Origin of the sequence: Nostocoides jenkinsii Ben 74 (assembly GCF_001046875.1) — a bacterium.
In the GTDB taxonomy this organism is placed as follows: Bacteria; Actinomycetota; Actinomycetes; order Actinomycetales; family Dermatophilaceae; genus Nostocoides_A; species Nostocoides_A jenkinsii.
In genome coordinates this window covers 193,665-249,755 of sequence record NZ_HF571038.1, presented here as the reverse complement: position 1 = coordinate 249,755, position 56,091 = coordinate 193,665, and the positions used below count along the sequence as shown (strand labels likewise).

Genomic DNA, 56,091 nt, shown 5'->3' with positions numbered 1-56,091 from the left:
GTCAGCGACCTCACGGCCAAACTCGCCGCCCAGAAGTCCTGGCTGGAACAAGCCCAAGGCGGCCTGGCCGAGTTCGGCTGATCGGACGCCGTCGTCCCGATGGCATCGGCTCCCCACGATGGCGTGGTCGCCCCCGCGGCGTCGGCCGCTGAGGTCTAGTGTGGGGAGCCGTGAGAATCGGCATACCCAGCGAGGTCAAGAACAACGAATATCGCGTCGCGATCACCCCGGTCGGCGTGAGTGAACTCGTGGCCCACGGCCATGAGGTGCTCATCCAGAAAGGCGCGGGCCTCGGCAGCTCGATCACCGACGAGGAGTTCGTCGCCCAAGGCGCGCGCATCGTCGATGCCGCCGATGACCTCTGGGGCGAGGCCGAGATGGTGCTCAAGGTCAAGGAGCCCGTCGAGGAGGAATACCACCGCCTCCGCGAGGACCTGACGCTGTTCACCTACCTGCATCTGGCGGCGGATCAGCCGTTGACGGAGGAGTTGCTGGCGAAGCGCGTCACGGCGATCGCCTATGAAACCGTGCAACTGCCCTCCGGCATGTTGCCGCTGCTCTATCCGATGTCGGAGGTCGCCGGCTGCCTGGCCCCGCAGGTCGGGGCTCATGCCATGATGCGGGCCCACGGTGGCCGAGGCGTCCTCATGGGTGGGGTCGGCGGGGTGGCCAACGCCAAGGTCGTTGTGCTCGGCGCCGGCGTTGCCGGCCAGAACGCTGCCAATATCGCCCTCGGCATGGGCGCCGAAGTCACCATGCTCGACACCGATCTCGACAAGCTGCGCATGAGCTTCTGGCGCTACGACAACCGGGTTCGCCAGATCGCTTCCTCGGCCCTGTCCGTACGCGAGCAGGTGCTCGCGGCGGACCTGGTCATCGGGACCGTGCTCATCCCGGGCAAGCGCGCGCCAAAGCTCGTCACGCAGGAGATGGTCGCGCAGATGAAACCCGGCTCGGTGCTGGTCGATGTCGCCATCGACCAAGGCGGCTGCTTCGAGGGGAGCCGTCCTACCACCCACGCCGACCCGACGTTCACGGTGCACAACTCCACCTACTACTGCGTCGCCAATATGCCCGGGGCGGTCCCCAACACCTCCACCTGGGCCCTGACCAATGCCACCTTGCCGTATGCCGTGAAGCTCGCCGATCAGGGCTGGCGCGCGGCCTGCCAGGCCGACAAGGCCCTCGCCCTGGGGCTCAACACCATTGCCGGGCAGCTCACCTGCCCGGGCGTGGCCGAGGCATTCGACCTCCCCCTCGTCGATGTCGCGGCCACGGTGGCGTGAGCGGGGACCGCGTCGATCCCGGTCGGGCGGTGCGCGAGTGGTTGACCCACCTCGACGTCGAGAAGGGACGCTCGCGGCATACGCTCGCCGCCTATCGACGCGACGGCGATCGCTATCTCGCCTTCCTCGCGGGCCGCGGGATCGATGACCTGCGTGCGGTGACCGAGGCGGACGTCACCGACTTCCTCGTCCACCTGCGCACCGGCGACGACGACAGGCCGCCGCTGAGCACGACGTCGGCCGCGCGGAGCCTGGTCGCCGTCCGCACCTTCCACCGCTTCCTCGCCCTCGACGCCACCCTGACCGCCGATCCGGCCGCGGCGGTCTCGCCACCGGCCGGCCCGGACCGGCTGCCCAAGGCCATCTCGATCGAGGATGTCGACCGCCTACTCTCGGTCGCGTCCGTCGGCGACGACGCGTCGGCCCTGCGGGATCAGGCCCTACTGGAGATCCTGTATGGCGCGGGCGCCCGGATCTCCGAGGCCACCGGCCTCGACATCGACGACCTCGCCCTCGATGAAGGCGTGATCCGGTTGCGGGGCAAGGGAAACAAGGAGCGGCTCGTTCCCCTCGGGACATATGCCGCGGCCGCCGTCAGCGCCTATCTCGTGCGCGCCCGGCCGGCCCTGGCCACGCGCGGCACGGGCACACCGGCGCTCTTCCTCAACACCCGGGGCGGGCGGCTGAGCCGCCAGGGGGCGTGGGGAATCATCCACGCCGTCGCGGACCGGGCGGGTCTCGGGGGGCGGGTGACTCCCCATACGCTCCGGCACTCCTTCGCCACCCACCTGCTCGACGGCGGCGCCGACGTCCGGATCGTCCAGGAACTCCTCGGGCATTCCTCGGTGACGACGACGCAGATCTACACGAAGGTCAGCATCGCCCGCCTGCGCGAGGTGTATGCCGGGAGCCACCCCCGGGCGCGCTGATAGGGTCGTGAGTCGATCGGCGGGACGCCGACCACGGCTGGTTCGACCGGGAAGGCGCAAAGTTGGAGCGCAGCGACGTTCACCTACCGGGCACCGAGGATGCCGCGGTCGGTCAGCTCGGGCCGACGGGACGGGTGCTCCCCGCCTTCCCCGAGCCGCAGCCACTGACGGGCACCGGCCCGGCGCGCGTCATCGCGATGTGCAATCAGAAGGGCGGGGTCGGCAAGACGACGACCACGATCAACCTGGGCGCCGCGCTGGCAGAATATGGCCGCAAGGTCTTGCTGGTCGACTTCGACCCTCAGGGCGCCCTGTCAGTCGGACTCGGCATCAACGCCAACGCCCTGGACGTGACGGTCTACAACCTGTTGGTCGAGCGCGGTCACGACGTCCGCGACGTCATTCGCTCCACGCGCGTGCCTCGCCTCGATCTCATCCCGGCCAATATCGACCTGTCGGCGGCCGAGGTGCAGCTGGTCGGCGAGGTTGCCCGCGAGCAGGTCCTGTCGCGGATTTTGCGTCCGGTGATGGACGACTATGACGTCGTCCTGATCGACTGCCAGCCGTCGCTGGGACTGCTGACGGTCAACGCCCTGACCGCGGCGCACGGCGTGATCATCCCGCTGGAGACCGAATATTTCGCCATGCGCGGCGTCGCCCTGCTGGTCGAGACGATCGAGAAGGTCACTGACCGACTCAACCCCCGCCTGACCATCGACGGGATCCTGCCGACGATGTATGACGGGCGTACCCTCCACAGCCGCGAGGTCGTGGAGTCCGTGGTCCGCCACTTCGGTGACCGGGTCTTCCATACGGTCATTTCCCGCACGGTGAAGTTCCCGGATGCGACCCTGGCGGCCGAGCCGATCACGACCTATGCCTCGGCCCACCAAGGCGCGGGCGCCTATCGGCAGTTGGCGCGCGAGTTGATCGCGCGCGGCGGGTCCCCCTGAGCACGATGGAAGCCGACGTCCTCACCGGGGACGGCCACGTGGGCAGCGACGTCGTTCCCGGCGGCGTGATCACCAAGCGGACCCCGACCCGCGCTTTCGAGGTGCATCTCGACGTCTTCGAGGGTCCGTTCGATCTGCTGCTCGGCCTGATCGCCAAGCACAAGCTCGACATCACCGAGATCGCGCTTGCCCAGGTCACCGACGAATTCATCGCGCACTTCACGGCCCGGCGCGACGACGGCGATGTGGAGTTGTCGCAGGCCAGCGAGTTCCTGCTGATCGCGGCGACCCTGTTGGACCTCAAGGCCGCCCGTCTGCTGCCCCAGTTGGGGGAGGAGGACGAGGAGGACCTCGCCCTGATCGAGGCCCGCGACCTGCTGTTCGCGCGGTTGCTGCAATATCGGGCCTATAAGCAGGTGGCGACTTTCCTGTCCGACCGGCTCGCCGCCGGCGCCGCGAGTATGCCGCGCCAGGCCGGCCTCGAACCCCGCTTCGCCAAACTCCTGCCGGAATTGGTGCTGACCGTCACGCCCGAGCAGCTGGCGCGGATCGCCGCCCGGGCGCTGACCCCCAAGGTGGCGCCGACCGTCGGGCTGGCCCACCTGCACGCCCCAGCCGTAAGCGTGCAGGAGCAGGCGAGCCTGGTCGCGCAGCGGCTACGCCGCGACCGGGCGTTGTCTTTCCGGACACTGATCGCCGATGCCGAGTCCAAACTGGTCGTCGTCGCGCGCTTCTTGGCGCTCCTGGAACTGTTCCGGGAATCCGCGGTGGCCTTCGAGCAGGCCGAAGCACTGGGGGAGTTGACGGTGCGATGGACCGGGCCCAACGACGGCGACGTCACGATCACCGATGAGTTCGACGACGCCTCGCCGAACCCCGAGGCCGAGCCGGCGAAGGAGCAGCCATGACCGACCCGTTGTTCCCCGACGGCGAGTCACCCGCCGCCGACCCCGCCTGGGTGCGCGGGGCGATCGAGGCGATCCTGATGGTCGTCGACACACCCGTGGACGCCCTGACGTTGGCCACCGCCTTGGACGTCCCGGCCGCCGCCGTCGACGAGCATCTCGCGGCGCTCCAGGAGGACTACGCCGACCGGGGATTCGCGCTGCGCTATGTCGCGGGCGGGTGGCGGGTCTATTCGCGCCCGGAGTATGCCGAGGCCGTCGAGCGGTTCCTGATCGACGGGGCACAGGCCAAGCTCAGCCAAGCGGCGCTGGAAACGCTCGCCGTGATCGCCTATCGGCAACCCATCTCCCGTGGCCGGATCAGCGCCGTGCGGGGGGTCAACGTCGACGGCGTCGTGCGCACCCTGACCACCCGCGGGCTGATCGAAGAACTCGGTAGCGAGCCCGAGTCCGGCGCTGTGCTGTACGGGACCACGACCTACTTCCTGGAGCGCCTGGGACTCGGTGACCTGTCCGAACTTCCGGCGCTCGCGCCCTACCTGCCCGATATCGCCGACCTCGACGCCCTCGCCGAAGGAGCCCCGTCATGACCCCACCCCCCGCCCGACGCGGAACGGGAGGCCGGCCCGGGCCGAACCGGCGTCCGGGCAGTCCCCGGCGCACCGGACCCGCCAACGCCGGGACGACCCGCAAGAGCCAGCCCACCCGCCCACCGGTGGAGCGCCCCGGCGAGGCCGTGGATGTGCACGACCCGAACGGCATACGCCTCCAAAAGCTCCTGGCTGCCTCGGGGGTGGGGTCGCGACGCAAGTGTGAGGAACTCATTGCCGAGGGCCGGGTGGAAGTCAACGGGCAGATCGTGCTGGAGTTGGGCATCCGCGTCCCGCCGGGCGCGATCATCCATGTCGACGGCGAGCGCGTGCAGACCGACCCGGAGCGGGTCTACCTGGCGTTCAACAAGCCGCTCGGCGTCGTGACGACGATGAACGACGAGTTGGGGCGGGTCAATGTCGGTGACTACGTCGCCCAGCGGCGCGAGCGCCTCTTCCACGTGGGCCGGTTGGACGCCGACACCGAAGGGCTGCTGCTGCTGACCAACGATGGTGAGTTGGCGAACCGACTGCAGCACCCGGCATACGGGATCTTGAAGACGTATGTCGCGCAGGTCCCCGGCCCGATCCCGCGCGATCTGGGCAAGCAGCTGCGCGAGGGGGTGGAGTTGGACGACGGGGTCGTGCGCGTCGACTCATTCAAGCTGGTCGACTCGTTGCCGGGAAAGGCGATCGTCGAGGTCGTGCTACACGAAGGCCGCAAGCACATCGTGCGACGGATGTTGGAGGCGGTGGGGCATCCGGTGCAGGCGTTGGCCCGCACGCAGGTCGGCCCGGTTCGGCTGGGCGACACCAAGCCCGGGAAGTACCGGCCACTCAGCGCCAAGGAGATCGCCGCGCTCTACAAGGCGGCGGGGCTCTGAGTCGATGCGCTCTCGGTTGCCGGATGCCGTTCTGCCACAACGGGTTCACATCATCGGATCGGGCCTGATCGGCACCAGCTTGGCGATGGCACTGGTGCGCGCGGGCATCTCGGTGAGCGTGGCGGACGCCTCGCCGACGCATGAGGCGTTGGCGGCCGATCTAAGTGGGGCGATGCGTGGGGCTGTGGGGGCGCCCGAGGTCGTGGTCGTCGCCACACCGCCCGATGTCACGGCCGATGTTGTCGCAGGGGCCTTGGGCACGTGGCCTCGGGCGACCGTCACCGATGTCGCGTCCGTGAAGCGCGTCGTGTTGGGCCAGTTGCGCGCTCGGGGGGTCGCGGGGATCGAGCGCTATGTGGGTGGGCACCCGATGGCCGGGCGGGAGAAGTCCGGCGCGATCTCGGCGCGGATCGACCTGTTCGAGGGTCGGCCGTGGGTGATCACGACAACGGCTGAGACCGCCGTGGGCGGGGCGGCGTTAGTGATGGGGATCGCGGGGGCGGCCGGCGCGGTCGTGCGGGCGCTCAGCCCGGATGACCATGACAACGCCGTCGCGGCCGTCTCGCATGTGCCCCAGGTCGCCGCCAGCCTCGTTGCTGCGCGGTTGAGCGAACTCAGCGAAGACGCCGTCGGGCTCGCCGGCCAGGGCTTGCGGGATGTGACCCGCATTGCCGCGAGCGATCCGCTGCTGTGGACGCAGATCTTGGCCGGCAACGCGCCGGCCGTGGTGGGGGTGCTTCGTGCCCTGACCGACGACCTGACGCGTGTTGTGGAGGCGCTGGAGGCGTTGAGCGAGAACGAGTTTGATGAAAGGGCTGGTGAGGCAGGGGCTGGTGAGCCGGGCGAGGGGGAGTCGCGCGCGGGAGAGCCGGGCGCCGGCGACGCGGGTGCGGGGGAGCCGGGCTCGGCGCTCGCCCCGGGGGCGAGGCGCGTACTGGCCGAGGCGATCGCCGCGGGCAATACCGGCCACGCGCGAATTCCGGGTAAGCACGGGGCGGCGCCCGCGGCATACACCGTGGTGACAGTGCTGATCCCCGACGAGCCGGGACAGCTCGGCCGGCTGTTCCAGGATGTCGGCGATGCCGGCATCAACCTGGAAGAACTAAATCTTGAGCACAACCTCGGCCAGCCGTTCGGTCAGCTTGAACTCTCCGTCCTGCCCGGCGTGGCGGGGGAGTTGGTCGAGACGCTGGCGGCGCGGGGGTGGCGCGTCCACGACTGAGACCGCGCGCGCCCCCGACTACCCTGCGTGCATGGTCGCTCCTGTTGTCGTCGCTATCGACGGCCCCTCCGGTTCCGGCAAGTCCAGCGTCTCGCGGGCGGTGGCCGGGCACTTCGGTTTTGGTTATCTCGACACCGGGGCGATGTATCGCGCCCTGACGTTGTGGTGCGTCCGGTCGGGGATCGATCTGGCCGACCAGGATGCGGTAGCGGGCGCCGCCGAGGACTTGCCGCTGGGCCTCGGCGCCGATCCGCAGGATGCGAGCGTCGAGCTCGACGGGGAGGATGTGTCGGCGGCCATTCGCACGTCGGAAGTCTCGGCGGTCGTGTCGACAGTGGCGACCAACCTGCAGGTCCGCGCGATCCTGCAGCAGCAACAACGCGACCTGATCGAGGTCCTCGCCGATGACTTTGGTGGAGTGGTGGCCGAGGGTCGCGATATCACCACGGTGGTGGCCCCCGACGCGGACGTGCGGATCCTGTTGACCGCCTCGGAGGAGGCCCGGCTGGCGCGGCGCAGCACCCAGCTGCACGGCACGTCCGATGCGGCGACCGTGGCGGCCGTGCATGACGAGGTGGTGCGGCGCGACCGCGACGACTCAACGGTCTCGCAGTTCACCGTCGCTGCTGACGGGGTCGTGCTGGTCGACACTTCCGATCTCGACTTCGACGGCTCCGTCGCGGCTGTCGTGAGTGCGGTTGTTGCCGCCGTCGGCGACCGGCTGGCCGCCGCGGTCGAGGGGCGCGCCGCCGGTGAGGGACAATAGGAAGCCCGCCGCGCGGCATACGAGATGACGCTGCGCGCCTTCCCCTCCGCTAAGGACATCCGGTGACCACCGACGAATCCGACCTGACGACCGCCCTGCGTGCCGGCTTGGCCGACTTCGAACTCACCGACGAGGACCAAGCGCTCGTCGACGGCGACGCCCCGCTGCTTGGTGATGCTGCCGCCGAGGGACCGCTTCCGGTGGTGGCGATCGTGGGCCGACCCAATGTCGGGAAGTCTTCGCTCGTCAACCGCATCTTGCGTCGCCGCGAGGCTGTGGTGGAGGACGTCCCAGGGGTCACCCGGGATCGCGTCGCGTATGAGGCCGAGTGGTCCGGTCGCCGGTTCACCATCGTCGACACCGGTGGCTGGTCGGTGGACGCGACCGGGATCCACCTGCGGGTGGCCGAGCAGGCCGAGGTCGCCGTCGACCTGGCCGATGTCGTGGTGTTCGTGGTGGACGCCAAGGTTGGCTCGACCGACGACGACGAGGCCGTCGTCAAGCTGCTGCGGCGCGCCGGCAAGCCGGTGGTGCTGGCCGCCAACAAGGTGGATGACGAGCGCACAGAGGCCGACGCCCTGGCCCTGTGGAATCTCGGGCTCGGCGAGCCGCATGCCGTCTCGGCGTTGCACGGTCGCGGCTCCGGGGATCTGCTCGACGCCATCCTCGACGTGCTGCCCGAGGTGTCGGCCGTCGCGGCGCCTGTCGAGTCCGGCGGCCCGCGCCGCGTGGCCCTGATCGGGCGGCCCAATGTCGGCAAGTCTTCGCTGCTCAACAAGCTCATCGGCACCGATCGCGTCGTCGTCGATGACGTCGCCGGGACGACCCGCGATCCGGTGGACGAACTCATCGAGCTCGGAGGGCGCGTATGGCGCTTCGTCGACACCGCGGGAATCCGCCGTCGCGTCCACCAGACGCGAGGCGCCGACTTCTATGCCTCCCTGCGCACCCAGACCGCGCTGGAGAAGGCCGAGGTCGCCGTCGTTCTCATCGACGCCCAGGAGTCGATCAGCGAGCAAGACATCCGGGTCGTCCAGCAGGTCATCGACGCGGGTCGGGCGCTGGTGATCGCCTACAACAAGTGGGACACCCTCGATGAGGAGCGCCGCTACTACCTGGAGCGGGAGATCGAGCGCGAGTTGGTTCAGGTGCCCTGGGCGCCGCGAGTCAACATCTCGGCCAAGACGGGGCGGCATACGGACAAGCTGGTCCCGGCCTTGGAGCGGTCGTTGGAGTCCTGGGACTATCGGATTCCGACGGGGCGACTCAACGCTTTCTTCGGCGAGGTCGTCGCCGCCCACCCGCACCCGGTGCGTGGGGGAAAGCAGCCGCGCATCCTTTTTGCGACCCAGGCCGGCACGCGCCCGCCGCGCTTCGTGATCTTCGCCTCCGGGTTCCTGGAGGCCGGCTACCGCCGCTTCCTGGAGCGGCGGCTGCGCGAGGAGTTCGGCTTCGAGGGGACCCCGATCGAGGTCTCGGTGCGGGTGCGGGAAAAGCGCCGCGCCCGCTGAGCCGGGCCGCCCGCGTGCCCGCCTGGCCGCCGTGTCGGCGAGGGCCGGGCGGATTCGGGGGCACGGCATACGGTGAGGTAAGGTTGCACCGCCTCCGGAACCCGGGGGCATTGCCACGGGCTGTGGCGCAGCTTGGTAGCGCACTTGACTGGGGGTCAAGGGGTCGCAGGTTCAAATCCTGTCAGCCCGACATCTCGCGAAGGCCCCGGATCGACACCGATCCGGGGCCCTTCGCCGTCGCAACCCGCCCACCCCGCCCCGGGCCACGCAACTGAGCACCGCGCCACGCAACTGAGCACCGCGCCACGCAACTCAGCACAAGCTAGTCAACTGTGGACAGCTTGCAAGGTGTCCACAGTTGACTAACCGCTGCTAGCAGAAGTTTGGAGGTCCGGTCGGTGTATCACGGCGCGGCATACGGACTCTTCTGAGTCGTGCCACCGCAACCCCGCGGTGGCCGACGGAGGGGAATCCATCATGCACAACATCACCAAGCGGACCCTGCTCGGGTCCGTGAGCCTGGCCGCCCTCGGATCGCTCGCCATGGGCGCTCCCGCTCAAGGGTCGGACAGCAAGCCGGTGCCCAAGCCGGTGACCAAGGTCGACACCAGCGTGCTGGCCAAGGAGGCCGCGGCACGTGTCACGACTCCTGCCAACGCTCGCGCCGCCCAACAGCACGTTCAGGCAGCCATTGCCTCCTATGTCGCCAAGCACGGCACGAAATACTCGTTTGGCAGCTACCTCGACGCCAAGACCGGTTCCGTCGTCGTTCTGAGCGACGCCCCCGCCGCAGTGCTCAGCAAACTCACCGACACCTCGGGCGATCGGGCCGCCGCCGGCGCGACCGTGCGCACGTCGACCTCGACCATCACCGACCAGTGGAACCGCAAGGACGACGTCGCCCCGTTCTATGGCGGCGGTGGCATCGCTGCCAGCGGGGGGATCTGTTCCTCGGGGTATGCCGTGAACTACGGCACCGCGCGCTACATGGTCACCGCAGGTCACTGCTTTGCCAACGGGACTCTGGTCAAGACCGAATCCGGTGCCAATGACTACGGCTACGTGGCCTGGCGGCGGCTCGCGTCCCTCGGCCACGGCCCGAAGGACATGGAGATCATCTACAACAAGTCCTATTCGCCGCGCATCTTCACCGGCGGTCTGTGGAGCACGTCCAGCGCTGCCGTCGTCGGCGCCGGCGATGCCGTCCAGGGCTACACGAACTACTGCCACAGCGGCCGGACGACGGGCGAGAACTGCGGCCACACCGCGGTCGACGTCAACGCCCAGGTCTGCACCCAGACCGGATGCAAGTCGCCGGTGGTCGCCTTCAACGGCGGCACGCTGTCCCAGGGCGGCGACTCCGGCTCACCGTTCTATGTCAAGAGCGGCACGCAGGCCTGGATCCGTGGGCACGTCATCGCCGGCAACGGCGGCACCATGTCGTGGGCGGAGAAGTGGGGCAAGGTCGCGTCCACGTATGGCGTGACCATCGCCACGAGCTGACCACGCACGCGAGCTAACCGCTCACCCCGAGCATTGGCCGGCGCCTTCCGGGATCAGCCCAGGGCGCCGGCCAGTCGCGTGATGATCTCGGTCAGAATGCCCGGTGAGGTCGCGATATTGAGCCGCACGTGACCACGGCCCCGCTCGCCGAAGGTCAACCCCGGATTCATCGCCACCTTGGCTTCCTCCAAGAAGACGTCATAAGGCTCGCGATCCAAGCCCAACCCACGACAGTCGAGCCACATCAGATAGGTGGACTCGGGCAACCGCACCGAGATGCCGGGAATCGTCGCCGCCAGTTTGTCGACGACCAGCCGGCGATTGACGTCGAGTTCCGCCAACAACTGCGTCAACCACGCATCCCCGTGCTCCCACGCGGCCGCGTGGGCATAGACCCCCGACAGACTCGCGTTCGGGCCACTCACCATCCCCGGCAGTCGGTATGCCTGATCGGGCGACGCCACGATCACCCCCGCCTTTAGCGCCGCGAGCGAGTAGGTCTTGGCGGCGGAGTGGATCGCGAACGCCTGCCGCGCCCCCGGCACGGTGAGATAGGGGGTGAAGGAGGCCTCGGCATACACCAAGGGGGCATGAATCTCATCCGAGACGACCGTGACCTCGTGGCGGGCCGCAATCTCGGCGAGCGTCGCGAGTTCCTCCCCGGTGTGGGCGACTCCGGTCGGGTTGTGTGGATTACAGAGCAGGTATGCCGCGCGCCCGCCCCCCGCGCGCGCCTCCTCAAAAGCGGCGGACAAGGCCTCCAGGTCCAGACGACCGTCCTCGCTTAGGTCCGCTCGGATGACGCGGCGCCCCAGCAATTTGGGGAAGGCGTCGAAGGGTGGATACACGGGATCGTTGATGACCACCGCGTCGCCGGGGTCGGTGGCTTGAAGGAGCACCACCAGCACACCCATCATCACGTCGGGGGAGAGCAGGCAGTGCGTCGGCTCGACCTCCCACCCCCAGTGCCGCCCGGCAAAAGCGCGGAACGCCTCGACATAGCGCCCGGGCAGGGGATAGCCGGTGTCACCGAGCGTGGCGAACTCCGCGAGCGCGGCTCGGACGGGTTCGGCTGGGACACAATCCATTTCGGCGACCCAGGCCGGGATGACGTCCGCCGGATAGCGCTGCCACTTCGCGCTCTGGCGCTGACGCAATTGCTCAAGGGTGAGGTCGAAGATCGCGGCCATACCTGGGGAATGTACGCCACTGTCGGTGGCCCGGTTTAGGCTTCCCACGTGGCGGCAGCAGGTGTTTCGGGCCAGCATCCGGCGCACGTCGATCGGGTGTGGACCATTCCCAACCTCCTGTCGATGCTGCGCCTGGTCGGCGTGCCCGTCTTCTTGTGGGCGATCCTCAGCAAGCACGACACCCTCGCGCTGGTCTTGTTGATGGTGTCGGGGTTCACCGACTACCTCGACGGCAAGATCGCGCGCACCTTCGGCATGGTCTCCAAGCTCGGGGAGGTGCTCGACCCGATCGCCGACAGGCTCTATATCTTTGCCACCCTCCTCGGCCTGGGCATCCGCGAGATCGTCCCGTGGTGGCTGATCGGCGTCATCGTGGCGCGCGAGATCTTCATGATCGTGCTGCTGCTCTTTGCCCGCCGCGACGGCCTGCGGGAGTTGCCGGTGCACTTCGTGGGCAAGGCGGCGACCTTCAACTTGCTCTACTCCTTCCCGTGCCTGCTTCTCGGCGAAGGCTCGGGCACGCTCGCCGACTGGGCGCGGCCCATCGGCTGGGGCTTCGCGTTGTGGGGCGTGGGCCTCTACTGGGTCGCCGGATTGATGTATGCCGTGCAGCTGCGCCGGTTCCACGCGGCGGTGCTCCGGTTCGCTCGATGAGCACCCCGCCGCGGCGTCCGGACGCCTCGATGACGCTGCTCACCTCGATGCTGGCGCGGCCACTCGACCCGGGATATGCCGCGGCCGCGCGCGAGCGGGCCGCCGGCACCCAGGCGCCCCGCACCACGACGGGGAGAGTCGCGCTGCTGCTCTCGTGTCTGGTGGTGGGCCTCCTCCTCGCGACAGCGGCGCTGACCCTGCGCCAGAACGCCGCCCAACAAGGCCAAGTCCGGGCCGATCTGCTCAGCAGGATCGACAACCGCCGCGCCGATGGCGATGCGACGACGAAGGCCATCGCCGCCGCCGAGGCGCGCATCGCGCAATTGGAGCAAGCCGCCCTGGCCGCGGCCCCCGGCACCGCCGGTGATCTCGCCCGGCTGCGGTCGGCGGTCGGCGCGGAGAGTGTCACCGGCCCGGGCATGACCGTCACTCTCGACGATGCCCCCGGGACGGATGGCGCCACGGGCTCGGCCACCGGGCGTGTGCTGGCCAAGGACGTGGCCTTCCTCGTCAACGCCCTGTGGGCCGCCGGGGCCGAGGCCATCGCGGTCAACGACCAGCGCTTGTCCGGCCGCTCGGCCATCCGCTTCGCCGGCGACGCGATCCTCGTCAACTTCCGGCCGCTGGCACGGCCATACCGAATCACCGCGATCGGTGACCCCGCGACACTCCCGGCGGCGTTCGCGGAGGGCCCCGGCGGCTCGTATCTGACGTCACTCAGCGACAATTACGGGGTCATGACCGAGGTCAGCACGGCCCCCAAGGTCACCCTGCCTCGCACAACCAGCCTGACTCTGACCTACGCCCACCCCCAGAAGGAGGGCTCATGATCCCGGCACTCGGCCTCGCCATCGGCATCCTGATCGGGGTGCTCGTGCAGCCCGACGTCCCCATCTGGCTCCTGCCCTACCTGCCGATCGCGGTCGTCGCCGCCCTCGATGCGGTCTTCGGGGGAGTGCGCGCCGTGCTCGACGGCATCTTCGACGACAAGGTCTTCGTCGTCTCGTTCCTCTCCAATGTCTTGGTCGCCGCCTTCATCGTCTTCCTGGGTGATCAACTCGGCGTGGGATCGCAGTTGTCCACCGGCATCGTCGTCGTTCTTGGCGTGCGGATCTTCTCCAATGTCGCCTCCATCCGCCGACACCTCTTCAAGGCCTGACAGACCGGCCGTATGACGATCCCTCCCCGCCCCGACCCGGACCAGGTTTCCGCCGCCCGCGCCTGGCGACGGATGTATGCCATGGCCAAGCCACGCCTCTCGCGGGCCAATGCCGTCGTCACCGTGCTCGCCCTCGGTCTCGGCTTCGCCATTGCGGCCCAACTGCACACGACGCGCGCGCAGCCCTTGGAGACGCTGCGCGAGGATGAACTGGTGCGCGTCCTCGACGACGTCACCCAGAACAACGAACGGCTTGGCACCGAGTTGCGTGAGTTGGAGCGCACCCGCGATGCCCTGGAAGGCGGCGCGTCCAATAGTGCCGCCGCCATCGCCGCCGCCCGTGAGCGCGCCGAGACGCTGGGCATCCTTGCCGGGACGTTGCCCGCTTCCGGTCCGGGAGTCCGCATCACCATCAGTGATCCGGCCGGCGAGATCCCTGCGAGCCTGATCCTGGACGCGGTCCAGGAGTTGCGCGACGCCGGCGCGGAAGCGATCCAGATCGGTGCCGTCCGGGTTGTCGCCGGGACGTGGTTCACCGACGCGAGTGACGGCATCTCGGTGTCCGGGACCACGGTCCACGCGCCATACGACATCGAGGCGATCGGTGACCCCACCACCATCGCCACGGCCATGGACATCCCCGGCGGGGTGGTGGCGAGCGTTCGCGGGAAGGGTGGGGAGACCACTATCGCCTCCCTTGACACCGTCAGGATCACCGCGACCGTGACCCCGGCAGCTCCTCGATTCGCCACCGCGCAACCGTCGGGGAAGTGACCTCCACCGGGGCTGTCGCGGAGTTCGTTCGGACGGTTAGGGTGGGGTCCTCACCGATTGCGAAGGAGCCTCCGTGTCCGACTTCGACTACCCCGACGACCTGCGCTACACCGCTGAGCACGAGTGGGTCAGGTCTGTGGGCGACGGGCGCGTGCGCGTCGGCATCACGGCATACGCGCAGGATGCCCTCGGCGACGTGGTCTTCGTCACGGCTCCCGCGGTTGGTGACTCGATCAGCGCTGGCGACGCCTGCGGCGAGATCGAATCCACCAAGTCGGTGAGCGACCTGTACAGCCCGCTCACCGGTGAGATCACCGCCGTCAACGCGGCCCTCGACGCCACGCCGGAGTTGATCAACTCTGACCCTTACGGTGAGGGCTGGTGCTTCGAGATGTCGCTGGCCGACGCCGCCGACCTAGACAGCCTGATGGACGCTGCGGCATACCGGGACAGCGTCGGCTGACCGCCCCGATTGCACCGACGCCGGTGCCGATAGCAGGAGAGCAATGAGCGTATTTGAGGACGGTCAGGGGGACTCCGACCCGCAGACCGAGATGTCGCGGCCCGATCCGTCGACCCAACGCATCCCGCCGACGGGGGCGGAGCCCGCCGACTGGGGCGATTACGAGATCGGGCTGAGCCGGGAGGACGCCGGCCTGGTCGAGGCATTGCGCCCCGGCACGGCCCTGCTGATCGTGCAGCGCGGCGCCAACACCGGCGCGCGCTTCCTGCTCGACAACGCCGAAGTGACGGCCGGACGCGGCCCCGACAGCGACATCTTCCTCGACGATGTCACCGTCTCGCGCAAGCACGCGGTGTTTTCGCGCGAGGACGACCGCTTCACCGTTCGCGATGTCGGGTCGCTCAATGGCACCTATGTCAACCGCGAGCGGATCGATGTCGTCACCCTCGACAACCGTGATGAGGTCCAGATCGGCAAGTTCCGGCTGGTCTTCCATCAGGCCAAGGGCTGATCGGCCGTCGTGACCCCTGCTCGTTCCGACCGCCTCGGCATCGGTGCAGTCCTGGCGCGCCTGCAGGAGGAGTTCCCGGACGTCTCGTTGTCGAAGATTCGCTTCTTGGAGGCCGAGGGTCTGATCACCCCGGAGCGGACGCCGTCGGGCTATCGCAAGTTCACCACCGCCGACGTCGAGCGACTGCGCTTCGTCCTGGCCGCGCAGCGAGACCGGTTCTGGCCGTTGAAGGTCATCCGGGATGCCCTGGACGCAATGGATCGAGGCTTGCCCGTCGAGGCCGACACCACGACGAGTCGCCCGAGCGTGCCGGCGGCCAGCCTCGATCCCGAGTTGCCCGGCCCGGCGTCGCTCGCGGGCGGCGCCGGTCCGCGGTTGACATCCGCCGAGGTGGCTGCGGCCGCCAGCGCCTCCGAGCGGCTCATCAGCGAACTCACGGATTTCGGACTCCTGCGCCCTGACCACGACGGGCTGTATCCCGGGGAGTCGTCTCGGATCGCAGCGGCGGCGGCGCAGTTGGCCGCCTTCGGCATCGAGGCGCGCCATTTGCGACCGTTCCGGGTCGCGGCCGACCGAGAGGTCGGACTGATCGACTACGCCGCCGCCTCGGCGACCCGGCCGGAGCCTGCCGATGTGGCCCACGCGGCCCTGGCGCTCCATACGGCACTGGTGAAGGACGCCCTGCACCGCCGCGACTGACTCGTGGGCACCGGGTCGGGCGTTACGGTGGGGTGGTGAAGCCACTGGATGTGCTCGGGGTCCGGGTCGAGATGCCGACGAACCAGCCCATCGTCCTCCTGCGCGAGCGCGACGGATCGCGGCACCTGCCGATCTGGATCGGCGCGGCCGAGGCCACCGCGATCGCCTACGCCCAGGAGGGCGTTGTGCCGCCACGCCCGCTGACCCACGACTTGCTCGTCAATCTGCTGGCCGCCCTCGGCCAGGCCCTGGTGCGGGTGCGCATCGACCGCCTGACCGATGGCGTCTTCCATGCGACCCTTGAACTTAGCGGCGGCATCGAGGTGGACTCGCGCTCGTCCGACGCGATCGCGCTTGCCATCCGCACGAACGCCGAGGTGGTCGCCCCGGAAGCGCTCCTGGAGAGCGCCGGCATCACCATCGCCGAAACCGCCGACGACGAGGTGGAGCGCTTCAAGGAGTTTCTCGACCACGTTTCGCCCGAGGACTTCGAATGAACGGCCGGCATCGCCCGTAGCCGGCAGGCAATTAATTAAACATCAACTTGACGGTTATGTTACGTATGTGACTCATGTTGCGCGACACGCCGAAAGGGACACATGAGCCTTGGTCGTTGACGAGGGACCCGGCTCGGCTTACCGTCGGAATCACATAACGGTCATTCCTAGTTGGAGGCAGCGGTGAGCACACCGACAAGCACGTCGGAGAGCGCTGGTTCGGGCGCTGTTCAGGCGACCCAGGATGTGCTCTTCGACGACCTGGAGAATGCCTACGAGGACGTGGGTTACCGGGGTGTCACCGCCTGTAAGGCCGCCGGCATCACCTACCGGCAGTTGGACTACTGGGCCCGGACGGGGTTGGTGGAGCCATCCGTTCGCACCGCCAAGGGCTCGGGGTCGCAGCGGCTCTACGGTTTCCGCGACATCCTCGTTCTCAAAGTGGTCAAGCGACTCCTGGACACCGGGGTGTCCTTGCACCAGATCCGCCTGGCCATCGAGCACCTGCGGGAGCGTGGGGTGCACGACCTGGCCCAGGTGACCTTGCTCAGCGACGGCGCCTCCGTCTTCGAGTGCAGTTCACCCAACGAGATGTTCGACCTGCTTCAAGGTGGTCAGGGCGTGTTCGGTATCGCTCTGGGCAAGGTTTGGCAGGAGGTCGAAGGCTCCCTGGCGCAGCTGCCGAGCGAGACCTCCGACACCCTTCCACTGCACCCGGGCGATGAGTTGGGAGCGCGACGCGCCGCACGCGTCGGCTGAACCCGACGCCCGCGTGGCCCGTGCTTTCGGTATGTTGACGATGCTGTCGTCCACGACCGAAGGAGTATCCGTGGCCACCTCTTTCTCGCCCTTTGTCGCCCGGCATATCGGGCCACGCGAGGCGGATATCGCGGTCATGCTGCAGCGGGTTGCCAAGGCGAGCTTGGCGGAGTTGACCGACACGGCCATACCGGCCTCGATCCGGAGCACGGCGCCACTGGCCATCGAGGCTGCCGAGTCCGAGGCGGCCGTCCTGGAGCAACTGCGCGGCTATGCCGCGGCCAACAAGGTCGTCACCAGCATGCTCGGGCAGGGCTACTACGGCACGATCACCCCGGGCGTCATCGGGCGCAATGTGCTGGAGAACCCCGCCTGGTACACCGCCTACACGCCCTATCAGCCGGAGATCTCCCAGGGCCGGCTGGAGGCACTCGTCAACTTCCAGACGATGGTCACCGACCTGACCGGGCTCGACATCGCCGGGTCCTCCCTGCTCGACGAGGCCACTGCGGCAGCCGAGGCGATGACCTTGATGCACCGCTCGACGCGGGCGAAGGCAGGCTCGGTGCTCCTGGTGGACACCGACGTCTTCGCGCAGACCAAGGCCGTGATCCACACCCGTGCCGAGCCGATCGGCATACCCGTCATCGAGGCCGACCTGAACGACGCGGCCAGTGTCGAGGACCTGCGGACCGCCGCCGGCGGAGCCGAGGTCTTCGGAGTCATCGTCCAGTACCCCGACGGGCTGGGCTTGCTGCGGGACTGGTCGGGCCTGGCCGCGGCCGTCCACGAGATGGGCGCGCTCGTCACCGCCGCGACGGACCTGCTCGCGCTGACCCTGATCACGCCACCGGGGGAGTGGGGAGCCGATATCGCCGTCGGATCGGCGCAGCGCTTCGGTGTGCCCATGATGTTCGGCGGGCCGCACGCGGGCTTCATGAGCGTTCGCAAGGGCCTGGAGCGGACGATGCCCGGGCGCCTGGTCGGCGTGTCCGTCGATGCCGTGGGCTACCCGGCATACCGCCTTGCCCTCCAGACGCGCGAGCAGCACATCCGCCGCGAGAAGGCGACCTCCAACATCTGCACCGCCCAGGTTCTGCTGGCCGTCATGGCGTCGATGTATGCCGTGTATCACGGCCCCGACGGCCTGCGCGCCATCGCGGCGCGGGTGCACGGGCACGCCGAAACCATCGCGGCGGCGCTCCGAGCTGGCGGGTTCAACCTGCCGAGTGACCGGTTTTTCGACACCCTCACGGTCGAGGTGGGCGAGCGGTGCGGCCCCTATGTCGCCGCGGCGCTGGAGCGCGGCATCAATGTCCGCCGGATCGACAGCGAGTGGATCGGGATCAGCGTCGACGAGACCACCACTGCTACGGATGTCACCGACCTGCTCGCGGCGTTCGGCTGCACGAGTGGCGAGCCGTCGGACAGCGGCATTCCGGCTGATTTCGCGCGCACGTCCGAGTTCCTCTCCCACCCGGTGTTCAACGCGCACCACTCGGAGACCCAGATGCTTCGCTATCTGCGCAGTCTGGCCGACAAGGACTTCGCCCTCGACCGCGGAATGATTCCGCTCGGCTCCTGCACCATGAAGCTCAATGCCACCACCGAGATGGCGGCCGTCACCTGGCCCGAGTTCACCGACATCCACCCCTTCGCGCCGTCGGATCAAAGCCAGGGGTATGCCGCGCTCATCGCCGAACTGGAGGGCTGGCTCTGCGAGATCACCGGCTATGACGCCGTGTCGGTGCAACCGAACGCGGGATCGCAGGGGGAGCTCGCCGGCCTGCTGGCCATCCGTGGCTACCACCGCTCTCGCGGCGACGATCACCGCACGGTCTGCCTCATCCCGCAGAGCGCACATGGCACCAACGCCGCGAGCGCCGTCATGGCGGGGATGAAGGTCGTGGTCGTCGGCACCGCTCCCGGCGGCGATATCGACATGGTGGACCTGAAGGACAAGCTCGCCCAGCACGGCGACAACCTCGCGGCCATCATGGTCACCTATCCCTCGACCCACGGGGTCTATGAGGACACCATCGCCGAGCTCTGCGCGATGGTGCACGACGCGGGTGGGCAGGTCTATGTCGACGGGGCCAACCTCAACGCCCTGGTCGGCCTGGCGCAGCCGGGCAAGTTCGGCTCGGACGTCTCGCACCTGAACCTGCACAAGACCTTCTGCATCCCGCACGGCGGTGGCGGGCCCGGCGTCGGGCCGATCGGGGTGCGTGCTCATCTTGAGCCGTTCCTGCCGCGCAGCGGCCAGCGGGGACGCGCTGGTGCCGCCGTCTCGGCGGCGCCCTATGGATCGGCGGGCATCCTGCCGATCTCGTGGGCCTATATCCGTCTCATGGGTGGGGATGGCCTGACCCAGGCCACCAAGACGGCCATCCTCAACGCCAACTACATCGCGGCCCGGTTGGGTGAGCACTATCCGGTGCTCTACACCGGCGCCTCCGGACTCGTCGCCCACGAGTGCATCCTCGACCTGCGTGAACTCACCAAGCTCAGTGGCGTGACGGTCGACGATGTCGCCAAGCGGTTGATCGACTACGGCTTCCACGCGCCGACCATGTCCTTCCCGGTGGCCGGCACGCTGATGGTCGAGCCGACCGAGAGCGAGGATCTGGGCGAGATCGATCGCTTCTGCGACGCGATGGTGGCGATTCGCGCGGAGATCCAGGCCGTTCTCGACGGCAAGGTCGCGGTCGCCGACAGCGTGCTGCGGCATGCGCCACATACGGCTCAGTCGCTCGTGGGGGAGTGGGAGCACCCCTACGACCGCGCGACGGCGTGCTTCCCACAGGGGCTGCACGTGGCGAAATACTGGCCGCCGGTCGCCCGCATCGATGGTGCGTATGGCGATCGCAACCTCGTGTGCAGCTGCCCACCGCCCGAGGCCTTCGAGTAGCGCCAGGCGATCCGCACGCCCGATCCTCGCGTCTAGCGGCCGGGTCCGCAGACGACGCGGCGGTGTCAGGCCGAGACCGAGGCCGCGAGATGCTGCGTGACGGTGGAACCGGTGCTCGCCTTGCCCACGGCCAGGCGGGTGGGGATGCGGTCCCGTAGCTCCGCCAGGTGACTCACCACGCCGACGGCTCGGCCCCCATCGCGCAACTCATCCAGCACCCCGAGGACGTCGTCGAGGCTGACTTCGTCGAGGCTGCCGAAGCCCTCGTCGATGAACAGCGTCTCCAACTCGACGCCGCCGACACTCTCGCGAAGCACATCGGCGAGGCCGAGCGCGAGGGCTAGCGAGGCCATGAACGACTCCCCGCCGGAGAGGGTGGTGGGGGCGCGCGTTGTCCCCGACCATTCGTCGCGCACGAGGAGCCCGAGGCCGCTACGGGCCCCGCCGCGGGCCAGCGAATCGTCGTGAATGAGGGCGAACCGGCCGTCGCCCATCCGGGCAAGGCGCTCGTTGGCCAGCTCGACCACGCGTTCGAGCCGAGCCGCGAGGACGAACGTGGACAGCCGCATCCGCAGGGTGTTCTCCGGGGACGTCCCCGCAGCCAGGTCGGCCAGGGCCGCAACGGCGAGGTGCTCCTCCCGGCGCGTCAGGGTCTCGCGCGCGGCCTTGTCGATGCCCGCGAGCAGGCTCAACGCCATCGTCGTGGTGCGTTCGAGTCCGTGACGCATACGGGCCGCCTGCACTGCCCGCTGCTCCGCCGCTTCGGCGAGCTTTGCGAGGCCGGCGACATCCGGCGGATCGGCGGCGAGGGCCGCGATGACCTCGGGCTCCGCCAGGGTCACGTGGGCTGCGGCGCCGCGGCGCTCGTGGTCCTCGATGCGCGCGCTGAGGTCGCTCAGGAGGGACTCACTGCGCCAGGCGGCCATCGCGGCTTCCGCGGTGCTGAACGCGCTGCCCGTCAGGGCCTGTGCCACCGCCGCCTGCGCCCGGCCCATCTCCTCGGCGGCCGTGACGAGCCGCTCCGCCAAGCCGGCGATGGACTCGACCTCGGTGGCCAGTCGGGCGTGCTGCCGCTGCGTCGCCTGGATCACGCTCGTGAGGTGGGTGGCCGCGGCCACCAGTTCGTCGATCGAGGGGTCGTCCGACGATCGTGCACGATCGAGTTCCCCCGCTCCACCGGCTTCGCCTGTCGAGGCTTGACCGCACAAGCACGCCGTCGTATGCCGCGCCACCGCCCCCAGCCCACCCGTCACCGCCTGCTGGACGTCGCGCCGCACCGCCGCGAGAGCGGCAGTCGAGACTTCGAACGCCACGTGCGCGTCGGTCTCGTCCCGGCGGACCTGCTCGATCGTGACCGTGACGTCGTCGTGCTCAGCAGTGAGGCGGAGCAGCTGGACCTCGGCATCACGGGCGGCGGCGAGCGCCAACCGGCTCGACTCCAGCGACTTCTGTAGCTCATCCGCGGACAAATCCGCGCAGCGCAACTCCGCTAACCGTGCGTGCGCCACCTCTCGGCGGGCCGAGAGCGCGCTTGCCTCGGCCTTCGCGTCAGCGAGGGCGGCGGTGGCCATCGTGGCGGCCTTCTTGGCGTCGGCGAGGGCCGTCGGAGACCAACCCCCCGCTGTGGGTGCCGGGGAAGGGTGCACCTCCGAGCCGCACACGGGGCACGGCGCGTCCGGCACGAGACCACCAGCCAATTCGGCGGCCAAGTCGGCCAAGCGAGCCTCGTCCAACGTGAGCACGGCGGCCCGGGCGTCGAGTTCCTGACGCTCCAAGAGCCGAGTGTGCTGGTCAGCGCCACGCAGTTGCTCGTCGAGGACTGCGCACTGAGTGCGCAGTTGGACGGCCGACCGACACCGGTCATGCTCCACCTGACGCGCGGAGGCGGCGCCGGCGAGCGCCGCGCAGTCCGCCAGCGCAGCCTTGATCTTGCGCTGACGCTCGCGAAGCTTCTCCAATCGTTGATTGGCATCGTCGATCGCCGTCTGCGCCGCCGCTTGCGCCCGATTGTGACCCGCCAGCACCGACGCAGCCCCGGCCAACCGGCCCGCAACGCTCGGAAGGTCGGCGAGTTCGGCGGAACCGGCCGACAGCGTGCGCCGCAATTCCTGGCAGGTCGACATCACCGCGCCAGAGGCGCCCGCACCGGCAGTGCCACCACTCGCGAACCAGTCTCTGGCGCGATCGTCGGGCACGGCTCCCGCCAACGCCAAGGCGGCATCCGCGAACTGTGCTTGGAGGTCCCGGTGCGCGGTCTCGGCGCGCTGAGCGGCCAGAATCTCGCCCCGCACGTCGCCCGCCTTCAGCGCCGCGTCCCGCTCCCGACGGAGGGTCTCGACCGACGCCCCAGCGTCCTCGACCGCCGCGGCCTCCACCCGCGCCCGAAGGCCCCGCTCCCGTGACCGCTGGAGCTGCGCCGCCGCAGCAACGGCGTCCCGGGCGGACTCAGAGGCCGTCCGGGCGCGCTCTTGTTCGTTGACCGCTGCCGTCTGCGCCCGATCCAGCCACGACCGCAGGGCCGGGACGCCGCCCGCCCACACCGCCGGATCCTGGGCGGGGTCCGTAGGCCACGGTGGCGGCTCGTCCGCCATCGCGGCCGGGATGGGCGGCTGCCCGACGAGGAGATCGCCCAGCGCCCGCACGCCGAAGGCCAACTCCTGCTCGGCCGTTGCCAGGCGGCCGGCGCTGGCGCGTCGCTGGTCGGCAAGCCATGTCTCCACATCCTCGAAGGCCGTCACATCGAAGAGCGCCGTCAGCAACGCATGCCGGTCGCGCGCGTCGGCGCGCAGGAAGGTGGCGAACCCACCCTGAGGCAGCAGCGCGATGCGCTGGAACTGGGCGAGCCCCATCCCAATCACGTCGTTGATGACGTCCGCGGCCTCGTCCAGCCGCGTGGAGCGGGCCTCCCACCGGCCGGATCGCAATTCGTGGACCACCACACTCGCGGGCGTTCGCCTCGTGCCCGAGCCACGGAGCTTCGGCCGGACTTGCTCCGGAAGGCGCACGATGCGCAAACGGCGACCGGACGCAGTGAACTCCAACTCCACGCTCGTGGCGCGGTCGGGAGGCGACAAGTCGCAGCGGACTCCACGGTGCGATCGAGAACCAGGCACGTCGGCGAAGAGCGCGAAGCACAAGGCATCGAGCACGCTGGTCTTGCCCGCCCCCGTCGGTCCGTGGACCAGGAACAGCCCCTGCGCACCCAATTCGTCGAAGTCGACCGTATGGGTGTCGGCGAACGGCCCGAAGGCCGTCATCGTCAGGCGATGCACCCTCATGCGCTCACGCCCGTCGGCAGCTCCCGGACCGCGCCCTCGTCCTCCCGCACCGCGCGCGCCGACCGAGAGCGCTCCAGAGCCGTGCGCAACAGGCGCCGCTCGCCGTCATCCGCGCCCGCCCCACCTCGGACGTGCTCGACGAAGTCACAGCAGATGTCGAGCTCGGCGCGTCCACGCACCCGCGACGCATAGCTGCGCTTGATCGGGAGAACGCCCTCGGGCTCGAACGCCAACTCGATCGTGTGCGGGAAGCGCGAGCGCAACCGCTCCATGGCTCCCAGCGGCCGCACCGCATCGGTGAGCACGACGGAGCACCACGCCTCCTGCGCATCAGCGAAGCGTGCGTCACCGAGCAGGTCGTCAATCCGCCCCCGCAGCAGCCGCAGCGCGCGCTGGACCGGGACCGGAATGCGCTCCACCCGCGGCGCCGAGCCGGCCTCGATCTCGACCACCGACCAACTCTTGGTATGCCGTGCCTCCCCGAACGACATCGCCACGGGCGAGCCGCTGTAATGGACCACCTCCCCAAGGCGCTGAGCGCCGTGGAGGTGACCGAGCGCGGCATACGTCGCCGGGGCGAAGGTGGCGGCGGGCACGGCGGACAACCCCCCGGTGCTGATGTCACGCTCCGACGCGCACGAATCGCCGCCCGTCACGACCGCATGGGCCATCACGACCAACGGCGCCCCGGAGTCTGCGGCGCGAATCCGGTCCATCGCCGCGCCGAGCACGGCGGCGTGCGTGCGCTCCGAGGCACCGAGGGCATCCGCCGTCACGATCGGATCGAGATAGGGGATCGGGGCCACGTCCACGTCACCGATCCGGATCAGGCGCCCCACGTCGGCGATCCCACTGGCGATGTGCACCCCAGCCCGCCGGAGCAGCCCCGCCGCGAAGCCCAGCCGGGTGGCCGAGTCGTGGTTGCCGGAACTGAGCACGACCTGGGTTCCGGAGTCGACCAGGCGCTCCAAGGTCTCGGACAGCAACGCGACCGCGTCCGGGGCGGGCACGGCGCGGTCATAGATATCCCCGGAAACCAGCACCGCGTCGACCCGCTCCGACGCGACCACGGAGACCAAATGATCCAACGCACGCTCCTGCACCCCGAGCATCCCGACGTTCTTGAACGTCCGGCCCAGGTGCCAGTCGGAGGTGTGGATCAACCGCATACCGGCAATCTAGGAGAGCCCACCGACAGCCCCCCGGATCTCGCTCGGTGCGCCGTCAACCCACCTGGTGAGCCATATCTGGCACCAACGGCCAGAGCTGTGGTTGGGTGTGCGCGTGGGAGCAGAAGTCGAGGCCAAGAGTTATACGCGCGAAGAGCGTCAGCGCTATCGCGAGAAGGTCCGTCAGGACCTCGATGTGTTCGAGCGCATGCTGGCCAATAGCAACTTCGAGTTCGAGCGACCCATGACGGGGATGGAGATCGAGCTCAACCTGGTCGACGACGACTACCAGCCGAAGTTCGCCAACACCGAGGTGCTCGAGGCGATCGCCGATGCCGACTTCCAGACGGAGTTGGCGAAATACAACATCGAGATGAACGTCAAGCCACGGCCCCTGCCCGGCGTCGCGGCCATCGACCTCGAAGCAGATCTGCGCCAGGCCCTCAACAACGCGGAGGCCAAGGCCAACCAGGCCGGCGCCAAGATTGTCCAGATCGGCATTCTCCCCACGATCATGCCGGAGCATTTCGAGGGGGAGTGGATCACTCCCAACAATCGGTATGCCGCGCTGAACGACTCCATCTTCTTCGCCCGCGGCGAGGACATCTACCTCGACATCGACGGACCCGGCGGGGAGCGAATCTCGACCTATAGCGACACCATCGCGCCGGAGTCGGCGTGCACGTCGGTGCAATTGCACCTACAGGTGACGCCGCAGGACTTCGCCGCCCATTGGAACGCCGCCCAGGCCATCGTCGGCCCGCAACTTGCGCTCGCCGCCAACTCCCCCTTCTTCTTCGGCAAGCGACTGCATGCCGAGACGCGGATCGAATTGTTCAAGCAGGCCACCGACACTCGGGCGATCGAACTGAAGAACCAGGGCGTCCGGCCGCGCGTCTTCTTCGGCGAGCGCTGGATCACCTCGATCTTCGATCTGTTCGAGGAGAATGTCCGCTACTTCCCCTCGCTGCTCGCCGAATGCACCGACGAGGACCCGTCGGCGATGCTGGAGCGAGGCGAGGCACCGCACCTGCCCGAACTCCGCCTGCACAATGGCACCATCTATCGCTGGAACCGGCCGATCTATGACGTGGTCGGCGGCAAGCCCCATCTGCGCGTCGAGAACCGCGTCTTGCCGGCCGGACCGAGCATCCTCGACGTGATGGCCAATGCCGCCTTCTATTACGGGGTCGTCCGCGTTCTCGCCGCCGAGGACCGGCCGATCTGGACGAAGATGAGTTTCGCCGCGGCCGAGGACAATTTCAATCGCTGCGCCCGCGACGGCATCGAGGCCCGGGTCTATTGGCCCGGCTACGGCGAGGTCGGCGCGGACGAACTCGTGCTCCGGCACCTGCTGCCGCTGGCATACCAAGGCTTGACCGACTGGGGCGTCGCGGCGAGCGTCCGCGACCGCTATCTGGCGGTCATCGAGGGACGCTGCAAGAGCGGCGTCAACGGGGCGGTCTGGCAGAGCCGGCGCGTCCGCGACCTCGAAGAGGCCGGCGCCGACCGGCCGACCGCCTTGAAGCGCATGCTGGCCGAGTACACCGCGAATATGCACACCAACGAGCCGGTCCACACCTGGCCCTTGTGACCGCGACGGGCTAGCGACGGGGCCGGAGGCGGTGGCGGGCTACTGCGGCAACGCCGGAAGGCGGTTCCACGTGCGGATGGCGGGCGTCTCCCGATAGAACTGCAGAACGCTGACCGAGCCCGCGTCCAGCAGGAGTTGCTCGGCGAAGCGCACTTCGGTGCGCACGAAGACCGTCGTCAGGATGCGCAACGCGTGACCGTGGCCGACCAGCACCACATCCCCGTGCGCGAGCGCCGGCAGGACCCGCTGCAGCACTCGGGACGCGCGCGCCGCCACCTCCTCGACGGTCTCGCCCGGGGTGTCCCCAGGGACGACGCCGTCGTTGAACACCGACCAGGGATGACCGAGACGGGACCGGATCTCGGCAGTCGTCAATCCCTCATACGCCCCGTAATCCCACTCGAGCAGATTGTCGTCGACCTGCGGGCTCAGCCCGGCAAGTTCGGCCGTATGCCGCGCGCGTTGCAGGGGCGAGACCAACTGCAGCGCGAAGGTGTGGCCGGTCAGCAGCGACCCGGCCGCCCGGGCGAGTTCCTCGCCGCGCGCCGTGAGCGGCAGGTCCGTCCGACCGGTGTGCTGACCGGACTTCGACCACTCGGTCTCGCCATGGCGCAGCAAGACAAGTTGGCCGGCCGGAGGGGCAGGAACGGACGGGCTGTCAGTCATGCCCCTCAGCGTAGGGTGCGCGCATGGCGACGATGACGGACGACGGCACCGGTTCTGGGCACCGCAGCATTTCGTTGGAGCGACTGGCGCACGCCAGATTCCGCGCGACCAATGCTCGCGGGGGGACCCTCGATTTCGGCACCGGCGAGGACACCGACTTCACCCCGGTCGAGTTGTTGCTGGTGGCGATCGCCGGCTGCAGCGCCATCGACGTGGACTTCATCACAGGTAAACGTGCCGAGCCGGCCGAGTTCTCGGTGACGGCGACCGGCGAGAAGGTCCGCGATGCGGACGGCAATCACCTTGACGACATCCGGGTGACGTTCTCGCTGAGCTTTCCGTCGGGAGAGGCCGGTGACCAGGCCCGGGACGTCCTGCCGAAGGCGATCCAGATGTCGCACGATCGCCTCTGCACCGTCTCCCGGACGGTGCAGCGCGGCACTCCGGTGACCATGCTCATCTAAGCGTCGGCGGGTGCGCTTGAATGTGCGCCATGTCCTTCGTTCCGGATGCCGTCCTCAGCCGACTCGCGCCCGTCCTCGAACCACTCGATCCGTTCCGGCGCGAGGAGTTCCAGCTCCGGATCGATCGTTGGTGGCCTGACGTCCTCGGTGGCGTCAAACGGTTGTATGCCGCTTCCCACGATCCAGAGGAGATCGCGGGAGGGCTTCTGGAAGCGGCCGCTCGGGCGTATGCCGAGCGGGACCCCGAGTTGTTGGCTCTCGACCGTGGCCGCTTGCTGACACCCGACTGGTTGCAGCAGCCGGACCGGGTCGGCTATGCGTGTTATGCCGACCGCTTCGCCCAGAATCTGCGCGGGGTCGGGCGGCATGCCGACTATCTCGCCGAACTCGGGGTGACTTATCTGCACCTGATGCCGTTGCTGCGCCCGCGCGATGGCGACAACGACGGTGGCTACGCGGTGGCGGACTACCGCCAGGTTCGTCCCGACCTCGGCTCGATCGGGGACCTGCGGGACCTCGCCACGGTGCTGCGGCGTCGCGGCATCTCCCTGGTGATGGATCTTGTGCTCAACCACGTCGCGCGGGAGCACGAATGGGCGACGCGGGCCAAGGCGGGGGAGAGCCGCTACCGCGACTACTTCTACATCTATCCCGACCGCACCGAGCCGGACGCCTTCGAGGCGACCTTGCCTGAGGTTTTCCCGGACTTCGCCCCCGGCAATTTCACGTGGGACGAGGACGTGTCCGGGTGGGTGTGGACGACCTTCAATTCCTGGCAGTGGGATGTCAACTGGGCCAACCCGCAGGTGCTGGCCGAGTACGCCGACATCATCTTGTTCCTCAGCAATCTCGGCGTCGAGGTGTTGCGTCTCGACGCGATCGCCTTCACCTGGAAGCGTCTCGGCACCAACTGCCAGAACCAACCCGAGGTGCACGATCTGACCCAGGTCTTGCGCGCGATCACCCGCATCGCCGCCCCGGCAGTGGCCTTCAAGGCGGAGGCGATCGTCGGGCCGCAGGACCTGATCCAGTACCTCGGCACTGGCACCCATGTCGGCAAGGTCAGCGACTTGGCCTATCACAACTCGCTCATGGTGCAGGCGTGGTCAATGCTGGCCGCCGGCGACACGGTGCTCACCCGGCGCGCAATGCGCGCCCTGCCGCCCGCGCCGACCGGGGGCACGTGGATCACCTATGTCCGCTGCCACGACGACATCGGCTGGGCAATCGACGACCGCGACGCGGCCGCCGTCGGTCTCAACGGGTTCTGGCACCGCCGCTTCCTGGCGGATTGGTATGCCGGTGATGTCGCCGGATCCTGGGCTCGCGGCCTGGTCTTCCAATTCAATGAGGAGACCGGAGACAAACGCACGTCCGGTATGACCGCGTCCCTCGTCGGTCTGGAGGCCGCCGAATCGCAGGGGGAGAAGGACACCGCCTTGGCGCGCATCTTCTTGCTGCACGCGATCTCGTTCGGCTGGGGCGGCATACCCGTTATCTGGTCGGGCGACGAACTCGCCATGCTCGACGACGCGAATTGGGCCCGGGAGCCCGGTCATGCGGGCGACAACCGGTGGGCGCACCGGCCACGGCTCGACTGGACGTTGGCCCGGCAGCGCTCGGATCTGCGCACGGAAACGGGCAAGGTGTTCGCCGGGCTCAGCCACCTGGCGGCCGTGCGGCGGACCTTGCCGCAGTTGCACGCCTCCGCTGATCCGGAGGTCCTCGACGAGGGAATCGACCGTGGGATCTTCGCCGTCGCCCGGCGGCACGCCAGCGGCCCGATGCTCGGGCTCTACAACGTGACGCAGGACTGGCGACCGGTGCCGTGGTCGATCTTCGAGGAGATGGCCTTCACCACGCCCGTCAACGCCTTGGGCAACCGGCACTCGATCACCTCGGGCGACGACGGCTACGTGTGGATCGCCCCCCTGAGTGCGTGGTGGGTCGTCGAAGCCTAACCGGCCGTCACGAAGACGAGGGTCGGCAGGTGGGTGGGTCGGCTCGCCTCGGCGGTGACCACGACGGTGGTGATGGCGGCTGGGGTGGCGCTCATATCTTCTCCTGGTGCGATGCCGGGTCCCGGACGATCCGGAAACCTTGTGTGCGGGAACACGACTGAGACTCCTCTCGGTCCATGTGTGTCTGCTGTGCGTCGACTGGAACGGGGCCATGAATTCACGGCCGCGCGGCAAACGTGCTAGACCTTGGGCATGGCCGAAACCGCATTCAAGTCCACTCCCGTCCACACCTCCGGTGACCTGCCCGCAGCCGGCTCGGCAGCCCCCGCCTTCACCCTCACCGGGGCAGATCTCGCCGACGTCAGCTCCGGTGACTACACCGGGCGCCGGGTGATCCTCAACATCTTCCCCAGCGTCGACACCGGCGTGTGCGCCACGAGCGTCCGGAAGTTCAACGAGGTCGCGGCCGGACTCGACAACGCCACGGTGGTGTGCGCGTCCGCCGATCTGCCGTTCGCCCTCGGCCGCTTCTGCGGCGCGGAGGGCATCGAGAACGTCGTGGTCGGCTCCAGCTTCCGCAGCGACTTCGGCGCCGACTATGGCGTCACGATGACGGACGGCCCGTTGCGCGGCCTGCTCGCCCGCTCCGTCGTCGTCCTGGACACCGACGGCTCCGTCCTGCACAGCCAACTCGTCCCGGAGATCACCACCGAGCCCGACTACGACGCCGCCGTCGCCGCCCTGGGCTGAGCCGGGCCACTCGCGTAGGAGCAGATACCCCCCGCCCCCGCGGACGCAATAACCCCCGGCGCGCGTCCTTCCCGGACGCAATAACCTGCCGCGGACGCAATAAATTTTGCGTCCGCGGCAGGTTATTGCGTCCGGGAAGGGGTGGGTGGTGGTAGCGGCCCAACCCAGGAGCGTCAGGACCCGGCGCGGCCAAGAAGAACAGCGACTTCGCTATGGTCGGTCTGCGGGAACATGTCGAACAGCCGCGCCTCGCGGACCGTCCACCGCGATAAGGCCGCAAGGTCTCGCGCCAAGGTCTGCGGATTGCAGCTCGAATAAATCATCGTCTGGGCGGGGCAGTCGTCTAGCCAGCGCACCAGGTCGGCATCCAGGCCACGCCTCGGCGGGTTGACGACGACGACACCGGGCGGCCCCGGGAGCGTGTCGGCGCTCGCCCCGGCATCCTCGACGCGGAATACGGCCTGTCCCTCATCCAGCCCGAGATCCGCCGCGGAGCGCTGCGCCGCGGCAATGGCGCTGGGGGACAGCTCAATTCCGGCAACCCGCCGACCCTCGTATGCCGCGTGCAACGCGAATCCACCGACCCCGCAGTAGATGTCCCATACCGTCCCAGGCTCGGCGTCGGCGATCCAGGACGTCGCCTGGGCGTAGAGCCCCTGCGCCACCACCGTGTTCGTTTGGAAGAACCCACCCGGCTGGAGGTACAACGGGACCGGGCCGAGCGGCATACGCAAAGAATCGTTGGGGGAGAGGATGATTTCGCGCTCACCCTCCAGGATTGCCTTGTGTTCCGGTTGGATGTTGACAGAGACCACGTCCGCGCCGGGCACCGAGTCCAGCAGCAGCCCGAGGCGATTGCGAATCAGGGCGAGTTGGGCGGTGCTGCGCAGAACGAAGCGGATCATGAGCGCACCGCCCGGGGCCGCGGTGACCAGCACGTGCTTGAGTTCACCGCGGCGCTCGGGCACGGCATACGGGATGAGGCCGATGTCGTCGATAAAGCCCGCCAGCGGCAGCAGCGCGGCCACGATCGCCGCCTCGTGCAGTCCGCATTCCCGCAGGTCCACCCCGCGCCCGGGGGGATCGAGGATGCCCAGCGTCACCGCACCGGTCGTGCCGCCAGCCACGAGCTTCGCCTTGTTGCGGAAGCCGCTCTCGGGGCCGACGAAGGGAACCCGCCATGCATCTGCGGGCACGACCGCCGACAAGAGGTCACGCACCCGCCGATCCTTGGCGACCACTTGCTCGGGATAGGGGACCTCGAGATGGGTGCAGGAGCGGCATACTCCCGCGCGGTAGTAGTCGCAGCGCATCGATCGGTCCTCCCTCCTGGCTAGGCTGATCGTATGGCGCGCTACCTCGACGTCCACCCGCACGACCCGCAGCCGCGCTCGATCCGGCAGACGGTCGAGACCCTGCGCTCCGGGGGTCTGATCGCCTACCCGACGGACTCCGGCTACGCACTCGGCGCCGCCCTCGGCAACCAGGAGGCGAAAGATCGCATCCGAGATCTGCGCCGCCACGACGACAAACACCACTACACCCTGGTATGCCGCGACTTCGCTCAGCTCGGGCAGTTCGTCCTGCTCGACAACGACGCGTTCCGTGCGATCAAGGGCGTGACCCCGGGGCCGTATACGTTCATCCTCAAGGGCACCCGCGAGGTGCCGCGCCGCCTGCTGCATCCGAAGAAGAAGACTGTGGGAGTTCGGATTCCGGACAACCGCGTCGTGCAGGCGTTGCTCGCCGAGCTGGGGGAGCCGATGCTGTCAAGCACGCTGATCCTCCCCGGCGAGAGCGAACCCATGACCGAGGGCTGGCTGGTGAAGGAGGAACTCGACCACCAGGTCGATGTCGTCCTCGACTCGGGAGAGTGCGGCAGTGAGCCGACGACGGTGATCGACTACTCCGAGGATCTGCCGGTCGTCGTGCGCATCGGTGCCGGCGATCCCAGCCGGTTCGAGTCCTAGGAGGCGATCGTGGAGTCCGATCAGCACGCGACTGGCGCACCCCCGCGGCGCATCGTGCAGCGCGGCCTGTGGTTCGAGGAGTTCGAGGTAGGCGTGGTCTATGACCATCGCCCCGGCCGCACGGTGACCGAGGCCGACAATGTGCTGTTCACCACCCTGACGATGAATACGCAACCGCTGCATCTGGACGCCGCCGAGAGTGAGTCACAGCCGCCATTCCACGCGCGGCTCGTCAATTCGATGTTCACCCTGTCGACCTTGGTGGGGCTGTCGGTTGCGCAGTTGACCCAGGGCACGATCGTGGCCAATCTCGGGTTCTCGGCCATCGCCTTCCCCAAACCCGTCTTCCACGGGGACACCTTGTATGCCGAGACTCTCGTCGCGGACAAACGCGCCTCGTCCTCGCGGCCGGGGGAGGGGATCGTCACCTTGGCGCACACGGCGCGCAACCAACACGGCGATGTCGTTGCCACGGCCACGCGCCAGACGCTCGTCCGCCTGCGTCCCGCCGAGGGCGCGGACCCGGGGCCGCGCTCGCCGGGGCGGCGGTCGTGACGTCTGCTCTGACCGTCGGGCCGGCCTGGCTCTTCTGCCCGGCGGACCATCCGGAGCGGTATGCCAAGGCGCTGGAGCGCTCGGATCTGGTGCTGCTGGATCTAGAGGATGCCGTCGCGCCCTCGGCCAAAGCGGCGGCCCGAGAAGCCGTGCGCCACTTGGACCTCGACTGGTCGCGAACGATCGTGCGGATCAATGCCGCCGACACCGACGAGCACGCCGCGGACCTGGCCCTCGTGACGGAGATCGGGTGCCCTCGGGTCATGCTCGCCAAAGCCGAGACCCCGGAGTCGGTGGGTCGGATGCCGGTCGAGGTGGTCGTCCTGGTTGAGTCGCCACTGGGCGTCGTGCGCGCCCGCGAGCTAGTGGCTGAAGCCAATGTCATCGGGGCCATGTGGGGAGCCGAGGATCTCATCGCGGCGATGGGTGGCACGTCCAGCCGCTTTGCCGACGGCAGCTACCGGGACGTCGCGCGGCACTCCCGCTCCGAGGTGCTGCTGGCCGCAAAGGCGATGCGCCGATTGGCGATCGACTCCGTGGTTCTCGACATCGCCGATGCCGAGGGGCTTGCGGGGGAGTGCAGTGACGCGGTGGCGGTCGGGTTCGATGCCAAGGCCGCCATCCACCCAAGCCAGGTGTCGGTGATCCGCGATGCGTTCCGTACGGCGCCGGACGAGGTCGCCTGGGCGCGGGCAGTGTTGGCTGCGGCGAAGGAACACGACGGCGGCGTTTTCACCCACGCCGGTCGGATGGTGGATGGTCCCGTTCTGAAGCACGCCGCAGCCTTGGTGCGACGCACAACGTCCTGATCGACAAAGTCCTGACGCCGCGAGCCGGGCCGATCCGGGCGACTAGATCACCAAGCCAAGGGCAACCACCACCGGTAGTGACACCAGTGAGGCGATGGTTGTCACCGTCGTCAGCGACTTGAGGGCGCCGGTCGTGGACAGACCCAGCAACGACTTGAACATCCAGAAGAAGTTGCTGTTGACGTGCAACGCAAACAACGCTCCCGAGGCGATGGCCAGACCGATCGCGATTGGGTTGACCGCAATCGAGGGAAGAACCGGGCCGATGATGCCGCCGGCGGTGATCGCGGCCACAGAGACCGAACCAATGGCAATGTGCAGGATCGCGGCCACGACCCATGCCAACAGGATGCTCACGATGATCGGTGCGCCGGCGTCCGCCGTGAACAGCCCGGCCAGTTGGTCGTCCAACCCCGTCGCCTTTATGACCTGGCCCAGGGACCCACCGATGCCCGTGATGAGCAGGATCTCGCCGGTGGTATGGAAGCCCTCCGACAACGCCTCCGAAGTCCCGCTTTCGCGCAGGTAGCGCCGTGCGAGCAGAAATGCTCCGAGCAGGCCGACGAATAGCGCAACGGTGGCGTTGCCCAGGAAGTCGATGAACGGATTAGTCATGTCCAGGACCTCGGCGAAAGCGCCAAAGGCGATCATCACCAACGGAACCAGGATCGGCAGGAGGGCGATCCCGAGTGGCGGGCTCGGCTTGCTGGGGCTTTCCCCGGATGCGGTGACGGACTGCACGTCGCCGCCCGCTGCCAGGGTGTGGGCCTCGATCTCGGCGACGGCCTCGTCATACTCCTCGTCACGCTCCGCGGACCACCAGCCGAAGCGCAGCAGCACACCAAAGATCATCGTTGTGAGGATGGCCGTGAGGGGGCCCAGGACCACGCCATACATCAGCCAGCTGCCGAGTTTGATGTCGAGCAGCGCGCAGATCGAGATGGCCGCCAGCCCGGGGATCATGAACACATAGCCTGCGAAGATGCCGGCGCCGATGCCGCCGGCGAGATGGGGCAAACCGCGGGCACCGATAAAGGGAGCGGCCGAGCGCGCGACCGGGGCGGCCAAGACCACCTGCACATCGACATAGATCGACGGAAAGATGGTCGACATGGCCGTCGTCATGGCATAGGGCATCCGCTTGGCGCCAAAGGTGTTGATGAGGGTCCCGACGAGTTTTCGAAAAGTTCCCATGGCGTGCAACAAGGAGCCGATCAACACGCCGAAGCCGATCAGCAAACCGACCTTCGCCATGATCTCGCCGAAGCCGCCCGTGATCGCCTCCACCGTCTTCTCGAATCCGACGCCAGAGGCGAGTCCGAGATACAGGGAGCCGATGATCAGCGAGATGACCGGGTCGACCTTGAATCGAATGATCAGTGCGACGATCGCAATGATGGCGATTGCCGTATGCAGCGCGACCACGTTGTGCCCCTCTCACCAGCGTCGACATTGACACGATCACCGTATCGGCAGCGACCGACAGCGGGCGATCTACCGCCTGAGGTGGCACGTGCCCCTCGTGACTCCTGCCGCGGCGCCGACCACTCCCCATACGGGATCCGGCGCGATGTTCGTCCGCTCCGACTATGTCGTCCTCGTCGGCGGGGCGATCGCCGTCGTCCTGGCTGGGGGTGACGCACTATGCCGGGGCGGGGGAAGTGTTGCCCTTCGTTTGCTCGGCGGTGGCGGTCACCTTGCTTGCCTCGCTCGTCGGGCGGTCGGTGGAGCAGCTGGGTGATCGCTTTGGGCCCGGCGCGACGGGTGTCTTGCAGTCGGCGCTGGGCAACCTGCCGGAGCTGTTCATCGCGCTCTTCGCGCTCAAGGCCGGACTGGTCGCAGTCGTCCAGGCCGCGCGGATCGGCTCGATCCTGGCCAACCTGCTGCTGGTTCTGGGCATGTGCTTCGTGGTGGGCGGGCTCAAACACGGGCCGCAAAAGTTGGACAGTCAGCGCGCCCGGCAGATCACCGTGCTGATGGTGCTGCCGGTCGCGGCGATGGTGATCCCCTCGATCGCGCACTAGGTGCATACTCCGGCCAGCGAGCACGAGAAGGCGTTCTCGCTGATCACCTCCGTGGCGCTCGTCGGGCTCTTCCTGCTGATCCTGCCCGCTTCGCTGCGCCGGCAGAGCACGAGCGAGGAGTCGGGGTCCGAGCCGATGCACCACGAGGCCCCGCGCTGGCCGCTCTGGCTCGCGGTTGGCTTGTTGGCCTTGGCGGCGGTCCTCGCGGCCTTCGTCTCCGACTGGTTTGTGAGCGCTCTTGAGCCGGCGATGGCTTCGTTCGGGATCTCGGAAGCCTTTGCCGGCCAGGTCGTCGTGGCCATCGCCGGCAATGCGATCGAGAATGTCGTCGGGAGCGCCGCGTTGATCGCGTTGTATGTCGTGATCGCCACCGTCTTCTGGTGGGGCTGACCGACTCCGCGCTTCGCCGCCGGCCACAGGCCGTGGCGCAATGTCATGTGAGGGCGGGGATAACATCGCATTATGACCGCGACCGACTACGCCCATCCTGAACGCCTCGTGTCCACCCAGTGGCTCGCCGACCAGTTGGCCGCTGGCGCTGCGGGCGCGGGGACGCAGATCGTCGTGCTGGAATCGGACGAGGACGTGCTGCTCTACGAGACGGGGCACATCCCGGGCGCGCTGAAACTCGACTGGATCACCGACCTGAACGACCCGCTGACCCGCGACTACATCGACGCCGAGCAGTTCGCTGCCGTGATGAGCGCGCGCGGGATCAGCCGCGACACGACCGTGGTCCTCTATGGCGACAAGAGCAACTGGTGGGCGGCCTACGCGCTATGGGTGCTCAGCCTGTTCGGACACGAGAACGCCAAGCTGCTCGATGGCGGGCGCGCCAAGTGGATCGCCGAGGGACGGGAGCTGACCACCGCGATCCCGGAGGTCGCCCCCGCGACGGGGGAGGCGGCATACCCCGTGGTCGAGCGAGACGACGCGCCGATCCGGGCCTTCAAGGAGGACGTGCTCGCCCACCTCGGCAAGCCGCTGGTCGACGTCCGGTCGCCGGGGGAGTACTCCGGGGAATTGCTGCATATGCCGGACTACCCGCAGGAGGGCGCGGTGCGCGGCGGGCACATCCCGGGTGCCAAGTCGGTCCCGTGGGCGCGCGCGACCAATGCGGACGGCACGTTTAAGTCGCGGCCCGAGTTGGAGGCGATTTACCTTGCGGAGCAAGGACTTTCGCCCGAGGACGAGGTCGTGGCCTATTGCCGGATCGGTGAGCGGAGCAGCCATACCTGGTTCGTGCTGCATCACCTGCTCGGCTTCGACAAGGTCCGCAACTATGACGGCTCGTGGACCGAGTGGGGCAATGCCGTGCGCGTGCCCATCGAGAAGTGAGCGCTGGGTGACTGCTTCCGCTGATGGCGGGGCGATGCCCGCGTCGCTCGCCGAGATCGCCGCGGACTTCCTCGACCTCGCCCCGAAGGACCGGCTGCAATTGCTGCTGGAGTTCAGTCAGGGTCTGCCCGACCTCCCCGAGCGGTATGCCGATGCCCCCGAGTCGCTGGAGCAGGTGCACGAGTGCCAATCGCCCCTCTTCCTGACCGTCGAGGTGGGGGAGGGTATGCCGCGTGGCGCCCAGCCGGTCTCCCTTTTTTTCTCCGCCCCGCCCGAGGCACCGACGACCCGCGGGTTCGCGGGGATCCTGCACGAAGGGCTGGACGGGTTGAGCGTCGATGAGGTGCTGGCGACTCCCGAGGCGGCCCCGATGTCGTTCGGTCTCGCCGAGGTCGTCTCGCCGCTGCGGCTGCGCGGCATGGTCGCGATGCTGAGCCGGATCAAGCGCCAAGTGGCGCTGAAGTCCGGCGCGGCCCTGGCCTGAGCGACCTCAGCTCCGCTTGTCCGGCGTCAAGATGGCGATCGGGATGACCCGTTCAGTCTTGGCCGCATAGCCCTCGAAGCCCTTGCCCTGACGAGTGACGACGTCACGCCATAGCCGGTCGCGCTCCGCGCGTCCCGCGACCCGGACGGTGACCTTCTCGATCGACGAACCGCGCTGGACTGTGGCGCTTTTCGCCGCCCGGAGGTTCTTGAACCACTGAGGTTCGACGTCGGACCCGTTGTAGGAGCCGACGACGAGGAGCCCGCCGTCGTGCTCGAAGAAACCGACCGGCACCGTATGCGGCGTCCCGCTTCGTCGCCCGGCCACGGTCAGCAGGAGGACCGGGGTGCCGCGAACAGCGCCGCCGATCCGGCCGCCACTCGCGCGATACAGCGCGCTGGCAACGGGGTTGGCGACCTTCATGACCTTGTCGAGTGCGCTCATGAGGTGACGGTATCCCGCATACTCCAACCGGCGGGATGGTGCGCGGATCGGTTGCATCTTCTGCGTTGCCGGCGATGCGTCGCTCACCTGTGAGTGTCGGCCATGTCCAGCCAGCACGGACTGTTTTCAGATCTAACGATGACCTGAATTCGGACCAGAACGTACAATGCAGGGCATGTTGACGATCTCGCTGTCTGACCTTAAGGCGCACCTATCCGAGAACGTCGAGCGCGCCGAGGTGGAGCACGAGCAATACATGATTACGCGCAACGGCCGGCCGGCCGGCTGTGGTGATGGTGTCGGCTGACGAGTGGGAGTCCGTCCAAGAGACGTTGTTCTGGCTGTCCCAGCCTGGCATCGCGGACGCGCTCGACGAGGCCAGGGCAGACGTCGCGGCGGGGCGAGTCCTCGACGAGGGGCAAGCGCGTGCAGCACTCGGCCTTCCCGCGCGTGCGCCGCGACGCGGCCGCGTGTCGTGACAACGCCGTCGGGCCGAACAACGGGCTCGACCACGCGAGTGCAGCGTCCATTGACAACGTCGTCACGATCCCAGCAACCCTGCTCGGTCGAACCCTGGGATTCCTGAGCGGGGAGCAGGAAGCGCTCCTCGCGAGGGCGATCGTGCTTGCCTACGACCTCGAAGTACCGCTCCTGAACGATCACTGAATTCGCTCACCGGCTCATTCACTTTACATAATGTTCCTTATCGGCGCTGAACTATGGGTACGGAGATGCATGCGATGCCCACTGGGTAGTCCTCGACTACGGGGCCCGAAAGTGCAGCCGCTTCTGCGCGTTGAGATCGAAGCTGAGCACGGTGTGGCACCCGGCTGCGTGACATGACTGAGCGATCATGGCATCGGCGAAGTCGGCTCCTGCCCGGACCTCGGCCGTTGACCTTCGGACTAGTTGCTCATCTTGCGTCCTCAGGTCCCTTGAGTCCATCAGGGCTTCCAGGGCAGTGACCACGTCTTCGCTCGCCAACTTGTAACCGCGGGTCAGGACCCAGTAGGTCTCGACGAGGACGACCGTGGTGAGCAGGCCGGGCTCCGTCGGCGTCAGCCGGGCGAAAGCCCGCGTGGCGGCCTTGGACTGCTCGGGGTCGTCCTGCACGAGGTGGCGGACCACCACGTTGGTGTCCAGACCGATCACAGCCCCATAGCCCCCGCCGTGATGGCATCGTCCATCTCGCTGAGGCTGAGGGGCGGACCCGCGTACTTCAACGCGCCGGCCAGATCAGCCGCTGGTTTGTTGGCGACCCGAATCACGAAGTCCCCCTCTGAGTTTCGGGTGAAGCTCACGCTGACGCCCGCGGCCAACCCCAGGGCAAGTCGGACGTCTTTCGGGACGGTGATCTGACCCTTGCTCGTCATGGTTCCGATGCTCATGCTCCACCTCCTTACAGCAGTGTAAGGCGCCACTCCCGTCGCATCAACTCCCGTGCCTTCCAGCTAAGTACATCGTTCCGGCTCTCCGTGCCTGGGGCGGACATTTGGAATACCCTATAGGCCGTCGGATGAGTGAAACAGGGCCCAAAGGGACCCTTCTATTGAGCATTGGTATTCGAAATGTTCGCGTCGCCCACGACGGTTAGGACCAAGCAGTCCTCGATTGACGGTGGTTCGGCCACCCGATGCGGTCGTCGAGCGCCCCAAGCGCTAGTGATCGGAAAGGTTCCGAAGGTTGACGTCCAGGACCGTCACCCCCAGTGACCTCCATGCCGCCAGCAGTGCCGCATTCCCGGTCACCGCCACGAGTTCAGAATCACTGAGCGCGGCGGCTGCCGCGCAGTGAGCGGCGTCGAAACCGCGGAGCGACTGGCTTCGCGCGAGTTGGGCGGCGCTGTCCGCGAGCTCCTTCGTTAGATCGATCACATCGACGTCGGGCCAAATGGCGAGGAAATTCGCCCAGGCACGGTCGTGTTCCTCGGGTGTGATCCGCTGTCTGCGCTCTGCCATCGACAGCGCCGCCGCCGTCTCGATGTAGGTCAACCTCAGGCTGGCTCGCCGGGATGCTCCCTCCCAGATCTCTCGGCAGATGTCACTACTCGCCTCAGCAATGAGAATCGGCACGATCGCTGAAGTGTCCAGATAGACGATCAACGACGCTGCTCGGCAATGAGGTCACTCACCGGACCCGCCGTCGTGATGGGCTCTGGCAGCGCCGAGACGTGTGGACGTGCCGGCGTGACCTTGCCCTCCAAGATCAACTGCTCAAGTTTGGTCGGCACACCCACCGGGATGATGCGCGCTACTGGACGACCGTGATCCGTCACGGTAATGATGTGACCCTCACGCACTGACGCCAGGTGACGGCTGAGGCCATCCCTTAACTCGCGCACTCCCACGCTGGACATTTGTCTCCCTGGTAGCCACTTGTGGTGCACCCATTGTAGCCACGAGGGCCGACTCCCCCAGGCCTACGTGTTCGGACGAGTGACGCCACCGGTCTGGTGTCGACGGTGCCTTACTCAAGGCCGTGCCTTCCTCAGATTGCGGTCCTCAGCGCCGGAAGCAGTCCCCGGTAGGTGGCGCCAATCTCTACGATGGGGCACCGTGATCGATCGCGATGACGCTCCCCCCACTGACTCCCCCACCGGCTCCACCGGCGCCGACGAGATCGTGCCGGAGGAAGTGAGTTTTGACGAGCATCTGTTCCCGGCCCGCCCGGCGCGGCTGCGACCGCGAGCCCGGCTGCGCGACCGCTTGTGGCAGCGCAAGGCCAAGCAACCCGGCTCCCCCACCGGCGACAACGCTGACTACATCAACTGGCTCGTGTCCGAGTCCATGCTCGCCGACGCGGAGATCTTCACGCGCAACTTCTCCGGTATGGGGAGCATGTGGCAGAACCCGTATGCCGCGCCCGATCCCCGCGCCGCCATCGACAAGGCGGCGGTCTGGTTCACGGCATACCCGATCTCGATGATCACCAAGGAGAACAGCACCTTCCTGGCGACCCTCGGTGACCCGGATCTGTGGAATGCGTTCCAGCAGATCGGGATCAGCGCCATACACACGGGCCCGGTCAAGCGCGCCGGCGGGATCACCGGCTGGGAGCTGACCCCCTCCGTGGACGGGCACTTCGATCGGATCTCGACGCAGTTCGACGATGTGTTCGGCACCGAGGACGAGTTCCGTGCCATGTGCGAGGTCGCCACCGCCCACGGCGGCACCGTCATCGACGACATCGTCCCGGGCCACACGGGCAAGGGAGCGGACTTCCGCCTCGCGGAAATGAAGGTCGGCGACTACCCCGGCATTTACCACATGGTGGAGATTCCCAAGGAGGACTGGGACCTCCTGCCGAAGGTCCCACGTGGCGCCGACTCGGCGAACCTCGACGTGGAGACCGAGAAGAAGCTCTCCGACGCCGGCTACATCGTCGGGGAGATGCAGCGCGTCATCTTCTTCGAGCCCGGCGTGAAGGAGACCAACTGGTCGGCCACCGCCCCGGTCCTCGGCCCGGATGGCGAGGAGCACCGCTGGGTCTACCTCCACTACTTCAAGGAGGGCCAGCCCTCACTCAACTGGATCGACCCGACCTTCTCCGGAATGCGGCTCGTCATCGGCGACGCCTTGCACTCCCTCGGCGACCTGGGCAGCGGGGCGCTGCGCCTGGATGCCAACGGCTTCCTCGGCGTCGAGAAGTCCGCGACCGGCGGACCGGCCTGGTCCGAAGGGCACCCGCTCTCCGAGGCGGCCAACCAACTTATCGCCAGCATGGTCCGCAAGGTGGGCGGCTTCACCTTCCAGGAGCTCAACCTCACCATCGACGACATCAAGTCGACCTCGGCTCGCGGCGCGGACTTGTCCTACGACTTCGTCAACCGCCCGGCTTATCACCACGCCATGGCGACTGGCGACACGGAGTTCGTCCGGCTGACCATGCAGGCGGCGCGGGACATGGGCGTCGACACCGTGTCCTTGGTCCACGCCCTGCAGAACCACGACGAGATGACGTACGAACTCGTCCACTTCGCCACGCTGCACGCCGGCGACACCTTCACCTTCCGAGGTGAGGAGATCCTGGGCGGCGACTTGGCGCTGCTGATCCGCGCCGAGCTCACGGCGGCACTCGCGGGCGAGTCCGCGCCATACAACGCGATTTTCACCACCAATGGCATCGCCTCGACGACGGCCTCGATCATCGCGGCTTCCCTCGGCATCACCGACCTGAGCGCGATCACCCCGGAGCAGGCTGAGTCGATCAAGCGGGCACACCTGCTGCTCGCGATGTACAACGCGTGGCAGCCGGGGGTGTTTGCCCTCTCGGGTTGGGATCTCGTGGGCGCACTCCCCCTCGAGCGCAAGGTGGTCGCGCCGCTGATCAAGGATGGCGACACCCGGTGGATCCACCGCGGCGCCTACGACCTCCTCGGTTATCAGCCGGACGCGAGCGAGTCCACGGCCAAGATGCCCAAGGCCACTGAGTTGTATGGCGCACTCCCCCAGCAACTCGATGACCCCACCTCGTTCGCCTCTCGCCTGCGCGACATCCTCGCGATTCGGGCGAAGTACGGCATCGCCACGGCGCAGCAGCTCGACATCCCGGCGGTGTCCCACAAGAGCATGCTCGTCATGGTCCACCGGCTCGCCGACGCCGACCAGATCACCGTCCTCAACTTCTCGGCCGAACCGATCGCCGGCAGCGTCCGGTCCGAAGTTCTCACCCCCGGTAGCAAGGTCGTCGACCTGGTCACCGGCGTCCCCGCGGGCGAGGTCGACGACCTACACAGCCTGTATGTCGCGCTCCAACCCCACGAGGGCCGCGCCCTGCTGATCATCCCGCCGACCGGGGCCGCCTCATCTGAGTGACGTCGTCCGTCACGGTGGGGTGACTCCCCGGGTCACTCCACCGTGACGGACTTGGCCAGGTTGCGCGGCTTGTCGATGTCGTGACCCAACGCCAGGGCCGCGTGGTAGGCCAACAACTGCGTCGGGATCGTCAGCAGGATCGGGTCCAGCTCCGGCTCCGACTTCGGGACGATGATGCGCTCCACGTCCAGGTCGCCGAAGTCCACATCCGCGTGGGTGATCGCGACGACCGGCCCGCGACGTGCTTGCACCTGTTGCACCGCTGCGAGATTGCGTTCGGTGAGGTCGTCCTGGGGGACGATCGCGACGGTGAGCAGCTTGGGCTCGATCAGCGCCAACGGGCCGTGCTTCAACTCGCTTGTGGGATACGCCTCGGCGTGGATGTAGCTGATCTCCTTCAGCTTCTGCGCTCCCTCCCGCGCGACGGGGTACTGGCGGACGCGGCCGATATAGAACGCGTTCTCCGCCTTGGCTAGCGTGGTGGCGACCTGCGCAATGTGCGCCTCGTCGTCGAGGATGTCGCGAATCTGCTCGGGCAGCCGCTTGATCGCCGTGAGGATGCGTTCGCCGTCGGCGACGGACAAGTCCCGTAGGCGTCCGAGGTGAAGGGCAAGCATGGCAAAGGCGATCGCCATATTGGTCAACGCCTTTGTTGACGCGACCGCGATCTCCGGCCCGGCGTGCAGATAGATGCCGCCGTCCACCTCCCGCGCGATCGTGGAGCCGACCGCGTTGACGACGCCAATGACCTGACCGCCCTTGCGCTTGATCTCCTGAACCGCGAAGGCGGTGTCGGCCGTCTCCCCGGATTGGGACACCACGACATACAGCGTGTCGGGTTCGATGATCGGGTTGCGATAACGGAATTCGGAGGCCGCCTCGGCGTCGGCCGGGATGCGCGCCAGATCCTCGATAAGTTGGGCGCCAATCTGGCCCACGTAGTAGGCCGACCCGCAGCCGAGCAGCTTGACCCGCCGGAAGGCCCGCAACTCGCGCGGAGCCAGATTCAGTCCGTTGAGGCGGGCCGTCGCGAACCGGTCATCGAGCCGTCCCCCGATCACTGCTGCCGCCTTCTCCGGCTGCTCCTGAATTTCCTTGTACATGTAGTGCTGGTGCCCGGTCAGCTCCCATTCGGCGGCCGCGACCTCGATCTCGACCGGCTCGCGGCCGGTGTCGTTGGCGGCCCGGTCGAAGGTCGTGAAACCCCCTGCCGTCACGGTGGCGAGTTCGCCGTCGTCGAGGTGCACCACCTGGGACGTATGCCGCACGAGCGCCGCCGCGTCGCTGGCCACCAGCATCTCCTTCTCCCCCACGCCCAGGATGAGTGGTGAACCGTGGCGCGCCACGACGATGCGGTCGGGGTGCTGCTCGTCCATGACGGCGAGCGCGTAGGTCCCCACGATCTTGCCGAGCGCCTCCAGGACGGCTTCCTCCAGGGTCGCGGCGGACGACCGGGCGATCAGGTGCGCGATGACCTCGGTGTCGGTGTCGCTCGTCAAGGTCACCCCGGCCTGGGTGAGCTGATTACGCAAGCCGGCGGCGTTGTCGATGATCCCGTTGTGCACGACGCTGATGCGTCCGTCGGCACTTCGATGCGGATGGGCGTTGGCCACCGTGGCCGGACCGTGTGTCGCCCAGCGCGTATGCCCGATTCCGACCTTCCCGGCGAGCCGCTTGGGGACCTCCGCCTCCAGTTCGCGGATCCGACCGACCGCGCGCACGACGGTGGTGCTCGCGCGGCCCCCCGACGGCGTCCCCAGAACGGCGATGCCGGCGGAGTCGTAGCCGCGGTATTCCAGGGTCTTCAGCCCGTCGATGAGGACGGGCGCGGCGGGCTTCGGGCCGACGTAGGCGACGATTCCACACATACTTGGTGTTTCTCCTGAGGTGGGTAAGAGTGCTGACGGCGCATCCGGCCGAACTGGCCGCGGTCAGCCGTAGACGAGGCGACGAAGCTGTCTAACGGAGAGCTCCGGCGCTGCGACGAGGCGAGCGCGCAACTCGGCCGCGATCTGTTCGAACGCCGCATCATTGCGGACGCCGTGCAACTGCAAGTCGTGATGCCGACGCCGGACAACGTCAGCCACCGGCTCGCGATACCAGGCGAGTACGTCGTCAACGACTCGGCGAGCCTCGCCGGGACTGAGCCCCGTCGAATCCGCGATGCGGTCGACCAGGTCCTGATCCGGCATACGACCATCGTCCACCACTGATGAAGATATTCAAAGAATCTGCCCGAGATCGGGCAGATTCTCTCAAGAACGAGTCCAAACTGGCGCCATCCACGTGTCTCCATCACGTCAGGGCTCATCGGAGCTGACTTCTGGCCGCAGGACTTCGAGGGCCGCGACCTCCACCTCGTAGAAGCTCACCATCCGGCCCGAACTGCGCGACACACTCCGGCGCAGGGCACCCTCGACCCGGACGTGATCACCCACCCCAAGGGTCGCGGCCGTGGCGCGAAGTTCCGCGGTCCAGCAGCAGCAATGAATGGCATCGGAGCGCCCCCGCTCAACGTCGCTGCGGGGCGGCCGGCGAACCGCCACCCTCAGTGACCGAACCACGGAGCCACTAGGAAGCTCACGCTCCTCCTCGACCGCGGTCACCCGGCCCTCGAGCACGATGTGGTTGATGTCGGCGGGCAAGGTGGGCGCTGGTGCTGCTGGTGTCGTTGTCATAACCACCAGAGTTGCCGTGCTCCGGCCGCGGTGGCTAGCACGAGTTCGAGAGCCTGTGGACGGACGACGGAACTGAGGGGCGAGAACCAGTGGATAACTCAGCGCTGGCGGTCTCTGGCGCAAACCCGGGCACGTGAACCCAAGTCGTTACGCAACCGCTACCATATGGACTGGCAGTAACTCGTGGTGCTGTCCGTTTGATCCAATCCCGGGACGCCGGGCAGTACGGAGTTAATTGTGGGCACGCGGGCAAGCCGGATTGCCGGTCTGGCAATGGCGGTTGCGATGGCGGGTTCCGTCGCGGGCGCAAATGTCGCGACCGCGGCCGGCACCGATTCCCCCAGCGCCTCGTTCTCCTCCCCCGTCGCGAACTCCTCCTCGACGGACCCCGGCAGCAGCACGACCGCCACGGACCCCACGGGCGAGCCAACGATCACCCCCGAGCAGTTGGCGGCGCAGATCGCGCGCGCCAACGAGCTGCGCGACCAGATCGTCTCGCGCAATGGCGCGATCAAGGCCGTCCTCGACAAGCTCGACGCGTCGACCAAGGCAGCCAACTCTGCCCTGGAGGACTACAGCAAGGCGCGCAACGCCGAGGATGACGCCAAGGCCGAGTCCGCGCGACAGAGCGAGATCGCCAAGGCGCTGCAGGATCGCCTGGATGAGGCTCGCGACGACCTCGGCAGCTGGGCCGTCGACGCTTACACGCAAGGCGGCAGCTGGGCGGAGTCCCTCTCCTTCCTGGATGCCCTGTCGCAGGAAGCCGACGAGTCGTCCAACCCGCTGACCGACCTCAACTTCGTCACCGATAACCGCATTCGGTCCGTCGAGGACCTGCGCGAGCTGACCGTTCACCAAAAGCTCGCCTCGATGAAGTCCGATGCCGCGGCCGATCTCGCCATCACGGCAGCCGCCAAGGCCAAGAAGTCCAAGATCGCCGCGACGGCGGCGGTCAACGCTCACCGCGACGAACTCAAGACCCTTCAGCAGGCCAACGCCGACGTCATCGCCGAGGCTGGTCCACTGGCCGGTGCCCTACTCGGCAGTGGCGACCAGAGTGCCGTCGACGCAGCCAACGCGTTGAGCCAGGCGCTGGAGACCGCCAATGTCGACGTGTCCAGCCTGAAGCTGACGCCCTGCACCGACAAGACCGGCGTGTGGCCCAACGGCCAGATCCCGCCGTCGGCGCTGTGTCCGCTCGTGGGCAGCACCGACGAGTTCCTCATCCCCGCCGCCGCCGCTGCGTTCAACGCGATGAGCAAGGCGTATGCCGAGGAGACCGGAAACCTCATCTGTGTCACCGACGGCTACCGCTCCTACGCCGAGCAGGTCAAGATCAAGGAGATCCGCGGTCCCTGGGCGGCGACTCCCGGCACCAGCGAGCACGGACTCGGCAAGGCGCTCGACCTGTGCGGCGGCATTCAGAGCTACAGCGACCCGGCCCACCTGTGGATGGTCCGCAACGCTCCGCTCTTCGGCTGGTTCCACCCCTCGTGGGCGGCCCAGGGCGGCACTCTCCCGGAGCCGTGGCACTGGGAGTTCGCGGGCTGATCGGGCCTGGCGACGCTGAGTACCGCGCCTTATTCACCCGGCGGTAACCTTTGTGCGACAGTTTCGCCATGAGTTACGTGGCGGACGCCCCGATTGATGCGCCGGACTATCGGGCCAACAGTCGTTTCGTCGGATCGTGGTACTGGTACGACTGGGCTAACTCCGCTTTCGTCACCACCGTCGGCACCGTGCTATATGGCCCCTACATCACCTCCATCGCCAAGGCGGCCGCCTGTCCTGGCCAGGACACCGACCTGGACTGCGCCACCAATCTCCACGTCTTGGGGATCCCGATCGCACCCGGATCGCTCGCGCCATACACCACGACCTTCGCCACGATTCTGTCGGCGATTGTCCTGATCTTCGTCGGCGCCATCGTCGACCGGATGGACCGGCCGGCCAAGTTCCTGGGCGCGTGCGCATGGTTGGGCGCGGCCAGCGCCGCCGGCCTCTTCTTCGTCACCGGCACCCGCTGGCAGCTCGGCGCCATCCTGATGATTCTGGCCACGATCTTCCTCGGGGCCTCGCTGGTGACCTACGACTCGCTGCTCAACCAGATCGCGGCTCCCAATGACCGAGATCGGGTCTCCTCACGCGGCTGGGCGCTCGGCTATCTCGGCGGGGGGCTCCTGCTCGCGGTGAATCTCGTCCTGGTGACGATGAAACCGTTCGACCTCTCCACCGGTATGGCCGTGCGCATCAGCATGCTGAGCGCCGCCCTTTGGTGGGCGATCTTCGCGATCATCCCCGTCCGGGGTATGTGGGCGTTGCGCAGCGTCACCAAGCCGGTGACCGCCGCCGACGAAGGACCAGTCAGCGGCAGCCTCGCACAGCTCAGCAACACCTTCCGAGACCTACGCCGGCACCACCCCCAGACGATGCTCTTCCTGCTCGCCTACCTGTTCTACAACGACGGCATCCAGACCGTCATCTCCTCTTCGAGCCTGTATGGCGCGGAGGAACTCAAGTTCGAGCAATCCCAGCTGATCGCCCTGATCCTCCTGGTGCAATTCGTCGCCTTCGGCGGTGCCCTGCTTTTCGGGGCTGTGGCTGGCCGGGTCGGCGCCTCCAAGACGGTGCTCTGTTCGCTCGGCCTCTGGACGCTGATCGTCGCGGCCGCCTACTTCGTCCCCGAACGGAAATTCGTCCCATTCCTGATTCTCGGGATCGCCATCGGCATCGTTCTCGGCGGGTCGCAGGCACTCTCGCGCAGCCTCTACAGCCAACTCGTGCCCAAGAACCGCGAAGCCGAGTACTTCGCGCTCTACCAAGCGATGGAGCGCGGGACGAGTTGGTTCGGGACGCTGCTCTTCGGCGTCGTATACCAACTCACCCATACCTATCGATTGGCGATCATCGCCCTGATCATCTTCTTCGTCCTCGGCGGCGCCCTGCTGTCACGGGTGGACTTCCGTGAGGGCATTCGCCAAGCCGGCAACGAGCAGCCCGCGCTGGTCTGAGCCCGCGCTGGTCTGAGCCCGCGCTGGTCTGGGTGGACGCTCCCCGAGTCACAACCAGGGCGTATGCCGCCCGACCGGGCCGCGCTCAGGCGCTGCGCTTGGTCTGCTTCTCGCCCCGGGAGGCGCGCAGGATCTCCAGGCGCTCCTCCAAGAGCTCCTCAAGCTCGGGGATGGAGCGGCGCTCCAGGAGCATGTCCCAGTGCGTGCGGGCGGGCTTGACAGGCTTGCGCTCGGGCGCGGAGCCGTCGAGAAGCAGTGCCTCCTCGCCGCAGCGGCACTCCCATGTGGCGGGGATCTCCGCCTCGATGGAGAAGGGCAACTCGATGCGGTGCTCCTGGGGGCACACATAAACGACGATCTGGCGCTCGCTGGGGACGACGTTCTCGGACGTCTCCATGCTGAACGAAACCATGCGGCTGCCGCGAAGGGTGCGATCGGCCATGACGGGGTTCTCCCTTGAGTGAGTTTGAGCGAGCGCCCAGGGGTGACTGGATCGCGTGAATTGTCAACGCATCAGGACGGGTGGGTTGTTCCGCGGCGGGACGGTGAAATCCGACCTTGGGGCATGTTGTTCCGACGCTGGAACAACGCATCCGGTTGCGTAGCCGCCGGCTCCAGTTTCCCCCGGTGCCATGGTCCGGCACCGCCCAAAACGGCGACCCTACAGTCTAGCAGCTTTAGGGGACGCCCGCGTAATCGGCCCAATTGGGGTTCAGCGATCGATGACGGAGCCCTCGACCGTGCTGCCGCCACCGGGACCGGGACGCATCGGCGTGGCCAGGAACCTGGCCGCTACTGCGCGTTCCAGGAAACCCCGGGTCAGGGGTCGCGTCACGGGCAGGATGAAGAAGAACCCCACGATGTCGGTCACAAAACCTGGCGTCACCAGCAGCGTGCCCCCGATCAGCACGAGCGCGGCATCGGCCAACTCGCGCGATGGCATCCGGCCCGTCTGCAGGGCGGTGCTCAACGCCCGCCACGTGCGCGCGCCTTCACGGCGCACCAGCCAGGCGCCCAGCGCGGATTCGAGCAGGAGGAGCAGGACCGTCGGCCAGCCGCCGATCACCTTGCCGACCCCGATGATGGTGGCGATCTCCACAATCGGGACGATCAGCAAGGCCACGAAGAGCCACCGCCGCCACCGGGTGCGGCGGCTTGCCGCGCCGGACGGGGTCACAGGTTGTGCCATCGCTCCTCCATCCGGGTAAGCCGCCGGGCCTGAGTTGCCCGATGCGCCACTCCCCAGCGAGTGATCCGTTTCAGCGACTCACTCGCCACGTCGCCATTCATCTTCGAATCGCCCAGTTCGCGCTCGACGAAGGTGATCGGAACCTCGCGCACGACGAGTCCGGCCGCGATCGCCCGCCGCGTCAAGTCCACCTGGAAGCAATAGCCGTGCGATTCCACCGAGTCGAGGTCGAGCTGACGCAAGGCGCTCGAACGATAGACCCGGAACCCCGCGGTGGCGTCGTTCACGGGCATACCGAGCACGAGGCGGGTGTAGATATTGCCCCCCATGGACAACATCTTGCGTTGGAGGGGCCAATTGACGATGGCACCGCCGCGCACATAGCGGGACCCGATGACCACATCGGCGTGCCCGATGGCATCCAGCAGCTTCGGCAGATCCACCGCCCGGTGGGAGCCGTCCGCGTCCATCTCGACCAGGGCGTCATACCCGCGAGCCAGGCCCCACTCGAAGCCAGCCAGGTAGGCCCGGCCCAGGCCCTCCTTCGCGGTGCGATGCAGGACGTGGACCTGCGGGTCGGCCGACGCCAATTCCTCGGCGATGTCCCCGGTACCGTCGGGCGAGTTATCGTCCAGGACCAGCACGTCGACCGCGGGGGCACTGGCGCGCACGCCGGCAACCATGCGCGCGAGATTGTCGGCCTCGTTGTAGGTCGGGATGCACACCAGGATTCGCTGGATCGGGCCACGGTTGCCCGCGGCACTAGGGGACACAGCGTCAGGCACTGGCGGTTTCCTTGCTCTTCGAGGTCGGGGTGGGGTGCTCATCATTATCCCGGCGCGAACGCCGCCTCCCCGCCCAGGCGCCTCCCGCCCAGGCGAGCAACAGCCCGCCCAGGGAGACATATTCCGGCGCCCGACCGATGCGATCGGCGACGGTGATGCCGCTGCGCAATTCGACATTCGAGGAGGCGGTGTATGCCGTGAACAACGACGACTTGTTGGCGTACGTTCCATCGGCGTTGATGAAGCCACTCACCCCCACGGTGGAGACGTGCACGACGCTGCGGTTGTGCTCGATCGCGCGCAGCCGGGAGATGGCGAATTGCTGCTCGGACTCGGCGGTATAGCCAAACGTCGCATTATTCGTCTGGACGATGAGCACGCTCGGCACGTCCGGCCGGTGGGTCACCGAGGTGCGGACCAGCCCGTCATACGCCACCTCAAAACAGATCGTCGGCAGGGCCGCGAAGGTGTAGGGCTGGCCCGGCGAAGAGTAGTCGGTGCTCAGCTCGAAGTAGCCGGTTTGGGTGCCCTTGGCCATCCCGTCCCGCACGAGATCGACATTGCTGTTGAAGTGCCGAAAGAAGCTCTTCGCCGGAACGTATTCGGCGAACGGCACGGGGTGCTGCTTGATGTAGCGCTCCGGGTCGACTTCACCGGGCCGGTAGAGCAGGGACGCATTGGAGACGAACGGGGCCGGCTCCTCCAGAATCGCCCCGATCAGGAAAGTCGCGGGGATCGCGGCCCGGGCCCGGTTGATGGCGGCGGCCGCGTCGAGGTTGCGGAGGGGGTCGATATCCGAGGAGTTCTCCGGCCAGACGATCAGGTCGGCCCGGGACAGATAGGTCGCCAACTTTTGCGTCTCGCGCACATGGTTGTCGAGGACTGCGCGCCGCTCGGCATTGAAGTCGAGCCCCGGTTTGGGGACATTCCCCTGGACCAATGCGATCTCCGCCATCCGCGGCGCGGCGTCTCCCCCGAGGCCCACCTTCAGCCCCCCGACAAGGTATGCCGCGGCGAGCGTTGCGACGATTCCCAGCACCGCCGCGCCGGGCCGACGGCGGAGGGCGACGGCCGCGGCATACAGCAAGACACCGACGGTGGCGACGCCCGCGGTCACGAGGGGAGCGCCGCCGAGGGAGGCGAGGGTGCGCAGAGGGGAATCGGCCTGGGAGAAGGCGAGGCGGACCCACGGGAACCCGCCGAAGGGTGTCGTCGAGCGGGCCCACTCCCCCACGACCCACCCGAGCGGGACGATGCCGTATGCCGCCCACCCCCACCTGGCAGCGACCAATCGCCGTTGGAGGGGACCGACGACGGCGACCATCACGGCCACATACAGCGCTTCCAAGGTGGCGAGGGCGAACCACGGAACCTTGCCGACGTAGACCCCGGACCAGGACAAACTCGGGATGAAGTAGGCGAGGCCGCCGACCAGGCCGGTGAGCAAGCCCGTGCGCCACCGCGCGCACCACCCGGCGGCAGCCACGAGCGCGCAGCCGAGCCACGCCGAATACCACCAGTTGGTCCCGGGGAAGGCCAGCGCGATCGCGCCGCCGCCCGCCAAGGCCAGTAGCAGGCGAGCCGGCAGGATCGGGCCGGCGGTGGGGTCGAGACGCACGGGCTAACGGTACGTGCTCGGCCTTGAGGGATGCTCCAGCCGGGGCTAGTCGACGACGCCGGACCCCCACGTCCAGGCGGCGACGTCGGGCATGTCGGCGAGATGCTCGCGGATGTAGATCTCGTGCTCGGCGAGGCGCCGATCGCAATACTGCACCAACTCGGTCCAGCCCGCCGTGCGTCGCGCGCTCCGCCGCAGCGCCTCCTTGGCGAGGTCATAGCGGCTCATCCTGTTGAGCACCACCATGTCGAATGGCGTGGTCGTGGTGCCCTGCTCGTTGAACCCGCGCACGTGGAAGCGACCGGGATCGGAGCGGCCGTGGACGAGTTGGTGGACCGCTCGCGGGTAGCCGTGGAAGGCGAAGACGACGTGCTTGTCCTTGGTGAACAGGTCATCGAACTGGGTGTCGGTGAAGCCGTGCGGGTGATCGTTCTCCGGAAGCAACGCCATCAAATCCACGACATTGACGAACTTGACGCGCAGGTCCGGGGTGAAGTGGCGCAGCAGTTCGGCCGCGGCCAATGCCTCTTGCGTGGGCACATCGCCGGCGGAGGCCATGACGATGTCCGGGACGCCGGAGTCGTCCAGATTGGATGCCCAGTCCCAGGCCCCGGCACCGGCGGCGCAATGGTCGTCGGCCTCGGCCAGGGTGAGGTACTGAAGGTGCTTCTGCTTGTCCACCACGATGAGGTTCACGTGGTCCTTGCTCTTCAAGCAGTGGTCGGCAATCGAGAGGGCCGTGTTGGCGTCCGGGGGCAGCCACACCCGAACCACATCGGGGGCGAGCGGGATCAGGCAGTCGATCAGGCCGGGACCCTGGTGGCTGAAGCCGTTGTGATCGTTGCGCCAACAGGTCGAGGTCAACAGGATGTTGAGCGAACTGACCGAGTCACGCCAGCGCAGTGTTTGCGCGTGCTGCAACCACTTGACGTGCTGAATGGCCATCGATGCCGACACCATTGCGAAGGCCTCATAGGTGGCAAACAGGCCGTGTCGCCCGCTCAGCAGGTAGCCCTCCAACCAGCCTTGGCATAGGTGCTCGCTCAGGACTTCCATGACGCGGCCGTCCGGTCCGAGCTTCTGGTCGGTTTCGGCCGCGGGCCCCATGAAGCATCGGTCGGTCACCTCGAAGACGTCCTGGAGGCGGTTGGACGCCGTCTCATCCGGGCAGAACAGCCGGAAGGTGCCGCCGCCGTCCGGGCGGCGGTCCGCGGCATACACATCGCGCATCAGCGAGCCGGTGGATTTGGTGTTCTCGAACGACACGGTGCCGCGGCCGTCGCCGAGGCCGATTTCATAGGTGCTCAGTTCGGCCGGGATGGGCAGGTCCCGCCGAAGTCGCCCGCCATTGGCGTATGCCGTGGCCGACATTCGCTTGTCCCCGACCGGACTCAGGGCGGCTAGGTCGGGCACGAGGCGTCCGCTCTCGTCGAAGAGGTCGTCCGGGCGGTAGGACTCCAACCAGCTCTCGAGGATCCGCAGGTGGTCGGGGTTGTCAACGACACCGGACAGCGGCACTTGGTGGCTGAGATTGGTGCCTTCGACCTGCACCCCGTCGACCTCGTGCGGACCCGTCCACCCCTTTGGCGTCCGCAGCACGATGGCCGGCCAGGTGTAGCGCTGGGATGGGCTTGCCCCGTCGAGCGCTTCGGCGCTTCGGGCAACCGCCCGCATGGCCAGGACGTCCGTTTGCGCCTTGGCCAGGGCGGCATACAACTCGGTGAAGACCTGCTTCGGGTCGTCGCCCTCGACGAAGACCGGGTCCCACCCTTGTGAGCGGAGATAGGCCGCGACGTCGTCGTCGCTGGTGCGCCCGAGGACGGTCGGTCCCGCGATCTTGTAACCGTTCAAGTGCACGATGGGAACCACGGCACCGTCGCGACGCGGGTTCAAAAAGTAGGGCAGCCGCCAGGACGCGGACAACGGGCCGGTCTCGGACTCGCCGTCGCCGACGACGCCAGCCACGAAGAGATCGGGGTGATCCATCGCCGCGCCGCCCGCATGGATCAGGGCGTAGCCGAGTTCGCCGCCCTCGTGGATCGAGCCGGGAGTCTGCACGCTCACGTGGCTCGGGACGCCACCGGGCGAGGAGAACTGCCGACAAAGTCGGCGGATCCCCGCCGCGTCATCACCGACACGCGGATAGATCTCCGAATACGTGCCCTCCAGCCAACTCGCGGCGACAAGGCTGGGCCCGCCGTGGCCGGGACCGGTGACGTAGAGCCAATCCGTGTCGCTCTCGCGGATGATCCGGTTGAGGACGGCATAGATCATCGAGAGGCCCGGGCTGGTCCCCCAGTGCCCCAGCAACCGCGGCTTGATGTGCTCGGCGGCGAGCGGTTCGCGCACGAGGACGTTGTCCTGCAAGTAGATCTGCGCGACCGTCAGGTAATTGGCGGCGGCCCACCACCTGAGGTCGAGCGCCAGGCTGTCGTCGTCGTACGTTCCGAAGGATGTTTCGGGCATACCTCCATCCAACGCCTTCGCCGGTCAAGACGGAAGTACTGGCGAACGTGCCGAAGTGAACATTCGGTGACGCCGGGCAGGTGCCGCTGTTGTCTGGATCACGTTGTGTGCGAGAGGGTTGGGGGTATGCCGAGTCAGGACTACGAGCAGGACACCTCCACCCGCTTCGGGCCGCTTCGGATCAAGGCCCGCGGCCGTGCGGTGATGAGCAATCCGACCACCAACCGCGGCACCGCCTTCACGATCGAAGAGCGCAAGGCGCTCGGCCTGATCGGGCTGGTCCCCTCACAGGTGACGAACCTCGAGAACCAGGTTCGCCGGGTTTACGAGCAGTACACCCGGACAAGCACCCGTTTGGGGAAGTACCTCCACCTCTCCGGTGTCCGCGACCGCAACGAAGTCCTCTTCTATCGGCTGCTCACGAGCAATCTTGAGGAGATGCTGCCGATCGTCTACACCCCGACCATCGGGGAGGCGATCGAGCGCTTCAGTCACGAATTCTCCCGCCCGAGAGGGGTTTTCCTCTCGATCGATCACCCGGAGTCGATGGCGGACGCCTTCCGCAACTTCGGTCTCGGACCCGACGAGGTGGACCTCGTCGTGGTCACCGACAGCGAAGGCATTCTCGGCATCGGCGACCAGGGCATCGGCGGGATTCAGATCGCCGTCGGGAAGTTGTCCGTCTACACGGCGGCGGCCGGGATTCACCCGCGCCGCGCCATACCCGTCGTCCTGGATGTCGGCACCGACAATCTCGGGCTGCTGTCCAGCGAGATGTACCTCGGGGAGCGGCACGCCCGCGTGCGCGGGGAGAAGTACGACGAGTTCCTGGACCTGTTCGTGCATACGGTCAGGGAGATGTTCCCCAATGCAATGTTGCACTGGGAGGACTTCGGGACCACCAATGCGCACCGGATGTTGACGAAGTATCGCGACGAGATCTGCACCTTCAATGACGACATCCAGGGCACGGCCGCCGTCGTGCTGGCGGCAATTCTCGCGGCCGTCGACGTGACCGGACTCGTCCTCGACGACCACAAGGTGTGCGTCTTCGGCGCCGGGAGCGCGGGCGTCGGCATCGCCAACCTCGTCCGCGACGCGATGCTGCGCACGGGGGCCTCGGAGACCGAGGAAGAGGCCTACTCCCGGTTCTATGCGATCGGCATCAATGGGTTGTATGTCGATGATCAGCCGGAATTGCTGCCCTTCCAGCGGCCGTATGCCCGCCGCCGCGCCGAGGTCGAGCACTGGGCCGTCGCCGACCCGAACCACATCACCCTCGAAGACGTCATCCGCAACGCCAAGCCGACGATCCTCATCGGCACATCGACGCGGGGCGGGGCGTTCAGCCGGCATATCGTCGAGGAGATGGCCTCGTATTGCGCGAGGCCGATCATCTTCCCGCTCTCCAATCCGACGAGCCGCGCCGAGGCGACGCCGGCGGACCTGCTGACGTGGACCGATGGCCGGGCGTTGGTCGCCACCGGTAGCCCGTTCGGGCCGGTGGACTATGACGGCATCCGCTATCAGATCGCCCAAGCCAATAACGCGCTGATCTTCCCTGGCCTTGGCCTCGGCGTGGCCACCTGCCGTGCCGAGCGCGTCACCGAGGGCATGATCGCGGCGGCGGCCGAGGCGTTGGCCAGCATGGTCAACGCCTATCGCCAAGGCGCTCCGCTGCTGCCGACCATGAGCGATCTGCGGATGGTGTCGGCCACGGTCGCCGTCGCTGTTGCCAAGCAGGCCGAGCGCGAGGGCCTGGCCCGTGAGCCGCTGACCGACCCGATCCAGCAGATCTATAACCGCATGTGGCAGCCGGTCTATCCACCGGTCGAAGCCATCTGAGCACTTCCAGACT

58 protein-coding genes and 1 tRNA gene (1 of these 59 cut by a window edge) are annotated in these 56,091 nt (G+C 67.7%); 40 read left to right on the top strand and 19 right to left on the bottom strand.

Annotated elements, in window-relative coordinates:
- From BN13_RS01170 to BN13_RS01115, 12 genes are all read left to right on the top strand, one after another.
- Positions 1-81, top strand: partial view of a DUF349 domain-containing protein gene (locus tag BN13_RS01170; RefSeq protein ID WP_235433895.1) — the final stretch only. 1,278 nt of this gene lie to the left of the window's left edge; 81 of the gene's 1,359 nt are visible here — the last part of the coding sequence; the start codon falls outside the window, past its left edge; the stop codon is at positions 79-81.
- An 89-nt stretch (positions 82-170) separates the two neighbouring features.
- Positions 171-1,286: an alanine dehydrogenase gene (gene ald / locus BN13_RS01165; protein ID WP_048543749.1), complete on the top strand. Its 1,116-nt coding sequence runs from the start codon at positions 171-173 to the stop codon at positions 1,284-1,286.
- Positions 1,283-2,215 carry a site-specific tyrosine recombinase XerD gene (xerD, locus tag BN13_RS01160; RefSeq protein WP_235433894.1) on the top strand — a complete coding sequence of 311 codons (933 nt, stop codon included), beginning with the start codon at positions 1,283-1,285 and terminating at the stop codon, positions 2,213-2,215. Before ald ends, xerD begins: the two co-directional genes overlap by 4 nt.
- A gap of 62 nt (positions 2,216-2,277) precedes the next feature.
- Positions 2,278-3,168: a ParA family protein gene (locus BN13_RS01155; protein WP_048543747.1), complete on the top strand. Its 891-nt coding sequence runs from the start codon at positions 2,278-2,280 to the stop codon at positions 3,166-3,168.
- A 5-nt stretch (positions 3,169-3,173) separates the two neighbouring features.
- Positions 3,174-4,076 (top strand): segregation and condensation protein A, encoded by a 903-nt coding sequence (locus BN13_RS01150; RefSeq protein ID WP_048543745.1) that lies wholly within the window; start codon positions 3,174-3,176, stop codon positions 4,074-4,076.
- Positions 4,073-4,663: an SMC-Scp complex subunit ScpB gene (gene scpB / locus BN13_RS01145; RefSeq protein WP_048543743.1), complete on the top strand. Its 591-nt coding sequence runs from the start codon at positions 4,073-4,075 to the stop codon at positions 4,661-4,663. The genes BN13_RS01150 and scpB overlap by 4 nt, the downstream gene beginning before the upstream one ends.
- Positions 4,660-5,547, top strand: a complete 888-nt coding sequence (locus BN13_RS01140; RefSeq protein ID WP_048543741.1) for a pseudouridine synthase — start codon at positions 4,660-4,662, stop codon at positions 5,545-5,547. The genes scpB and BN13_RS01140 overlap by 4 nt, the downstream gene beginning before the upstream one ends.
- A gap of 4 nt (positions 5,548-5,551) precedes the next feature.
- Positions 5,552-6,769, top strand: a complete 1,218-nt coding sequence (locus BN13_RS01135; protein ID WP_048543739.1) for a prephenate dehydrogenase — start codon at positions 5,552-5,554, stop codon at positions 6,767-6,769.
- Between the two features lie 31 nt (positions 6,770-6,800).
- Complete coding sequence (gene cmk, locus BN13_RS01130) at positions 6,801-7,535, top strand: (d)CMP kinase (protein WP_048543737.1); 735 nt, start codon at positions 6,801-6,803, stop codon at positions 7,533-7,535.
- Between the two features lie 62 nt (positions 7,536-7,597).
- Positions 7,598-9,046, top strand: coding sequence for a ribosome biogenesis GTPase Der (gene der, locus BN13_RS01125; protein WP_048543736.1), 1,449 nt, complete (start codon positions 7,598-7,600; stop codon positions 9,044-9,046).
- A 116-nt stretch (positions 9,047-9,162) separates the two neighbouring features.
- Positions 9,163-9,236, top strand: a tRNA-Pro gene (locus BN13_RS01120).
- 287 nt (positions 9,237-9,523) lie between these two features.
- Positions 9,524-10,549: a chymotrypsin family serine protease gene (locus BN13_RS01115; protein WP_048548697.1), complete on the top strand. Its 1,026-nt coding sequence runs from the start codon at positions 9,524-9,526 to the stop codon at positions 10,547-10,549.
- 53 nt (positions 10,550-10,602) lie between these two features.
- Here the strand turns inward: BN13_RS01115 and BN13_RS01110 are convergent, their stop codons facing one another.
- Entirely contained in the window at positions 10,603-11,739 is a 1,137-nt protein-coding gene (locus BN13_RS01110; protein ID WP_048543733.1) for a MalY/PatB family protein, read from the bottom strand.
- A 48-nt stretch (positions 11,740-11,787) separates the two neighbouring features.
- Between BN13_RS01110 and BN13_RS01105 the strand changes: the two genes are divergently transcribed.
- From BN13_RS01105 to gcvP, 10 genes are all read left to right on the top strand, one after another.
- Positions 11,788-12,393 carry a CDP-alcohol phosphatidyltransferase family protein gene (locus tag BN13_RS01105; protein ID WP_053079681.1) on the top strand — a complete coding sequence of 202 codons (606 nt, stop codon included), beginning with the start codon at positions 11,788-11,790 and terminating at the stop codon, positions 12,391-12,393.
- Positions 12,390-13,223, top strand: coding sequence for a DUF881 domain-containing protein (locus BN13_RS01100; RefSeq protein ID WP_048543731.1), 834 nt, complete (start codon positions 12,390-12,392; stop codon positions 13,221-13,223). The genes BN13_RS01105 and BN13_RS01100 overlap by 4 nt, the downstream gene beginning before the upstream one ends.
- Positions 13,220-13,552, top strand: coding sequence for a small basic family protein (locus BN13_RS01095; protein ID WP_048543727.1), 333 nt, complete (start codon positions 13,220-13,222; stop codon positions 13,550-13,552). Before BN13_RS01100 ends, BN13_RS01095 begins: the two co-directional genes overlap by 4 nt.
- Before the next feature lie 12 nt (positions 13,553-13,564).
- The gene (locus tag BN13_RS01090; protein ID WP_048543725.1) at positions 13,565-14,326 is read left to right on the top strand and encodes a DUF881 domain-containing protein; all 762 of its coding nucleotides are present in this window, start codon (positions 13,565-13,567) and stop codon (positions 14,324-14,326) included.
- A gap of 73 nt (positions 14,327-14,399) precedes the next feature.
- Complete coding sequence (gene gcvH, locus BN13_RS01085; protein WP_048543722.1) at positions 14,400-14,789, top strand: glycine cleavage system protein GcvH; 390 nt, start codon at positions 14,400-14,402, stop codon at positions 14,787-14,789.
- Between the two features lie 43 nt (positions 14,790-14,832).
- A complete protein-coding gene (locus tag BN13_RS01080; RefSeq protein WP_084733486.1) occupies positions 14,833-15,300 on the top strand; it encodes an FHA domain-containing protein in 468 nt (155 codons plus the stop codon).
- Between the two features lie 9 nt (positions 15,301-15,309).
- A complete protein-coding gene (ftsR, locus tag BN13_RS01075) occupies positions 15,310-15,999 on the top strand; it encodes a transcriptional regulator FtsR (protein ID WP_048543718.1) in 690 nt (229 codons plus the stop codon).
- 35 nt (positions 16,000-16,034) lie between these two features.
- The gene (locus BN13_RS01070; RefSeq protein ID WP_048548691.1) at positions 16,035-16,496 is read left to right on the top strand and encodes a bifunctional nuclease family protein; all 462 of its coding nucleotides are present in this window, start codon (positions 16,035-16,037) and stop codon (positions 16,494-16,496) included.
- Positions 16,497-16,679: 183 nt separating this feature from the next.
- Positions 16,680-17,255, top strand: a complete 576-nt coding sequence (locus tag BN13_RS01065) for a MerR family transcriptional regulator (RefSeq protein ID WP_048543715.1) — start codon at positions 16,680-16,682, stop codon at positions 17,253-17,255.
- A gap of 40 nt (positions 17,256-17,295) precedes the next feature.
- On the top strand, positions 17,296-20,166 hold the full coding sequence (gcvP, locus tag BN13_RS01060; protein WP_048548689.1) for an aminomethyl-transferring glycine dehydrogenase: 2,871 nt from the start codon (positions 17,296-17,298) through the stop codon (positions 20,164-20,166).
- 65 nt (positions 20,167-20,231) lie between these two features.
- Here the strand turns inward: gcvP and BN13_RS01055 are convergent, their stop codons facing one another.
- Positions 20,232-23,444: an AAA family ATPase gene (locus tag BN13_RS01055; protein ID WP_084733485.1), complete on the bottom strand. Its 3,213-nt coding sequence runs from the start codon at positions 23,442-23,444 to the stop codon at positions 20,232-20,234.
- Positions 23,441-24,613 carry an exonuclease SbcCD subunit D gene (locus BN13_RS01050; RefSeq protein ID WP_048543711.1) on the bottom strand — a complete coding sequence of 391 codons (1,173 nt, stop codon included), beginning with the start codon at positions 24,611-24,613 and terminating at the stop codon, positions 23,441-23,443. The genes BN13_RS01055 and BN13_RS01050 overlap by 4 nt, the downstream gene beginning before the upstream one ends.
- Before the next feature lie 115 nt (positions 24,614-24,728).
- Between BN13_RS01050 and BN13_RS01045 the strand changes: the two genes are divergently transcribed.
- Positions 24,729-26,207 carry a glutamate--cysteine ligase family protein gene (locus BN13_RS01045; protein WP_157038367.1) on the top strand — a complete coding sequence of 493 codons (1,479 nt, stop codon included), beginning with the start codon at positions 24,729-24,731 and terminating at the stop codon, positions 26,205-26,207.
- Between the two features lie 39 nt (positions 26,208-26,246).
- Here the strand turns inward: BN13_RS01045 and BN13_RS01040 are convergent, their stop codons facing one another.
- Complete coding sequence (locus tag BN13_RS01040) at positions 26,247-26,873, bottom strand: histidine phosphatase family protein (RefSeq protein ID WP_048543709.1); 627 nt, start codon at positions 26,871-26,873, stop codon at positions 26,247-26,249.
- 23 nt (positions 26,874-26,896) lie between these two features.
- Here BN13_RS01040 and BN13_RS01035 point away from each other — a divergent pair, with 23 nt between their 5' ends.
- The 3 genes from BN13_RS01035 to tpx all read left to right on the top strand — a co-directional run bounded on the left by BN13_RS01035 (position 26,897) and on the right by tpx (position 30,048).
- Positions 26,897-27,337 (top strand): OsmC family protein, encoded by a 441-nt coding sequence (locus tag BN13_RS01035; protein ID WP_407667831.1) that lies wholly within the window; start codon positions 26,897-26,899, stop codon positions 27,335-27,337.
- A gap of 29 nt (positions 27,338-27,366) precedes the next feature.
- A complete protein-coding gene (locus tag BN13_RS01030; RefSeq protein ID WP_048543708.1) occupies positions 27,367-29,298 on the top strand; it encodes an alpha-amylase family protein in 1,932 nt (643 codons plus the stop codon).
- A gap of 252 nt (positions 29,299-29,550) precedes the next feature.
- Positions 29,551-30,048: a thiol peroxidase gene (gene tpx / locus BN13_RS01025; protein WP_048543707.1), complete on the top strand. Its 498-nt coding sequence runs from the start codon at positions 29,551-29,553 to the stop codon at positions 30,046-30,048.
- A 173-nt stretch (positions 30,049-30,221) separates the two neighbouring features.
- Here tpx and BN13_RS01020 read toward each other — a convergent pair whose 3' ends face one another.
- The gene (locus BN13_RS01020) at positions 30,222-31,361 is read right to left on the bottom strand and encodes a class I SAM-dependent methyltransferase (protein ID WP_048543704.1); all 1,140 of its coding nucleotides are present in this window, start codon (positions 31,359-31,361) and stop codon (positions 30,222-30,224) included.
- A 33-nt stretch (positions 31,362-31,394) separates the two neighbouring features.
- Between BN13_RS01020 and BN13_RS01015 the strand changes: the two genes are divergently transcribed.
- Genes BN13_RS01015 through BN13_RS01005 form a run of 3 tightly spaced genes read left to right on the top strand, consistent with a single transcriptional unit; the run spans position 31,395 to position 33,382 of the window.
- Positions 31,395-32,018 carry an L-threonylcarbamoyladenylate synthase gene (locus BN13_RS01015; protein WP_048543703.1) on the top strand — a complete coding sequence of 208 codons (624 nt, stop codon included), beginning with the start codon at positions 31,395-31,397 and terminating at the stop codon, positions 32,016-32,018.
- 9 nt (positions 32,019-32,027) lie between these two features.
- Entirely contained in the window at positions 32,028-32,573 is a 546-nt protein-coding gene (locus BN13_RS01010) for a MaoC family dehydratase (RefSeq protein ID WP_048543701.1), read from the top strand.
- Positions 32,570-33,382, top strand: coding sequence for an HpcH/HpaI aldolase/citrate lyase family protein (locus tag BN13_RS01005; protein WP_048543698.1), 813 nt, complete (start codon positions 32,570-32,572; stop codon positions 33,380-33,382). Before BN13_RS01010 ends, BN13_RS01005 begins: the two co-directional genes overlap by 4 nt.
- A 42-nt stretch (positions 33,383-33,424) precedes the next feature.
- On the opposite strand, the gene BN13_RS01000 is transcribed toward BN13_RS01005, so the two are convergent.
- Positions 33,425-34,807: a GntP family permease gene (locus tag BN13_RS01000; RefSeq protein ID WP_048543695.1), complete on the bottom strand. Its 1,383-nt coding sequence runs from the start codon at positions 34,805-34,807 to the stop codon at positions 33,425-33,427.
- Positions 34,808-34,971: 164 nt separating this feature from the next.
- Here BN13_RS01000 and BN13_RS19895 point away from each other — a divergent pair, with 164 nt between their 5' ends.
- From BN13_RS19895 to BN13_RS00985, 4 genes are all read left to right on the top strand, one after another.
- Positions 34,972-35,406, top strand: coding sequence for a calcium/proton exchanger (locus BN13_RS19895; protein ID WP_053079680.1), 435 nt, complete (start codon positions 34,972-34,974; stop codon positions 35,404-35,406).
- The gene (locus BN13_RS19890; protein ID WP_053079679.1) at positions 35,407-35,796 is read left to right on the top strand and encodes a hypothetical protein; all 390 of its coding nucleotides are present in this window, start codon (positions 35,407-35,409) and stop codon (positions 35,794-35,796) included. It abuts the gene before it with no gap.
- A 72-nt stretch (positions 35,797-35,868) separates the two neighbouring features.
- On the top strand, positions 35,869-36,744 hold the full coding sequence (locus BN13_RS00990; protein ID WP_048543694.1) for a sulfurtransferase: 876 nt from the start codon (positions 35,869-35,871) through the stop codon (positions 36,742-36,744).
- 34 nt (positions 36,745-36,778) lie between these two features.
- Positions 36,779-37,228, top strand: coding sequence for a SufE family protein (locus BN13_RS00985; protein WP_048543692.1), 450 nt, complete (start codon positions 36,779-36,781; stop codon positions 37,226-37,228).
- A gap of 6 nt (positions 37,229-37,234) precedes the next feature.
- Here the strand turns inward: BN13_RS00985 and BN13_RS00980 are convergent, their stop codons facing one another.
- Positions 37,235-37,672, bottom strand: a complete 438-nt coding sequence (locus BN13_RS00980) for a nitroreductase/quinone reductase family protein (RefSeq protein WP_162199892.1) — start codon at positions 37,670-37,672, stop codon at positions 37,235-37,237.
- A gap of 175 nt (positions 37,673-37,847) precedes the next feature.
- Here BN13_RS00980 and BN13_RS19885 point away from each other — a divergent pair, with 175 nt between their 5' ends.
- Genes BN13_RS19885 through BN13_RS00970 form a run of 3 tightly spaced genes read left to right on the top strand, consistent with a single transcriptional unit; the run spans position 37,848 to position 38,338 of the window.
- Complete coding sequence (locus tag BN13_RS19885; RefSeq protein ID WP_201329033.1) at positions 37,848-37,979, top strand: type II toxin-antitoxin system Phd/YefM family antitoxin; 132 nt, start codon at positions 37,848-37,850, stop codon at positions 37,977-37,979.
- Entirely contained in the window at positions 37,966-38,151 is a 186-nt protein-coding gene (locus tag BN13_RS20855) for a type II toxin-antitoxin system Phd/YefM family antitoxin (RefSeq protein ID WP_201329032.1), read from the top strand. The genes BN13_RS19885 and BN13_RS20855 overlap by 14 nt, the downstream gene beginning before the upstream one ends.
- Entirely contained in the window at positions 38,099-38,338 is a 240-nt protein-coding gene (locus BN13_RS00970; protein ID WP_048543690.1) for a hypothetical protein, read from the top strand. Before BN13_RS20855 ends, BN13_RS00970 begins: the two co-directional genes overlap by 53 nt.
- Positions 38,339-38,434: 96 nt before the next feature.
- Here the strand turns inward: BN13_RS00970 and BN13_RS00965 are convergent, their stop codons facing one another.
- The 4 genes from BN13_RS00965 to BN13_RS20545 form a co-directional block, all read right to left on the bottom strand.
- A complete protein-coding gene (locus tag BN13_RS00965) occupies positions 38,435-38,824 on the bottom strand; it encodes a PIN domain-containing protein (protein ID WP_048543686.1) in 390 nt (129 codons plus the stop codon).
- Complete coding sequence (locus BN13_RS00960) at positions 38,821-39,060, bottom strand: AbrB/MazE/SpoVT family DNA-binding domain-containing protein (RefSeq protein WP_048543684.1); 240 nt, start codon at positions 39,058-39,060, stop codon at positions 38,821-38,823. The genes BN13_RS00965 and BN13_RS00960 overlap by 4 nt, the downstream gene beginning before the upstream one ends.
- A gap of 270 nt (positions 39,061-39,330) precedes the next feature.
- Positions 39,331-39,774: a type II toxin-antitoxin system VapC family toxin gene (locus tag BN13_RS00955; RefSeq protein ID WP_048543683.1), complete on the bottom strand. Its 444-nt coding sequence runs from the start codon at positions 39,772-39,774 to the stop codon at positions 39,331-39,333.
- The gene (locus BN13_RS20545; protein ID WP_048543682.1) at positions 39,771-40,028 is read right to left on the bottom strand and encodes a type II toxin-antitoxin system Phd/YefM family antitoxin; all 258 of its coding nucleotides are present in this window, start codon (positions 40,026-40,028) and stop codon (positions 39,771-39,773) included. Before BN13_RS20545 ends, BN13_RS00955 begins: the two co-directional genes overlap by 4 nt.
- A 202-nt stretch (positions 40,029-40,230) precedes the next feature.
- On the opposite strand from BN13_RS20545, the gene treS reads away from it, so the two are divergent.
- The gene (treS, locus tag BN13_RS00945; protein WP_084733878.1) at positions 40,231-42,486 is read left to right on the top strand and encodes a maltose alpha-D-glucosyltransferase; all 2,256 of its coding nucleotides are present in this window, start codon (positions 40,231-40,233) and stop codon (positions 42,484-42,486) included.
- Positions 42,487-42,518: 32 nt separating this feature from the next.
- Here the strand turns inward: treS and glmS are convergent, their stop codons facing one another.
- The 3 genes from glmS to BN13_RS00930 form a co-directional block, all read right to left on the bottom strand.
- On the bottom strand, positions 42,519-44,354 hold the full coding sequence (glmS, locus tag BN13_RS00940) for a glutamine--fructose-6-phosphate transaminase (isomerizing) (RefSeq protein ID WP_048543678.1): 1,836 nt from the start codon (positions 44,352-44,354) through the stop codon (positions 42,519-42,521).
- 63 nt (positions 44,355-44,417) lie between these two features.
- Positions 44,418-44,678 carry a hypothetical protein gene (locus BN13_RS00935; protein ID WP_048543676.1) on the bottom strand — a complete coding sequence of 87 codons (261 nt, stop codon included), beginning with the start codon at positions 44,676-44,678 and terminating at the stop codon, positions 44,418-44,420.
- Positions 44,679-44,786: 108 nt separating this feature from the next.
- Complete coding sequence (locus tag BN13_RS00930; protein WP_084733483.1) at positions 44,787-45,164, bottom strand: single-stranded DNA-binding protein; 378 nt, start codon at positions 45,162-45,164, stop codon at positions 44,787-44,789.
- 285 nt (positions 45,165-45,449) lie between these two features.
- Between BN13_RS00930 and BN13_RS18190 the strand changes: the two genes are divergently transcribed.
- On the top strand, positions 45,450-46,715 hold the full coding sequence (locus BN13_RS18190; RefSeq protein WP_157038366.1) for a M15 family metallopeptidase: 1,266 nt from the start codon (positions 45,450-45,452) through the stop codon (positions 46,713-46,715).
- 68 nt (positions 46,716-46,783) lie between these two features.
- Positions 46,784-48,175, top strand: coding sequence for an MFS transporter (locus BN13_RS00920; RefSeq protein ID WP_084733482.1), 1,392 nt, complete (start codon positions 46,784-46,786; stop codon positions 48,173-48,175).
- A gap of 85 nt (positions 48,176-48,260) precedes the next feature.
- Here BN13_RS00920 and BN13_RS00915 read toward each other — a convergent pair whose 3' ends face one another.
- The 5 genes from BN13_RS00915 to BN13_RS00895 form a co-directional block, all read right to left on the bottom strand.
- Positions 48,261-48,617, bottom strand: a complete 357-nt coding sequence (locus tag BN13_RS00915; protein WP_048543669.1) for an RNA polymerase-binding protein RbpA — start codon at positions 48,615-48,617, stop codon at positions 48,261-48,263.
- Positions 48,618-48,887: 270 nt separating this feature from the next.
- Entirely contained in the window at positions 48,888-49,364 is a 477-nt protein-coding gene (locus tag BN13_RS00910; RefSeq protein WP_048543667.1) for an FxsA family protein, read from the bottom strand.
- Positions 49,349-50,191: a polyprenol monophosphomannose synthase gene (locus BN13_RS00905; protein WP_084733481.1), complete on the bottom strand. Its 843-nt coding sequence runs from the start codon at positions 50,189-50,191 to the stop codon at positions 49,349-49,351. Before BN13_RS00905 ends, BN13_RS00910 begins: the two co-directional genes overlap by 16 nt.
- Positions 50,142-51,767, bottom strand: coding sequence for an apolipoprotein N-acyltransferase (gene lnt / locus BN13_RS00900; RefSeq protein WP_235433892.1), 1,626 nt, complete (start codon positions 51,765-51,767; stop codon positions 50,142-50,144). The genes BN13_RS00905 and lnt overlap by 50 nt, the downstream gene beginning before the upstream one ends.
- A gap of 45 nt (positions 51,768-51,812) precedes the next feature.
- A complete protein-coding gene (locus BN13_RS00895) occupies positions 51,813-54,233 on the bottom strand; it encodes a phosphoketolase family protein (protein WP_048543665.1) in 2,421 nt (806 codons plus the stop codon).
- 126 nt (positions 54,234-54,359) lie between these two features.
- Between BN13_RS00895 and BN13_RS00890 the strand changes: the two genes are divergently transcribed.
- Complete coding sequence (locus BN13_RS00890) at positions 54,360-56,078, top strand: NAD-dependent malic enzyme (protein ID WP_048543662.1); 1,719 nt, start codon at positions 54,360-54,362, stop codon at positions 56,076-56,078.
- Positions 56,079-56,091: the final 13 nt, after the last annotated feature.

What these genes read in the sequence shown, in the direction of transcription:
- BN13_RS01150 (WP_048543745.1), top strand. Translation starts at nt 3,174, where the DNA reads ATGGAAGCCGACGTCCTCACCGGGGACGGCCACGTGGGCAGCGACGTC.
- scpB (WP_048543743.1), top strand. Translation starts at nt 4,073, where the DNA reads ATGACCGACCCGTTGTTCCCCGACGGCGAGTCACCCGCCGCCGACCCC.
- BN13_RS01140 (WP_048543741.1), top strand. Translation starts at nt 4,660, where the DNA reads ATGACCCCACCCCCCGCCCGACGCGGAACGGGAGGCCGGCCCGGGCCG.
- BN13_RS01135 (WP_048543739.1), top strand. Translation starts at nt 5,552, where the DNA reads ATGCGCTCTCGGTTGCCGGATGCCGTTCTGCCACAACGGGTTCACATC.
- cmk (WP_048543737.1), top strand. Translation starts at nt 6,801, where the DNA reads ATGGTCGCTCCTGTTGTCGTCGCTATCGACGGCCCCTCCGGTTCCGGC.
- BN13_RS01115 (WP_048548697.1), top strand. Translation starts at nt 9,524, where the DNA reads ATGCACAACATCACCAAGCGGACCCTGCTCGGGTCCGTGAGCCTGGCC.
- BN13_RS01110 (WP_048543733.1), bottom strand. Translation starts at nt 11,739, where the DNA reads ATGGCCGCGATCTTCGACCTCACCCTTGAGCAATTGCGTCAGCGCCAG.
- BN13_RS01100 (WP_048543731.1), top strand. Translation starts at nt 12,390, where the DNA reads ATGAGCACCCCGCCGCGGCGTCCGGACGCCTCGATGACGCTGCTCACC.
- BN13_RS01095 (WP_048543727.1), top strand. Translation starts at nt 13,220, where the DNA reads ATGATCCCGGCACTCGGCCTCGCCATCGGCATCCTGATCGGGGTGCTC.
- BN13_RS01090 (WP_048543725.1), top strand. Translation starts at nt 13,565, where the DNA reads ATGACGATCCCTCCCCGCCCCGACCCGGACCAGGTTTCCGCCGCCCGC.
- BN13_RS01080 (WP_084733486.1), top strand. Translation starts at nt 14,833, where the DNA reads ATGAGCGTATTTGAGGACGGTCAGGGGGACTCCGACCCGCAGACCGAG.
- gcvP (WP_048548689.1), top strand. Translation starts at nt 17,296, where the DNA reads ATGCTGTCGTCCACGACCGAAGGAGTATCCGTGGCCACCTCTTTCTCG.
- BN13_RS01055 (WP_084733485.1), bottom strand. Translation starts at nt 23,444, where the DNA reads ATGAGGGTGCATCGCCTGACGATGACGGCCTTCGGGCCGTTCGCCGAC.
- BN13_RS01050 (WP_048543711.1), bottom strand. Translation starts at nt 24,613, where the DNA reads ATGCGGTTGATCCACACCTCCGACTGGCACCTGGGCCGGACGTTCAAG.
- BN13_RS01040 (WP_048543709.1), bottom strand. Translation starts at nt 26,873, where the DNA reads ATGACTGACAGCCCGTCCGTTCCTGCCCCTCCGGCCGGCCAACTTGTC.
- BN13_RS01035 (WP_407667831.1), top strand. Translation starts at nt 26,897, where the DNA reads ATGGCGACGATGACGGACGACGGCACCGGTTCTGGGCACCGCAGCATT.
- BN13_RS01030 (WP_048543708.1), top strand. Translation starts at nt 27,367, where the DNA reads ATGTCCTTCGTTCCGGATGCCGTCCTCAGCCGACTCGCGCCCGTCCTC.
- tpx (WP_048543707.1), top strand. Translation starts at nt 29,551, where the DNA reads ATGGCCGAAACCGCATTCAAGTCCACTCCCGTCCACACCTCCGGTGAC.
- BN13_RS01020 (WP_048543704.1), bottom strand. Translation starts at nt 31,361, where the DNA reads ATGCGCTGCGACTACTACCGCGCGGGAGTATGCCGCTCCTGCACCCAT.
- BN13_RS01015 (WP_048543703.1), top strand. Translation starts at nt 31,395, where the DNA reads ATGGCGCGCTACCTCGACGTCCACCCGCACGACCCGCAGCCGCGCTCG.
- BN13_RS19895 (WP_053079680.1), top strand. Translation starts at nt 34,972, where the DNA reads ATGTCGTCCTCGTCGGCGGGGCGATCGCCGTCGTCCTGGCTGGGGGTG.
- BN13_RS00990 (WP_048543694.1), top strand. Translation starts at nt 35,869, where the DNA reads ATGACCGCGACCGACTACGCCCATCCTGAACGCCTCGTGTCCACCCAG.
- BN13_RS00985 (WP_048543692.1), top strand. Translation starts at nt 36,779, where the DNA reads ATGCCCGCGTCGCTCGCCGAGATCGCCGCGGACTTCCTCGACCTCGCC.
- BN13_RS00980 (WP_162199892.1), bottom strand. Translation starts at nt 37,672, where the DNA reads ATGAGCGCACTCGACAAGGTCATGAAGGTCGCCAACCCCGTTGCCAGC.
- BN13_RS19885 (WP_201329033.1), top strand. Translation starts at nt 37,848, where the DNA reads ATGTTGACGATCTCGCTGTCTGACCTTAAGGCGCACCTATCCGAGAAC.
- BN13_RS20855 (WP_201329032.1), top strand. Translation starts at nt 37,966, where the DNA reads ATGGTGTCGGCTGACGAGTGGGAGTCCGTCCAAGAGACGTTGTTCTGG.
- BN13_RS00960 (WP_048543684.1), bottom strand. Translation starts at nt 39,060, where the DNA reads ATGAGCATCGGAACCATGACGAGCAAGGGTCAGATCACCGTCCCGAAA.
- BN13_RS20545 (WP_048543682.1), bottom strand. Translation starts at nt 40,028, where the DNA reads ATGTCCAGCGTGGGAGTGCGCGAGTTAAGGGATGGCCTCAGCCGTCAC.
- glmS (WP_048543678.1), bottom strand. Translation starts at nt 44,354, where the DNA reads ATGTGTGGAATCGTCGCCTACGTCGGCCCGAAGCCCGCCGCGCCCGTC.
- BN13_RS00935 (WP_048543676.1), bottom strand. Translation starts at nt 44,678, where the DNA reads ATGCCGGATCAGGACCTGGTCGACCGCATCGCGGATTCGACGGGGCTC.
- BN13_RS00930 (WP_084733483.1), bottom strand. Translation starts at nt 45,164, where the DNA reads ATGACAACGACACCAGCAGCACCAGCGCCCACCTTGCCCGCCGACATC.
- BN13_RS18190 (WP_157038366.1), top strand. Translation starts at nt 45,450, where the DNA reads ATGGCGGGTTCCGTCGCGGGCGCAAATGTCGCGACCGCGGCCGGCACC.
- BN13_RS00920 (WP_084733482.1), top strand. Translation starts at nt 46,784, where the DNA reads ATGAGTTACGTGGCGGACGCCCCGATTGATGCGCCGGACTATCGGGCC.
- BN13_RS00915 (WP_048543669.1), bottom strand. Translation starts at nt 48,617, where the DNA reads ATGGCCGATCGCACCCTTCGCGGCAGCCGCATGGTTTCGTTCAGCATG.
- BN13_RS00910 (WP_048543667.1), bottom strand. Translation starts at nt 49,364, where the DNA reads ATGGCACAACCTGTGACCCCGTCCGGCGCGGCAAGCCGCCGCACCCGG.
- BN13_RS00905 (WP_084733481.1), bottom strand. Translation starts at nt 50,191, where the DNA reads ATGAGCACCCCACCCCGACCTCGAAGAGCAAGGAAACCGCCAGTGCCT.
- BN13_RS00895 (WP_048543665.1), bottom strand. Translation starts at nt 54,233, where the DNA reads ATGCCCGAAACATCCTTCGGAACGTACGACGACGACAGCCTGGCGCTC.
- BN13_RS00890 (WP_048543662.1), top strand. Translation starts at nt 54,360, where the DNA reads ATGCCGAGTCAGGACTACGAGCAGGACACCTCCACCCGCTTCGGGCCG.